General features: G+C 32.7%; 41 protein-coding genes, 2 tRNA genes, 1 rRNA gene, 3 pseudogenes and 2 riboswitches. Of the genes and pseudogenes, 14 read left to right on the plus strand and 33 right to left on the minus strand.

Features of this window, described 5'->3' with window-relative positions:
* Positions 1 to 376 precede the first annotated feature (376 nt).
* Positions 377 to 1645 carry a PIN-like domain-containing protein gene (locus tag E3U55_RS15475; protein WP_134341397.1) on the plus strand — a complete coding sequence of 423 codons (1269 nt, stop codon included), beginning with the start codon at positions 377 to 379 and terminating at the stop codon, positions 1643 to 1645.
* Here the strand turns inward: E3U55_RS15475 and E3U55_RS15480 are convergent.
* A pseudogene (locus E3U55_RS15480) lies at positions 1642 to 2183 on the minus strand (site-specific integrase). The gene E3U55_RS15475 and the pseudogene E3U55_RS15480 overlap by 4 nt on opposite strands.
* A gap of 376 nt (positions 2184 to 2559) precedes the next feature.
* Here E3U55_RS15480 and E3U55_RS15485 point away from each other — a divergent pair.
* Complete coding sequence (locus E3U55_RS15485) at positions 2560 to 3294, plus strand: copper amine oxidase N-terminal domain-containing protein (RefSeq protein WP_134341398.1); 735 nt, start codon at positions 2560 to 2562, stop codon at positions 3292 to 3294.
* Between the two features lie 84 nt (positions 3295 to 3378).
* Here E3U55_RS15485 and E3U55_RS17760 read toward each other — a convergent pair whose 3' ends face one another.
* The 4 genes and pseudogenes from E3U55_RS17760 to E3U55_RS15495 form a co-directional block, all read right to left on the minus strand.
* On the minus strand, positions 3379 to 3612 hold the full coding sequence (locus E3U55_RS17760; protein ID WP_228547592.1) for an excalibur calcium-binding domain-containing protein: 234 nt from the start codon (positions 3610 to 3612) through the stop codon (positions 3379 to 3381).
* Positions 3607 to 4392 (minus strand): annotated as a pseudogene (locus tag E3U55_RS17995) (stalk domain-containing protein); the annotation flags it as partial. The pseudogene E3U55_RS17995 and the gene E3U55_RS17760, both read right to left, overlap by 6 nt.
* Positions 4393 to 4557: 165 nt before the next feature.
* Positions 4558 to 4695 carry a hypothetical protein gene (locus E3U55_RS17455; protein WP_153801965.1) on the minus strand — a complete coding sequence of 46 codons (138 nt, stop codon included), beginning with the start codon at positions 4693 to 4695 and terminating at the stop codon, positions 4558 to 4560.
* Between the two features lie 31 nt (positions 4696 to 4726).
* A complete protein-coding gene (locus tag E3U55_RS15495; RefSeq protein ID WP_134341400.1) occupies positions 4727 to 6004 on the minus strand; it encodes a helix-turn-helix domain-containing protein in 1278 nt (425 codons plus the stop codon).
* A 536-nt stretch (positions 6005 to 6540) separates the two neighbouring features.
* On the opposite strand from E3U55_RS15495, the pseudogene E3U55_RS18000 reads away from it, so the two are divergent.
* Positions 6541 to 6720: pseudogene (locus E3U55_RS18000) on the plus strand (DUF6710 family protein); the annotation flags it as partial.
* Between the two features lie 613 nt (positions 6721 to 7333).
* Here the strand turns inward: E3U55_RS18000 and E3U55_RS17855 are convergent.
* Positions 7334 to 7465: a hypothetical protein gene (locus tag E3U55_RS17855; protein ID WP_267195392.1), complete on the minus strand. Its 132-nt coding sequence runs from the start codon at positions 7463 to 7465 to the stop codon at positions 7334 to 7336.
* A gap of 384 nt (positions 7466 to 7849) precedes the next feature.
* Between E3U55_RS17855 and E3U55_RS15500 the strand changes: the two genes are divergently transcribed.
* Together E3U55_RS15500 and E3U55_RS15505 are read left to right on the plus strand one after the other, a co-directional pair.
* The gene (locus E3U55_RS15500; RefSeq protein WP_134341401.1) at positions 7850 to 8677 is read left to right on the plus strand and encodes a hypothetical protein; all 828 of its coding nucleotides are present in this window, start codon (positions 7850 to 7852) and stop codon (positions 8675 to 8677) included.
* Positions 8678 to 8762: 85 nt separating this feature from the next.
* Entirely contained in the window at positions 8763 to 9377 is a 615-nt protein-coding gene (locus E3U55_RS15505) for a hypothetical protein (RefSeq protein WP_134341402.1), read from the plus strand.
* Positions 9378 to 10024: 647 nt separating this feature from the next.
* Here the strand turns inward: E3U55_RS15505 and E3U55_RS15510 are convergent.
* From E3U55_RS15510 to E3U55_RS15520, 3 genes are read right to left on the minus strand one after another with little or no spacing between them, the layout of a single operon-like run.
* Positions 10025 to 10990 carry a tyrosine-type recombinase/integrase gene (locus E3U55_RS15510; RefSeq protein WP_134341403.1) on the minus strand — a complete coding sequence of 322 codons (966 nt, stop codon included), beginning with the start codon at positions 10988 to 10990 and terminating at the stop codon, positions 10025 to 10027.
* 13 nt (positions 10991 to 11003) lie between these two features.
* Positions 11004 to 12080, minus strand: coding sequence for a tyrosine-type recombinase/integrase (locus E3U55_RS15515; protein WP_134341404.1), 1077 nt, complete (start codon positions 12078 to 12080; stop codon positions 11004 to 11006).
* A 3-nt stretch (positions 12081 to 12083) separates the two neighbouring features.
* On the minus strand, positions 12084 to 13412 hold the full coding sequence (locus tag E3U55_RS15520) for a tyrosine-type recombinase/integrase (RefSeq protein ID WP_134341405.1): 1329 nt from the start codon (positions 13410 to 13412) through the stop codon (positions 12084 to 12086).
* Positions 13413 to 13846: 434 nt separating this feature from the next.
* On the opposite strand from E3U55_RS15520, the gene E3U55_RS15525 reads away from it, so the two are divergent.
* From E3U55_RS15525 to E3U55_RS15530, 3 genes are all read left to right on the plus strand, one after another.
* A complete protein-coding gene (locus tag E3U55_RS15525) occupies positions 13847 to 14695 on the plus strand; it encodes a hypothetical protein (protein ID WP_134341406.1) in 849 nt (282 codons plus the stop codon).
* An 87-nt stretch (positions 14696 to 14782) separates the two neighbouring features.
* Positions 14783 to 14929: a hypothetical protein gene (locus E3U55_RS17460; protein WP_153801966.1), complete on the plus strand. Its 147-nt coding sequence runs from the start codon at positions 14783 to 14785 to the stop codon at positions 14927 to 14929.
* A 30-nt stretch (positions 14930 to 14959) separates the two neighbouring features.
* Complete coding sequence (locus E3U55_RS15530) at positions 14960 to 15202, plus strand: helix-turn-helix domain-containing protein (protein ID WP_134341407.1); 243 nt, start codon at positions 14960 to 14962, stop codon at positions 15200 to 15202.
* A gap of 725 nt (positions 15203 to 15927) precedes the next feature.
* Here E3U55_RS15530 and E3U55_RS15535 read toward each other — a convergent pair.
* The 12 genes from E3U55_RS15535 to E3U55_RS18010 all read right to left on the minus strand — a co-directional run bounded on the left by E3U55_RS15535 (position 15928) and on the right by E3U55_RS18010 (position 27518).
* Positions 15928 to 18006: an HD domain-containing phosphohydrolase gene (locus E3U55_RS15535; protein ID WP_134341408.1), complete on the minus strand. Its 2079-nt coding sequence runs from the start codon at positions 18004 to 18006 to the stop codon at positions 15928 to 15930.
* The gene (locus E3U55_RS15540; RefSeq protein WP_134341409.1) at positions 18003 to 18530 is read right to left on the minus strand and encodes a DUF5317 family protein; all 528 of its coding nucleotides are present in this window, start codon (positions 18528 to 18530) and stop codon (positions 18003 to 18005) included. The genes E3U55_RS15535 and E3U55_RS15540 overlap by 4 nt, the downstream gene beginning before the upstream one ends.
* A gap of 190 nt (positions 18531 to 18720) precedes the next feature.
* On the minus strand, positions 18721 to 19488 hold the full coding sequence (locus tag E3U55_RS15545; RefSeq protein WP_134341410.1) for a PP2C family protein-serine/threonine phosphatase: 768 nt from the start codon (positions 19486 to 19488) through the stop codon (positions 18721 to 18723).
* Positions 19488 to 19799 carry an STAS domain-containing protein gene (locus E3U55_RS15550; RefSeq protein ID WP_194840949.1) on the minus strand — a complete coding sequence of 104 codons (312 nt, stop codon included), beginning with the start codon at positions 19797 to 19799 and terminating at the stop codon, positions 19488 to 19490. Before E3U55_RS15550 ends, E3U55_RS15545 begins: the two co-directional genes overlap by 1 nt.
* A gap of 106 nt (positions 19800 to 19905) precedes the next feature.
* Positions 19906 to 19988: riboswitch (cyclic di-GMP riboswitch) on the minus strand.
* Positions 19989 to 20104: 116 nt separating this feature from the next.
* Positions 20105 to 20422: an STAS domain-containing protein gene (locus tag E3U55_RS15555; protein WP_134341412.1), complete on the minus strand. Its 318-nt coding sequence runs from the start codon at positions 20420 to 20422 to the stop codon at positions 20105 to 20107.
* Between the two features lie 16 nt (positions 20423 to 20438).
* Positions 20439 to 22502 carry a FapA family protein gene (locus E3U55_RS15560; protein WP_134341413.1) on the minus strand — a complete coding sequence of 688 codons (2064 nt, stop codon included), beginning with the start codon at positions 22500 to 22502 and terminating at the stop codon, positions 20439 to 20441.
* A 192-nt stretch (positions 22503 to 22694) separates the two neighbouring features.
* A riboswitch (cyclic di-GMP riboswitch) is annotated at positions 22695 to 22779 on the minus strand.
* Between the two features lie 177 nt (positions 22780 to 22956).
* Positions 22957 to 24906 (minus strand): sensor domain-containing phosphodiesterase, encoded by a 1950-nt coding sequence (locus E3U55_RS15565; RefSeq protein WP_134341414.1) that lies wholly within the window; start codon positions 24904 to 24906, stop codon positions 22957 to 22959.
* Positions 24907 to 25174: 268 nt separating this feature from the next.
* Entirely contained in the window at positions 25175 to 25300 is a 126-nt protein-coding gene (locus E3U55_RS18005; RefSeq protein ID WP_407644122.1) for a diguanylate cyclase domain-containing protein, read from the minus strand.
* The gene (locus E3U55_RS15575; RefSeq protein ID WP_134341415.1) at positions 25255 to 26481 is read right to left on the minus strand and encodes a sensor domain-containing protein; all 1227 of its coding nucleotides are present in this window, start codon (positions 26479 to 26481) and stop codon (positions 25255 to 25257) included. The genes E3U55_RS18005 and E3U55_RS15575 overlap by 46 nt, the downstream gene beginning before the upstream one ends.
* A complete protein-coding gene (locus E3U55_RS15580; RefSeq protein ID WP_194840950.1) occupies positions 26432 to 26683 on the minus strand; it encodes a PAS domain S-box protein in 252 nt (83 codons plus the stop codon). The genes E3U55_RS15575 and E3U55_RS15580 overlap by 50 nt, the downstream gene beginning before the upstream one ends.
* A 483-nt stretch (positions 26684 to 27166) precedes the next feature.
* Positions 27167 to 27319: an aspartyl-phosphate phosphatase Spo0E family protein gene (locus tag E3U55_RS15585; protein ID WP_134341417.1), complete on the minus strand. Its 153-nt coding sequence runs from the start codon at positions 27317 to 27319 to the stop codon at positions 27167 to 27169.
* Positions 27258 to 27518 carry a site-specific integrase gene (locus E3U55_RS18010; protein WP_194840951.1) on the minus strand — a complete coding sequence of 87 codons (261 nt, stop codon included), beginning with the start codon at positions 27516 to 27518 and terminating at the stop codon, positions 27258 to 27260. Before E3U55_RS18010 ends, E3U55_RS15585 begins: the two co-directional genes overlap by 62 nt.
* A 422-nt stretch (positions 27519 to 27940) precedes the next feature.
* On the opposite strand from E3U55_RS18010, the gene E3U55_RS15595 reads away from it, so the two are divergent.
* From E3U55_RS15595 to E3U55_RS15600, 3 genes are all read left to right on the plus strand, one after another.
* On the plus strand, positions 27941 to 28165 hold the full coding sequence (locus E3U55_RS15595; protein WP_134341418.1) for a hypothetical protein: 225 nt from the start codon (positions 27941 to 27943) through the stop codon (positions 28163 to 28165).
* 84 nt (positions 28166 to 28249) lie between these two features.
* Entirely contained in the window at positions 28250 to 28378 is a 129-nt protein-coding gene (locus E3U55_RS17860) for a hypothetical protein (protein WP_267195393.1), read from the plus strand.
* A 1261-nt stretch (positions 28379 to 29639) separates the two neighbouring features.
* Positions 29640 to 30854 carry a site-specific integrase gene (locus E3U55_RS15600; RefSeq protein ID WP_134341419.1) on the plus strand — a complete coding sequence of 405 codons (1215 nt, stop codon included), beginning with the start codon at positions 29640 to 29642 and terminating at the stop codon, positions 30852 to 30854.
* A gap of 78 nt (positions 30855 to 30932) precedes the next feature.
* Here the strand turns inward: E3U55_RS15600 and groL are convergent, their stop codons facing one another.
* Entirely contained in the window at positions 30933 to 32561 is a 1629-nt protein-coding gene (gene groL, locus E3U55_RS15605) for a chaperonin GroEL (protein WP_134341420.1), read from the minus strand.
* 29 nt (positions 32562 to 32590) lie between these two features.
* Complete coding sequence (gene groES, locus E3U55_RS15610) at positions 32591 to 32875, minus strand: co-chaperone GroES (RefSeq protein ID WP_134341421.1); 285 nt, start codon at positions 32873 to 32875, stop codon at positions 32591 to 32593.
* A 206-nt stretch (positions 32876 to 33081) separates the two neighbouring features.
* Between groES and E3U55_RS15615 the strand changes: the two genes are divergently transcribed.
* Together E3U55_RS15615 and E3U55_RS15620 are read left to right on the plus strand one after the other, a co-directional pair.
* Positions 33082 to 33795: a CPBP family intramembrane glutamic endopeptidase gene (locus E3U55_RS15615; protein ID WP_134341422.1), complete on the plus strand. Its 714-nt coding sequence runs from the start codon at positions 33082 to 33084 to the stop codon at positions 33793 to 33795.
* A gap of 3 nt (positions 33796 to 33798) precedes the next feature.
* Positions 33799 to 34005 carry a YdiK family protein gene (locus E3U55_RS15620; protein ID WP_134341423.1) on the plus strand — a complete coding sequence of 69 codons (207 nt, stop codon included), beginning with the start codon at positions 33799 to 33801 and terminating at the stop codon, positions 34003 to 34005.
* A 12-nt stretch (positions 34006 to 34017) separates the two neighbouring features.
* Here the strand turns inward: E3U55_RS15620 and E3U55_RS15625 are convergent, their stop codons facing one another.
* Together E3U55_RS15625 and E3U55_RS15630 are read right to left on the minus strand one after the other, a co-directional pair.
* A complete protein-coding gene (locus E3U55_RS15625; RefSeq protein WP_134341424.1) occupies positions 34018 to 35421 on the minus strand; it encodes an MDR family MFS transporter in 1404 nt (467 codons plus the stop codon).
* 76 nt (positions 35422 to 35497) lie between these two features.
* Positions 35498 to 36124: a redox-sensing transcriptional repressor Rex gene (locus E3U55_RS15630; protein ID WP_134341425.1), complete on the minus strand. Its 627-nt coding sequence runs from the start codon at positions 36122 to 36124 to the stop codon at positions 35498 to 35500.
* 80 nt (positions 36125 to 36204) lie between these two features.
* Here E3U55_RS15630 and E3U55_RS15635 point away from each other — a divergent pair, with 80 nt between their 5' ends.
* A complete protein-coding gene (locus E3U55_RS15635) occupies positions 36205 to 38139 on the plus strand; it encodes an ABC-F family ATP-binding cassette domain-containing protein (RefSeq protein ID WP_134341426.1) in 1935 nt (644 codons plus the stop codon).
* 170 nt (positions 38140 to 38309) lie between these two features.
* Here the strand turns inward: E3U55_RS15635 and tsaD are convergent, their stop codons facing one another.
* The 8 genes from tsaD to rrf form a co-directional block, all read right to left on the minus strand.
* On the minus strand, positions 38310 to 39323 hold the full coding sequence (gene tsaD, locus E3U55_RS15640) for a tRNA (adenosine(37)-N6)-threonylcarbamoyltransferase complex transferase subunit TsaD (protein WP_323740425.1): 1014 nt from the start codon (positions 39321 to 39323) through the stop codon (positions 38310 to 38312).
* A complete protein-coding gene (gene rimI, locus E3U55_RS15645; RefSeq protein ID WP_134341428.1) occupies positions 39320 to 39778 on the minus strand; it encodes a ribosomal protein S18-alanine N-acetyltransferase in 459 nt (152 codons plus the stop codon). The genes tsaD and rimI overlap by 4 nt, the downstream gene beginning before the upstream one ends.
* Positions 39765 to 40478 carry a tRNA (adenosine(37)-N6)-threonylcarbamoyltransferase complex dimerization subunit type 1 TsaB gene (tsaB, locus tag E3U55_RS15650; RefSeq protein WP_134341429.1) on the minus strand — a complete coding sequence of 238 codons (714 nt, stop codon included), beginning with the start codon at positions 40476 to 40478 and terminating at the stop codon, positions 39765 to 39767. The genes rimI and tsaB overlap by 14 nt, the downstream gene beginning before the upstream one ends.
* A complete protein-coding gene (gene tsaE / locus E3U55_RS15655; protein ID WP_134341430.1) occupies positions 40475 to 40924 on the minus strand; it encodes a tRNA (adenosine(37)-N6)-threonylcarbamoyltransferase complex ATPase subunit type 1 TsaE in 450 nt (149 codons plus the stop codon). The genes tsaB and tsaE overlap by 4 nt, the downstream gene beginning before the upstream one ends.
* 11 nt (positions 40925 to 40935) lie before the next feature.
* A complete protein-coding gene (gene thiL / locus E3U55_RS15660; protein ID WP_194840952.1) occupies positions 40936 to 41901 on the minus strand; it encodes a thiamine-phosphate kinase in 966 nt (321 codons plus the stop codon).
* A gap of 195 nt (positions 41902 to 42096) precedes the next feature.
* Positions 42097 to 42173, minus strand: a tRNA-Asp gene (locus tag E3U55_RS15665).
* 148 nt (positions 42174 to 42321) lie between these two features.
* A tRNA-Met gene (locus tag E3U55_RS15670) sits at positions 42322 to 42398 on the minus strand.
* A gap of 207 nt (positions 42399 to 42605) precedes the next feature.
* A 5S ribosomal RNA gene (gene rrf / locus E3U55_RS15675) occupies positions 42606 to 42721 on the minus strand.
* Positions 42722 to 42726: the final 5 nt, after the last annotated feature.

A 42726-nucleotide genomic window follows, 5' to 3' on the forward strand; every position in this document is an offset into this window, starting at 1 on the left:
CTCTTCATCTTCGGGTCTTGAAGGCATGCATTTACAAGGTGCGATGACAATTTTCACCGCTAATGTAAAACGTATACTAAAACTTAAAACATAAAAGAACAATACAAATTTCTAACTTATATCAAAAAATAGCTGTTTCGGACATTTAGAAATCCGAAACAGCTATTTTTTTTAGCTCACAATTAAGTTTCTTGAAAAACTGACAGTTTTTCAGTGGCCTCATTTTTAATGGGCTTTTCTTTTTTATTAAGCACTTTTACTTTAATTTGAAACGGTACGTTTTAGGAAAAATAAGTAAGATTGTTAATTATAAATATTTAGTATATTATTAAAATAGTTATTTTTTATATTATTAAATGGATGTTGGGGTGTATACATGCTTAAAAATGAATTTATTATTTTTAATTACGAGAAGAAGCATTTTGATAATTTATGGGACGATTGTTTGTTCGTATTTGATACAAATGTTCTACTAAATATGTATCGATACTCAGAAAATGTAAGAGATAGTTTCTTTGAAGTATATAATCATTTAAACGGGCGAATTTGGATCCCCTATCATGTAGCTCTTGAATTTCATTCAAATAGAAAAAAGGTCATAATTGAACAACAGAACATATATGATCAAGTAATTTCAGCTGTAAATACTGGTTTTGAAGAATTCGAAAAAAAGTTTTCTTCTAAAATAAATAATAAAATTAAATTTCATACAACTATTGATATTAGCGATATTCAAAATAAGTACAATAAATTTTTTAATAAACTAATCGATGAATTAGATAGCAAAAAAGAAAACCACCCAAATTTTTTAGAGAAAGATCCAATATTATCGAAATTAGAATCTTTATTTTCCAATAAGGTCGGCAAGCCTTATACTCAAGAAAAATTGAATGAAATATTTGAAACAGGAGAAGAACGTTTCAGAAAAAAAATTCCACCAGGGTATGAAGATGCACAAGACAAAAAAGACATTATACAATATTTCAATGGCATTGAATATAAAAAAGAGTATGGAGACCTTATAATTTGGAATCAAATTATTGATAAATCTTATAAAGAAAATAAACCAATAATTTTTGTAACTGACGATTCCAAAAAAGATTGGTGGCAAGAAGATGGTGGAAGAAAAAGTCCACGAATAGAATTATTGAGTGAATTTTATTATAAAACAAATCAACACGTATATATCTATAATTCTAATGCGTTTTTAGAATTCGCAGATAAATACTATAACACAGATTTTGAAGAGGATATTTTTAATGAAGTAATAAATATAAATACAAACTATTCATACAATCTTTTGTATGAAATACCCAAAAGTGACTTAATTGAATACCTAAATAACGAAGAAAAGATAAAAATCAAATACCTTTTTGAAGCAGTTGAAGATAGTATAAGTTTAGATTATGCTATACAGTCACTTTATGATGAACTAAACAAAAAATTTATCAGCCCTAGTCATGATTATAAAGTAGGAGACAAAGTACTACATAAAAGATTTGGAGAAGGGATCATCATGGAGACTGGAAATCTAAAAAATAATTTTCAGGAATTAGAAGTACTATTTTTTAATGATAATGAACACAGAAAAATGATTAGTCTCGCACCTATGACCAAAAAACCTTCTCCAGACTTTGATTCCTAAAGACTAAAGTTAAGTACAGCTTCATCTATTACGTCTTGATTTATGCCTATATATCTTAATGTTATAGATGGAGCTGAGTGGTTAAATATTTCTTGTAACAATGCTACATCTTTAGTTTTTTGGTAAAAGTGGTATCCAAATGTTTTACGTAAAGTATGAGTCACTATGTCTTCTATTCCAACTTCTTTTGCAGCTTTATTAATTATTTTATAGGCTTGAACCCTTTTAATAGGCTCATTCGATCTCCTAGACTTAAATAAATAGCATTCCTCACTCATGTTTTCGACATATTTGTCAATATGGTTTCTTAAATCATTGTTAATTCTAAACGCTTAACTTTACCTGTTTTTTGTTCATGAATACTTATATGGGTTTTATTCTTTACATCAATAACTTTTAATTTTAGTAGATCACTGATTCGTAAACCTGTATTAATTCCGATAGTAAACATGAACCAATCTCGGTAAGATTGCTTTAATAAAATTAATTTTATCTGATTTATAACCTCTGGATCTCTAATTGGCTGAACTTCATTCATTTACTTTCCCCCTTTAATGTGTTTCCTTTAAATTTATGTAAGTAATACAATATGTTTATTAAATTAATAAAAAGCAACAGCATTTTTATAAAAATGCTGTTATAACAAGGTTTGTAGTGATATTTGTTAGGAAACATAATATACATTGAGTTTCCTTGCGTAGTATCATAACTCAAAAGTTTTGACACTCAAATAGCCTAGTATTAAGACCAATACTTACAGAGTGTTATAAACTTATATTCAAGTATAAGGTGGTTTATTTGTTGAAGGATAAGTAAAGAATGCAATACTTTATAATTATTAGAATTAAAGGAAATTTATCCCTTTACGTCGAAATTTAGTATATAAGAAAATTTACTAAAAGGGGAGAGTTACTGTGAAAAAAGTAGTCTCAACGGTATTAGTGACTATGTTGCTGACTGTTTTTGTCTTCATCAGAACAGATGCGACAGAGGTTATCATGAAAAAAATAGAAGTTGCCATTAATAATGTTAAAATCTTTGCTAATGGTCATGAGGTTTCGGAAGATAATTTTGTATATAACGGAACCACATATGTACCTCTGCGTGCAGTATCTGAATCGCTAGGCATGGTAGTTTATTATGATGGTGCCAATGGAATCATAAACATTGAGGGAGAAAATACAAATTCTCAAAAGGTTAAAATTTATGCTGAAATAATGAACCATTATAAAAGATCAGGAGATTTATACGAAATGTTAAGTGATACTTCTGAAAGTTTATTTCTATCATCTGAAGGTTGGAACCAAACTCAAAGTAAACAACAGTTTATTAAAGCTCAGGAAAGCTTGAATAAAACAATCGATTTTCATAATAACTTAATCACTATTACTAATAAATTAGAGGTGAAAATTAATAACTACAACGAAAATCTAAGTTCTATGGATGAAATCTTTTCAAAAGGAGCTTCAGCAATTGATAATTATAAAAAAGCCTTTAATCAACTAGATATGTATATTGAAACGGGAAAAGATTCTTATTTTGATAATTATCTTGAATATCAAAATCAAGGTTTTTATGACGCTCTAGAAGCTGAGAGCATCTCATTTGATGAGTACATGAAATATTATAATAAATTATTAAATAGTTAATAATAAGGAAAAGACACTCTTTTTAAATGGAGTGTCTTTTCCTTATTCATGTGTTTTTATATTTTTTAGTATACGTCAGACGGCCTATGGTAAACTTTCACACGCTACACCATTTCCATCTCTGTCTAAACGGTGTCGATCTGATTCGGGACCACTCGCGGCTTCAAAAAATGCTTGAGCGTCATCATGTGTATCAAAATCTCCACAATTTTTATCTTGCCCGTACGGATCATAAGGGCCGGTGTACTCACTGACATTACTATCTGTTTCATTTCCTTCTGCATGGTCTACATCATCATTAACGTTACCGTCAATCACAAATAATACACGAGTGCCATCAGTATATGCTTCTAATTCATTACCCACCCAACTACCTGCTCCTCGATTGTCAGGAGGGTCAACATAAGCTACACTAGCTCCTTCTCCGCCTTCATCACACATAGCCATAGGCCATTCGTCTCTGTCATAGCCATCTTTGGTAGGAATACCATCAAGTGATTCCTCTCTATTGTCTTCAGCATCTGCTCTATCAATCGTGCATATAGCAGATGCGCCAGCTTCAATAGAAGATTCTATATGAGCTGCAGTTTCAGGATAACGATCGACAGGAAAATTAAGTATGACATCATATGTAGCAACGTTCTTTCCAGTTGATGTGATTGTTATGGTCCTAGCTTCTCCGTCCCAATTAACATCAGCACCTAATGATTCGCTCACAAACCGTAACGGAACCATGGTTCTATTATCTATTATTTGTGCTGGCACAGATAAGTCATTTATTTTTCCGTTTACAATCGGCTGTGTTGAACCTATCTGTAAACTTATTTCAATTTCGTTTTTTATTGCTGTAACAGTACTTGTTGATTGATCCCATTTAATAGTTGCACCTAGTTCTTCAAATATACCTCGCATTGGTACGGTTGTAGAATTATTTACTATGGTTGGTTCAGTATCATAAGACTGTGTTTCTCCATCAATAATGACAGTAATGTCTTGATTCGACTCTGCAAATGAATAAGACGGTACTAACATCATTAATAATATAAGTGATGAGAATAACTTAAATATTACTTTCATATCATTAATCCTCCCTTTCATAAATATAAAAACACATCAAAGTAATCTTGGTGTGTTTTACTTATTGAGTACATATATATTTTTTATTATAACAGCATAAGAAAATATTGGAAAATATAAATTTATCATACTTAAAGTATGAATAGTGGCACTGAAAAAGAGCAGCCACGATAGCCACTCTTTGTTCTAATACTCTCCATCATGCTCTGAAGAAGTATTAGGATCTGGATTAGGAGGCGGTAACTGTTTTCCATCCGCATTTATGGTCCCGCTCGCGCCAATTAAAACTATAGAAAGAATCGTGATTTGTAAAAACTTTCTCATGTATTAATCTCTCCTTTTTATGTTAATTAAATTAAATGATAAACAATTGTTTGTAGGAATGGTTAGCTTGATCTAAATAATAGGAAGCTTGTTTATACTTGTTAATAGATTGGTAATAATCGCTTAAACGCTCAGAAAATTTGGCTATATATTCATGATTATTGACCTTGATAAAGTAAGCTAAAGCGTCATTTATCATATAGCTTTCGAAATCGCCTTCGAGCTCATTTAATACATAATCGTAATACTTTAAATTATAGTAATGTTTCTTAATATCAGGTTCAGCTTCTCTATTGCTAAAGTTAGTAAGTATGGAAAGTCCTTTATCAAGCCATTTTTTGCAATCCGTTATTTTGAACAATTTATAATATTCTTCGACAATCGATACTATTGTATTTAATGTTGATTCTGCAGATTCATTCTCAATTTCATAACTGGATAATAAATGTTGAATAGCTTCATTATGTTTACCTTCTGATATTTTAATCTGTGCTAAATTGTGTTCAATGTTAGAACGTAATTGATTATATTGGTGTGCATCAGATAATTTTTTTGCTCTTTCATAATGTTTTATAGCCTGATCATTATTATGTAATCTACAATAGCTAACACCTAGAACGATGTGGCAACAGGCCCACTCTTTGACACGAAAATGGTCTTTGTAAATTTCTAATGCCTGTTCAGCATAAAATAAGGCAGTCGCATCTTTACGGCCATTTGATAACGTCAAGCTATATAGGTAATACACATCAGCTTTTTCAATACTACTAATTGACGAATATTGTTTGAAACTGTTAAGTGTTTGAGCTAGATAATTCTCAGCTGTAACCATATTGTTAACTACATAATAGTAATTCGCCACGTGTTTTAAATAATAGAATTTATATTTAGAACTAAAGTCATTATATAATGGGCCGAGTGTTTCTATTAATGCTGGAACCTCTTCAAGTTTGTTTGTAATAATAAAAAACCTAATTTGATTGATTAAGAATGCTACTTTTAGATAAGCATCGTTATCGTTTATCTTTTTAGATAATTCACAATACATTTCTTTTGATTGTTCTCTATCATTATTTAATAAACATTCTTCCCATTGATTTAATAAGTTAATTACATGTTTTTCGTTGTCACCATGATGGAGATCTACATTTAGCTTGTCCAAAAGAAGTTCGTAAACATCTTTATGAGGTTCAATTTGTAGATTTTCTATTCTTGATAAATACGATACCGATATAATGCCGTCAGCTAATGCTTTTTGTGAAATCCCTTTTTGTAGTCTATGAAGTTTAATAAGTGTACCAATGTGCATTATGTTCACCCTTCTCTGACAATCACTAGACTATTGACCTACTATTATTATACAAAAAATAACTTAATTTTGCTTTAAAATGGTATAAAGGGGTTGAATTTTCGCAAATCAATTAGAAATAAATAAATAAAACACATACTTTAGACCACATTTTCGCAATATTTCTTAATTCTGAGTCCATAAAAGAGAGCAGAAACTTAATGCTACTCTAAATTAGCACATGCAAATGACGGACCTCACATGATTGAATTCCTTTAAATGTTACACATTTTCTAACTACAAAAGGAGAGGTTTTGACATTAAATTATTAAAGCAATTTTTTAACCACAGCATTATGAAGATGGCAAATAAGGTAATTGAAGGGGGACTCCCTCAACGCATTTATGATGTAATTTACACACTCGGAAAAGAGAAACAAGCAATGTTCATTAATCAATGTATCAACAATAAGCCTTAGGAAAAATTTATATACAAATATTTGGAACTTCCTATTCACTTAAACTCATGAACATTAATTTTATCTAACAAAATTTGATAATGAGGATAGGAACGTTGCTACAATTGAATCTCACTCAGACTTAAAAGAATTAAAACTACATCCAAAAGATACATTATTGTTTCCAGTCCCCTGGCATCAAGATCGGTTAACAAATGCGTTTAAGAACGTAGGGGGAAACGCTAATAATGAGTGGGAATATGATGATATGAACCATTGAATCACGTATATTCAACTGTTAAATATAGGATTATTGTACGGTGGTAATCACTTCATAGCAATGAATGTAATACACTCGGAAGCAGAAAATTCCTATTACTGAATGTATACTTTAGAACCAATATATAAAGACATCTTTACAGATGGGCCACACTTCAAACTTATGTATAATGAACAGATACTCACGAAACAAAACATGTTGAATTCACAGCAGTCTTTGAAATCAGGCGTCTCTTAGAACAACAAGGAATAACGAAACACATTATTCTTTAATGTAATTCAATGTTTTCACAAAAACTAATGAATTTCACTCAAAAAACAGCAATTAATCAAGTTGTTTTCACAACTTAAACATCAACAATTGCATAAAAAAATATGTTACGATTTTTATTGACTAAGGAGGGTGTAACACATATACTGATGCATATGTCGGTGCATCAAATATCTTCCTTGAAGTCGTCCATATTTCGCAATTTTTTTGAGGAAGCCATAAGCTTTCTCTTTTTTTTTTTGAATAACTACGTTAAGAACTATCCAATAAATATACTTATCTATATTTTATGCTGTAGCGCTCGATTATCTCAAGTGTGTTAGCATAGTCATTCTATAAACCGTCAACCTCTGGGTTGTTCTGTTGCTTTGATAAATTCATAAAACTTTTCAATCATTCTTTCTGACGAAAAACATTCAATATCATACGTTAACCCTTCATGTTCCTCAATTTTGATACCATAAACTGTGTCCATAAAATCATCTACTTCAAATGTGGTTTTCTAACACCTTCTTTTTTAAAAAACACAAAAAGACAACCTAATGGGTCATTTGGTTAAAAACACAATTAAATCGTATCTACCAACCCAAAGGTTGTCTTCATAATGGTTAGCACCGGTCTATAATAAACCGTCGGAAAAAATTAAAATAAGAAAATGTTAGTTAATTAATGTTATACCAAAACATTATTATACTGCAAATCTCTTTATTCATAAATGGTAGATAAAGGTTTCGCAAGTAGTCTATTAAAAGGTGTGTTTATTGTTGATAAATTTAATAGTTTTTACAACCTCAATTTTCACAAAATTGGAAAAATATATGCTATCATTTATGCAAATCTATTAAAGGAGGAATACAAAATGAAAGGTAAAGTATTGTTGAAGAGGTTGAGTGCATTATTATTGATAATTTCGTTTGTTTTTATTGGGCTAGCATCAACGGTATCTGCAAATGAAAAGACAGAAGAAGAAATTCAAGAAGAAATTCATGATGTAATGTCTGGAATAAAAGATCTTAGAGCTGAAGGTGCCACTAATGAAGATATTAAAAAGTATCTAAAAAAGAATGGTCATGTTGACACTAAAGTGAAAAGTTGGAAAGTAGATAAAGAAGGAAATAGAATAAGTCAGGACAATGACATGAGTACTAATGCTCTTGATAAATCTGATAGAAAATTGAACCTTTGGGCTACTAGACATGATCGCCAATATAATTATTGGATTGTTTATGCTGAAGTTACTGATGATTGGGGAGATGAAGATTATCCCGGAAGTGATGACTTGGTTTCAATTCACTGGGATCCAGATGTATTTAGGTTTTCAGATGAGAATGTGTCAGAAACTAATAGGGATTGGATAGGCTTAGCTTCATCTGCGGGTATTAATAATGGTGCAGCGGTTTTTTATTTAGATGATAATGATGTTTTTAGATCTACTAATGGTTATACTGCATCGGCTTGGGTAATATTAGAGGCTGAACAAACGGGTGTAATGACTAATACAGGCATGGATTTTATCCATACGTTTAATCAAGAAAATGAAACTGAAAACCTATCTTATCATGCAAATATTGATTTTGGTGGAAGTGAGTTTGGTGGAGGCGCAGGTGCTAGCTATAGTATTTCAACTTCCTACGATGAAACTTACTGGTCAACTGCAGATACTTATGAATTTTTAACTAGTTGGTAATATAATGTATAATGAAGGGGAAATTTCCCCTTCATTTTTTACATTTTTATATACATAATGAATAACTAACGACAAGGATGATACTTTGAGAAAAATAATATTCACATCATTAATCACATTAATATTTTTAAGTGCATGTACAAGTGAAGTAGATGATGATAATAGTATAACAAAATTAGAATTACATAGCGCTAATTTACTAACGTCATTTGGAGAGTTTGTTAATAATGAAGGCAAGTTATTGTGGAATCTAGTGCATAAATATGATGACTCCCCACAAATATCAAGTTCTTATATCGACGGATTCATGACTAGTCGTTCTGTAAAAACTAAAAAATTATTAAAGACTTCTTCTTTTGAAATATTATCGACTTATTATGATGATCAAACTCTAAAAGAAATCGAGAATTCCTTTAGTAATTTAAGGAACATGAATAAATTCTTAATGAGCTATTATAATAGTTTGGAAGCAAATGATGAAAAAAATGATGACTTGAGTCAAAAGTTAGAAAGTCTCTATTTATCTATTAGCAATATCGGTTCAGGAGGTAGCGATTCTTTAGTTTTATTTCATATTATAGATAACCCTGCTCGAATTACAGAAAATTATACAGATGAAGAAATAATTAATACTTTAAACAATATTAATAAACAAATTTCTGAAGTAATCAAATTAATTCAAAATGAAGAAACCACGTAAATATTATTTAACATATATACGTGGTTTCTTTAAGATTCAAGGATTTTATTGTTCCTCTTGAGCCTTAAATGTATGAAGGTTAAATTCAGATTGACTCATACCTCGCTTTTCCGCTTCTTCCTTTACCCACTGTTTAAGCTCTTTTGGTATATAGGCATGAATGGAGTCATAATCGCTATCAATGTCAATTCCGTATACATCTTACCCCACCGGTTTCATCTTAGAAAAAGTACACCTCAATATAGATATTTTATAAATAGCTATATTCCTTTATAATTCATTAATTTTACTTTGTATTAATATATCTGTAATTTCTTTGGTGCTAATACCAAGTTTTTTCGCAATTCTTTCAACAAGTGTCTCAATATTATAGTATTCTTTCATATTTTTAATCTTAGAGCTATTGATTGACCGATATCTTTACCGTTTGAATAACTTGTTTTCAAAACCGGGTCACATTCGTATAGCATTTTGACGCTCAAGTTCTTCAATAACATCTAGAACTGAATCTTTAAATTCTTCATCCTTACTCAAAGACATCTTACAACTCTCCATTCTCTTTATAAAATCTTTTGTCATTATTTATAATCGATTGTTTCATTATATTAGGGTGGTTTTTTTGAAATTTTAAAGTAGCATAATGTCTATCACTTTTTATATAACCTTATATTTTTATAAACATCTTTATTTACTTTTATCTCTACTCTTTCATTCCTAATAATATTTGGATCAATATAATGACTTGTAGAATGGATCTTTTTATGATTTAAAATTTGTTGAATGATGACTATTGCTACTCCACTATCCGCCATGATCGTAGCAAAAGAACGTCTAAAACTATGAAGGGTAAAATGAGGAAGGTTTGCTTTATCTAAAAAGTAGGTTAATAAGTCTTGTAACTCTTTACGCGACATATGCTTACCATTATGATTAATCAAATAGTCCTCTCCTTTTAATTTAGATTTATATATATATCTTTGAATCATTTGATTGTACCCTGTTCTTAAAGGAATAAAATGACTTGATTTATTTTTGGTTCGTTCTAGATAAATAAATTCATTCTGAAAGTCAATGTCTTTAACCTTTGTATTGATGATTTCTGATGGGCGACTACCTGTCGATATTAATAGGAGGAAGTATAAAGCATCTCTGCTTAGATTTGTACTGTGATTAATTAAACTCTGTACAAATTTTAATATATCATGTCTTGTAGGTATATAGTTATCTTTTTTGATTGGCTTCTGTTTGTAATCATCTATATCAAATGTCATTTGGTCCGTCAGAATCGGAAAATCATATTTTCTATATAAATATAAAAAGAAGTTCTGAAGAGCTGTCCTAGACCCTTGTAGCCAATTATAGCTTTTATATAGATTTTCCAAAAAATATTGTTCTAGGAGTTTCACATCTAGACGTGAATAAAACAAGAATTTACCAGAAGGACTTACCGTTTCATAAATTTGATTTAGATGGACTTCCTCATTAGGAGTTTCGGTTACTCGAGCCAAATATTCCAAAAACTGTTCCAACCTTTTCTTCAGGGTTCTTTTATAATTCTCCGAGTATCTGGAACCTAAATAAAATATATAAATTTCTTCTTTAAACGACTTCATGATTACACCACCATTAAATTAGTTCATTTAAAAGTTTTTCAAAAGGAAACGGGTAACCTTTCATAATTTCTTCCTTTAAATCTGCAGGGAAAAGCTTTGTATATTTAGCAGTAGTATGTGGATCTTCATGGCCAAGAATTTGCATTAAGTAGCTTTCCTTCATTCCAAATTTCAAACAATTCACCGCAAATGTATGGCGAAATGAATGCACCGTATAGTTTTTCCCTAACCCTATGTCATCAAACAATCCCCTTACTAAGTATTGCACACTTCTGTCTAACACTTTCTTTTCACGGACATGGCCTTCATCTTGTGAAAATAAATACCCATTGAGACCGGGTTTCCATTCAGTTACTCCAGAGATTTTTAAGTACTGAGTTATCGCATTTTTGACTTCCTTAAATATTGGAACATACCGTTCTTTATTTCCTTTACCTTTACGTATAAATATTATATTTTCATCCATGTTAAAGTCTTCTAGTTTTAAATTTGTTAATTCACTAACTCGACAGCCCGTCCCCAACAAAAATATCAACATGGCTCTTTTTCTGTAACCATAAGTTTTCTGAAGAGCGCCTTTTAATACTTTCTCTACCTGTTCATCATTCAAATATCTAGGTAATGACGTATCTGTCTGAATCGGTAATTTATATTTTAGATCTTTATCAGTATAGCCACTTTCAAACGCATAACCTAACATACTTCTCATGATAGCCATATATTTGTTAAGAGTATTTGCGGCTAATGTCTCACTTTTACGGGGTTGACTCTTCTCTAAAATTTCTAATATCGTATTCTCATTAAATTCATTAATTTGTAGATCAGGATAATGAGTAAGCACATAGTCCTTTACTCTTTTCAAGAAATTCCTGTAAGTATTTAGTGTGCTTTCACTTCGTCGACCAGTTGATCTTAATCTTGCTAAATTATCATTATATTCATCAATAACTTGATTTAAGGAAACGCTACTTAATTTTTTAGATAGATGAATGTCTTTCTTTTTAACTAACTCTAATAATTCCTCTACCGTAACACCAAGTTCATAACATAACACTTCATAATCAACTTGTGTTTGTCTTTGAATTGGCATGGTTTACTTCCTCCTATTCTTTAAGGGGCTATAATCTAGGGTATTGGCTAATAATCGTTGATTAGAACGATAGTAATAATAGTTAGTCGATTTCCAATCATTATGACCAACTATTTTCGCAACTCTTTCAAAACTGTATTCTTGTAAGGCATTAGTTATATAAGTATGTCTAAAGGCTTTAGCGGAATACCTCGACTCCCCGAATGTTCGAACATTGGCATCATAAAAAATCATATTGATAGAACTCGTAGAGATGGGTTGACCACTACAATTAACAATCAGGGCTTTCGTTTGAGGGTGGTATTGTTCTCGAATCTCCATATAATCATTGATCACCTGAATAACTTCAGGGCTAATCTTTATTTTTCGCTTTTCGCTTTTTTTGCACTTAAATGACAGGGTTCGTTCCACCTTATCAAAATCATCTATAGTGAGATTTTCAACTTCTATCGGACGACAACCGGTATCAACAATGATTAAAAATATAGCCAAATCCCTTATCACATGGTGCGAATGATCATAAATAGTATTCATCAATTTAATAATACTGTCTTTCGGTACATATTCATTAGCTCGGTTAGATCTTCCCCGCAAGTGACAAGGAATTCTATATTTTTGTTTAACTAAATTTCGGCTAAATAAAAATTTAACAAACTGTTGGATGGATTGAAGATAGACCCTTGCTGTAGACGCTTTTATTTCTTCTTTAACAATACGTTCAGATAACACTTTTTCGTAATCTTGAATGCAATTAATCAATAAAGTCTCTTGGTTGTCTTTAAGGAAGGTGTTAATATTAATCCCTTTTTCTTCTAAAAAGCGTTCAAAAACAACAACCCTTTTTATATTTTCAACCACTCGATAATTTTTAGATTCTAAAAATTGACGAAAATCATTAATAATGCGAGAATACTCCTTTTCTTTTCTCAACCTTCCTTTTCTTATGTTGGGAGTCTTCTTTTTATGTGTTTGCTGAATTACAGCGTGTTGCTCAAGACTATTAAGAAAACCTAAAGGCTTGGCTTTATTATCATGTAAATAATTAAGGTATTGAGTTATAAGTTTAACTTTCTTGATCAACACCTGCTCGGATATCTTCTTGAATTCATGCACACGCTTCAAATAATCAAAATACCCATGGCATTCATGAACCGTTAAATCTTTCCATCCTTTGCCATGATATAAGTAAAAATCAACGATAATATTTTTTTGATACTTCCGATTACCTACATTCTGAATATTTAAGTGTGACAGAAATTCAGATATATAATTGTAATCTGTAAGATCAGCTAATGGTACTTCCTCATTTTCAGTTTTTTTAATTAGTTCCAAGCCATTTACCTCCTAAGTTTTTAGACTAACGCTAGCTTTTATATGATAAAATAGGGTAAAACATTGAATGGATTATAAATAAACTCTGAAAGGCACAAAAAAATGCCTGGCATTATTTTGCCAGACATTTACAGAAATATTCGTGGAATCCCATTTCTACGAATATTTTCTTTATCAAACTAAAGTAAGTTGAAAATTCATTTTTTTGGTCACGAATAATTACAGAAAGGAGTGTTGTCTTATGTTGATTAAACTATTCTGTAAATTTCAACTTAATAGTAACATAAATAACTGGCAACTAAAATATTCTTTTATAAAAAATTTATTTGTTGATATCGTAACCTTAAAAATGGGAACAAAAACGGTTGAGCTCATTTGAGTCCAACCAAGATAATGTCGACCATATCGTCATATGATTAATTCGGTGATGAGTTTTGAGCAAATTAAATTCTAATTTCGGCATTATTCAAAAAGTAATAAACCAAGAGATGACAGAGAAAGAACTTTTTCATGATATTACTGACGAACAAGGTAGAATTATTGTTGATCTACCAGAAATAACATTAAGCAAACATCAGCCAAATATATTGAAAGAGTTTCTGCTTTCGTTATCTCTTGAAGGAAGGTTTAGAATACTATTTTCAAAAGAAATGTTGGGGATGCCTGAAAACACTTTCATAAAGAAATATGGTGTTAATAAAAAGATTATTCAAGTTTATAAAGGACTTAGAGAAATATCCGGGTCCAGTAAAAAAGGGGAAATACGGGATATCATTATAGAAGATCGACCAAAACTTGAAATATTGGCGACATTATTTCTATTTACACGAGTTCCTATCGAGTGGATGCTAAAAGAAAAACCTTGTGTAACGACATCTTGGAAGTCATACCCTTTCGAAATCCTCCCCGATGTTCTTATGACATTAGACGAATTGAATCAGTACTTAAAATCAACTAAAGAAGCTGCTATTTTAGATAAAACGAAACATACCAGACCTAACTTTCCTTATGTCTATGATGCAAGAAGCTTTATTCTAAATATTGATTCACGAGATATTTATTTAAAAGCTTTAATTTATAAAGGCGGAGAAATACTTGTTGAAATTTTTAATGATAACATTCAACCTCAGGCATTAATTAAGTTAAAACAATTACTAGCCCATTACGGTCCAATAATATTAGGGTATTGTGAAACGGTAGTAGAAAACCAACAAACGATAACGATGATTGCTAAAAGTCGAAAAAAGATAATTTGTCTCCCAATAGAATTTAAAGAGATTTAATAAGAACATAAAGGGTTGGGCTCAATTGAGCCCAACCCTTTAACTTAATCACAAACTGGTAAACCTTTTAGAAAAGGAGGTCTAATTTTGAGTAATAAACTTAAAGATAATCATTTATCCGTAGAATTAAGAAGAACACAAGCTTTAAAACTCATTGAAATCTGGATAAAAGACGAAAATGCATATTTGAGTAAGCTTGAAGAAAACAATGTAGCAAAAAATAATTTACGTTAACTACACTTTTTCTTAAGGAGGGGAATATTATTGAAAAAAGATGAAAGAACAAAGTATCAAACATGGGATTCTTTACCTGATACTTTAACAGCAAATCACATCTCACAATTCTTACAAATATCAAGAAGAAGAGTGTATGAATTATTTCAAATTCACGTCGAAGAAGGGGGGATACCTAATTTCGAAATTGGTGCATCAAAAAGAGTTACAAAAAAGGATTTTAAAAAGTGGATCTCATCAAGAATGAAGGAAAAAAACAATACTAATTCATAATTGACATTAATAATTTATTATCAATTTTGGTATTTAGACTTAGAAATAAAATTAAATGTTATAAAATGAAGTAATTATATTGTATATGATGAACTGCCAATCCTTCGATACCGACTTCCCAACTCTTATTACAAGAAAGTTCAAATTAAGTTTGTCATTTTTGAAGATGGAAGAATTCTCAGAAATGTTTTAAATGTAAATGAAAGAGTATTTATAATTTTATTGCTTACAGATGTTGATAAATGCGCAATATGTAGTATCGTTGTACTGCGCAACAAATAGGTCTGCTTGTTCTAAGTAAGCATTTCCATTAATTTAAATTTCCGAACTCTTGTAGCAACTCTTCAAACTATTGAACATTTACTAGATGATGCGAAAGTGAATTTCCAACATTTTTTTAAGAAGTTGATATAGATTGATAATGTTCAATAGATTGTTCTAATAGTAAAATTATTTTTGTTTGTTCAATTTTATTTCTATAATTTTTGTTAACTTTTCCTTTTATATAAACTAAATGTTAAGTTACTAAGTTTATTTTGTTACTATTATTTTTACCAACTAATGAAATATTGACCTTACCAAAAATTTCATAAGGCCTTCTTTAATCAAAAAGCTCTGCACATGAACAAATGAAAATTAAAAAGGAAGTTTATGCTGCCAATTAATTAAGAGATTTAGAAGACTCCTTATCAATATAAGATTAGGAGTCATATTTAAAAAATACCCTAAGAGGCATCGTTTGATTTTGTTTGTTTATCATCTTGTTGTAACCTATATTCTAATAAAATATGGGTTCCTTCTGAAGATGTATATAATTGTACTCGATCGGAAAAGTTAGCAATCATGTTAAACCCTTTCCCTAATGAAATTTTACTAGAGTAACCCGACACCAAAATCGTTTTCGGAATTTCATGAAGCGGAATACCTGACCCCTTATCTGAAATCAAATATTGTAATCTATCTTCCTTACAAAATACTTGTAACTTACCACTTGTTGCATGTTTAATTATGTTAGTAACGGTTTCAGTAACCGCAACTTGCGCCTTCATACTACTGATGTTTGTTGGATAATCATTTTGTATTAAGCTCATAAACTGACGACTCCTGGGTATATCGGATGAATTTTTGATTGGGGTTTCATCAATGTATTCACCCAATTGCTTTTGAATGCCTTCAACAGAAGAATGGAGTCTGATCTTTTCGTTTGATAATGTGTTTACTACCTGTTCATACGACTCAAGTATTTTTTGCTCAAGCTTTATTCGGTAATTTACAAAAGGTGTTAAATCATGAACAAATAACGTAACATCTCCATTTTCAAGAGGTTGAGCATGAATATCATACTTCGAATGACCACTTTGATAGGTTTCATGCACGGGTCTTTGATATTCTAATGACTTATCCGAAAGAGATTGTAAGAAATCTAACGAAATATTATGTCCACCCGAAGAAATAACACCATCATTAACTTGAATAAAGAATGATTCTCCAAAACCTTCTGCATGATCAGACGGTGATTCTACCTGACCCGTTCTTTTGTTTGAACGTGTATGATTTTCTCCCGTTTTATATTGTTTAAAAACTTCACGAACCATCTCTATATGGTATAATTCTATCTTTTTCACTAAAGTAGGATCCAGAATTGTACCTGATAAGTCTTTTAACAGTTCTAGGACTGTTTCATTATCGTCGTGACGTGATAAAAGGTGTTCCAACTCATTACATAAGGCAAGAATACGTGACTCACGTGGTATATCTTCTTCTTTTAGTCCTTTAGGAAACCCTTGGCCATCCCAACGTTCGTGATGATATAGAATCCATTCTGTAAACGATTCTTTTGGAAACATCGATTTAACTAAATCAACCGCCTTTTCTGGATGAGTCTCATATTCACGTTCTTCAGAGATCGTCAATGCCCCTCGTTTTCTAAAAATATGAGGAGGAAGCACTGATTTTCCAATATCATGAGTGATAGCGGCATGTATTAAGTCACTTCTCTTTCCTTTCGGGTATTCAAATTCATCCAAAAGCATTTCAACTATAGAAGCAACTCGATTACCATGACCCGTTAAAGTCGGTGAAATATTCTTTTCTAATACAGAAATAAATGATTGTGAAGAATTTTTTCTGAGTTCAATTTGTTGCGTGAGATATCTAGAAAAAAACACAATCACTAACAGGAAAAATAATGTATATAACACACTTATGTATATATCTAGGTGATCTTCTAAAATTAAAATTCTAGGAATAACCACAGAGCCTACAATTACGGGCAAAATGGTCTCTGTCGTGTACTCCTTCCATTTGGTAAACATCTTTTCATTGTAGACTGTTTTAAATATGCCTTCTAATAAGATTAAATTAGAAACTTCATACACTAAAACAACAGCTGCCACTGCTAATATCATGCTTATGTTATTTAATAAGCTCCAAGTTAATAGAGCTAAAGTTAAAGAAATAAAATACATCCCAATCGTTACGAAATAACGAAAGTAGTTTATTCGTAAACTTCTATGGTGCACATGGATAACAAATAATGTATAAGTGCTAATTGCTATGGCTAATAAACCGAATTCTAAACCAAAATTGATCGATACTAATAAGACTAACAAACCACTAATGATATAACGTTGACCGGTTGGCATCTTTATGGGTAAGTTCTCTAAAATAACAATAACTAATAGCATGAAAAGATATAAGAAGTAGTCTTGAGTCGACTCCCAAATTTTATATATAGAGAAAATAGGAGTTACACATGCAATTATGGTTAATGTTAAAGTATACCAATTTAACATTTTAGTCATGAATTGTCACCACTTCTCTTTATTAACGGTGAGTTAACCGTTAAAAAACGAATAAATCCGATTCCTACAAAGATATCACCAACGCTCATAACATAAGGTTTAAGCGGAACCCAGTCCGCTAACACCCACCAAAATTCACCTTCTTGTAATAATTGATGCCTAGAATCGCTTGAAAAATTTGTAGGATCTTGCCCAACCATATTCATAGCAGCTTCAGAAACCGGCATTAATCCCCCAAACACGATTAGTGCTAGAACATTCAATGATGCTCCAACAATGATCCACTTCACGCCGACCAAAGAGTGATTAGCTATTAATCCGATTAATAACCCTAAAAATGTCATAATAAAAATAATTTCATACTTTTGTTCTTGATAAAGTGCAATTAATGTCAGGATTATTTGGATCACAAAACAAAGAACAATAAGTCCGGACCAACGTAAAGTGATATTATGTTGTATTTTACTTGGGTTTCTTTTTAATAATAATGTTAAAATGAGGGCTGCCAAGATAGCATATATCATAATTCTAAGCTCCTTTATTACAAAAAATAGCTGATGATGAAGAGAGCATTCTCTCCCCATCATCACTAATCATTACCACCAAGGGCGGTGAACAATAGGACCCATAGCTAAAGCTACGATTCCAATAATAGTAAGTACGTTATATACTTTTGCTTTCATGTCATTCACCTCCTTTCATGATTAGGTGCTATTAAGTTCGTTTAATCGTTACCATGGTTGCATCGTCTCGTTGTTCATAGTTTGAATAGGTTAAAATACGGTTGGTTATGTTTTCTATTAAACAGGTGTTAGAGTTATGTTGATTAACCACATCGATAATGCGATCACGTCCAAATTGCTCATCCTTCTCATTTTTAGCCTCTGTAATACCGTCTGTAAAAATGAAGATGTAATCATTTGGTTGAAGCATCACAGTTTCTTCTTGAAAGTTATAATCTTGAATAAACCCTATAGCTATCCCTTTGGCTTGAAGCAATTCACTTGGTTGATTCATTCTTTTTAATACGGGTTGTGGGTGGCCAGCTGACGCATATGTAAAGGTATTTCGCTCGATGTCATACATGCCACAAAACAACGTCGTAAATGAACGCAGCAACTTAAAATCTTCAAATAAGGTTTGGTTAACCTTCCTTAAAAGTTCCGATGGACTTTCACTGTGGGGAGCTAACGTTCTTACTGCTGTTCTAAGCATGGCCATTTTTGTAAAAGCAGGAATTCCCTTCCCCATGACATCTCCTGCGAATACCCAATATTTTTGTTTGTTGTCTTCATATACAAAGTCATAATAGTCTCCGCTTAAATAATGAGCAGGCACTGTATGACCGTAACAGTGTAGAGATGAACATGGTGGGGCCGTATGTTGAAGAAGGACATTTTGTACTTTGGATGCTTCTTGAAGTTCACTCGTTATTCGTGGTGTTGTGATCGTATTTTGTGTATCCTCTAATTGCTTTTTCATTAGTTAAGCACATCCTCTAAAATTGTGAATACTCCCATTTCCTCCATCACTTCTTCTACATTTTGACGCAAATTAACAAAAGATAAATGTCGATTTTCATCTTTCCAATCAATAACTTTTCGTATGAGCAACCCAATCCCAGAAGAATCAATAAATGAAAGATCTTTTAGATCTAGCTGACAATTAGACACCGTTTGTTCATCGACCTTCTGGATAACGGTATCGATCGTGAAAATATCCAATTCACCTTCAATATAAATAATGACTTCATCTTCCGATATTGTTTTAGAAAATATATTAAAGCTACTCAATCTCAGTCACCTCTTTCTTTGTTAAGTCACGTTACTTCACAGTTAGCTATTTATAATAAAAAAAGCCCACCCGAATAAGGCGGACTTATAACTATATCCCGTCTTCTTCGGTAACCCAGCTGCCATAGCTTTTGCCTTAGGCCTGTGGCTTTGCGTCCCTACCTTTAGGTAGGTTTGCCATTATCGAAAGAACTTTTATATTATATAAATGATAGCATAACAGTTCTTGTATAATCAAGACTTTATACCTACAAAACGTAAGTAATTTACTGAATTTTAACCATTTTGTTATGATTTTACAAATATTAACTTTCAATGAATGTTTCTTTTCCTAAAATTTCGGTAATTTGAAGAATTTCAAATACGTCGTGAATATCCTGACTAATGTTTGAAATAGTGATATTTCCATCGTTTTCTCTTATTGTTTTCACTAGATTAATGAGTAATCCTACCCCAGAAGAGTCCACAAAGGGGACTTGTTCAAAATTTACGTTGATTTTTTTTGATTTCATTAACTGTGGTATTAATTTTTCATTGATGATTTTGGTGCCATCAATATCAAGATCACCTATTAATGTTACTTCTAATAAACTACTTTTCTCAAAACATTCATACTTTAGCATTTTGATTACACCTCTTCTAAATATTAGACAAAAAAATGTCCTCTGAATCATTTAATTTCGCAATAACATGCGTTTTTTCTTTATTGATTGAATATTTAGCATTCCCTATTTTTAGTATCGTTCCCTCTAGCGCTTTATTGATATGAATCATTTGGTCATCTGGTACAGATACAATGGTTTTAGTACCACTATTTGAACCGACTTCATTAATGGTAACACCTAATCTTCCGTAAACTTCTCCACCTCTCACAACACCTTTAACATTTAGGTGGCCTCCAGCATGAACTTTTGTGTTAATACAGCCCTTTCCAATAATGTTGATATCGCCACTACAATATAGACTACTATTATTAGATTCAGAGATTGTAATATAAGCATTGGGCTCTACAGGTAATTGTGCGAAATCAGACAACTCTTGCATTTTTATTGATAAATGTTTTAAACGATCCACAGATGTAATGTGGTTGGATAAGGTTAGGAAAATTTGTTTAAGTTCAATGGCTATTTGACACCATTCATCGCTAAGGTACTTTTCTCCATGATTTACGACTTCTATATATTTTTTCGCATGAGTGGTAAACCCTTTAAAACGTTTTTCAAGAAGTATAGTAATTAAGGGTTGTAACCCACTTACAGAAAAGTCATTAGACTTAAATGCTGGAGATTGAATTAGTTGCTTGATAAAAACCATCATTTTTTCAATCTGATGATGCATGATTCCGAGTAAATGCCCGAGTTCAACCATTAGCATATTACTTTTACCAGCGGCTAATTCTGAACTTATTACATTACCTTTTACTAAAATTGATTTAGACGTTGTTAAATTAGCATAACTAGTGGATTTATGGACAAAAATATCTCCATCAGCATCAACGAGCATATTGTCATCAACTTCTCCTAAAATCTCAACATCACCATGAAACCTAATGTTTCCTGAGGATAAATTAACATTGTCTCGATGAACGAGTTTAGGGACGATAGTTGCTTTAACAAGCTGACCCCTTTGTTCAATTGATGGTCTTCCGGATTCTGTCGCTACCAATTGATCATCCACTTCAATAATACCCTTCCCTGTAGTGGTTTTAATCGGAAATGTTTGTTGAGCTGGCAGAGGTTCATTGGTCACTGCAACCCCAGGAATCCCTGGCTTGGGTGGATGAATTTTGGCTATAATCTCACCCTTTTCGACAGTCGGTATTGATTTTGATTCCCTAAAATCAACTTTGCCATTTTCGTCTTCCACCAGTCCATTTTTAGGGTTTATTTCAACTAGAAATTCAACCCAACCATTGACACCTGGATGAGGTTTTAATCCTTTCGCAATAATGAACGTATTAGGTTCAATCGTTTTAGTAGCCTCTACTATTTCGTTATAATCAATGCCATAATTGATTCGAAGCAATTTTAGTTGTTGAACGACATCTTCTTCACTTAATGTATTCACTACTTCCTTTGTTTCGTCAAACGTTAATTCAATATGTTCAGCTGGCTCAATATCTTTAATTTGACGTTTAATGTCATAGCCTGGATTCACTTTAAGTATGGCACTTAACCCTTGATCTTCAAGATTCACGGTCCAATCGGTTTTTTTATTAGCAACCTCTTCAACTAGTAAATCGATTTGATCTTTCTCAGCAAGAATAGTTGATTTCTCTTTCACTCTCACATTATCTTTAAATAATGTAATACCTTCACTAATGGTTACTGTAGGGTATCTTCTTGAAGAATCCCTTACGAACAGTTGGCCATTTTCAACCCATACCTTACCTTCTAATTCAACTTGTTTAAGTGATGCTTCACTTCTTTCCCTTACATCCAAATTTTCATTTATTTCAGTATGTTCAATCACTTTTTCTATTGAATAATTTTGGCTTTCTGATGAATAACCTTCTTGAAGATGATTATGATGTTGATTTAAAGAAAGCTTAACAACCGCAGGTTTTTTACCAATTCCAATAAAACCTTTGGATTCCATTTGCATAATTTCAATATTTATTTCTTTCTTCTTAGCATCCATGATTTTTAAACCTAAATTAATAGCTTCTTCAATGTTTTTTCCTTTTGAAATAAATTGTTGCATATTTCTCGCCCCCTTTATCAGTTACTTATTAAAACAATTAATTTTTATTTAAATCTAGAATTTGGCTTCACAATAAATGAGCATTATAGTGAAGCCCATTAAAAAACTATATAAAAATGCCCGCCAAAAAGATTGGCGGGCATTCTGCACGGTTATTAATACATTTTAACCATACAAAATTTAACCATCCTTTTCGGTAACCCGGCGATCGTAGCAATACTGCCTTAGACCCGTAGCTTTGCGTCCTTACTTTTCAGTAAGTTTGCCATTATCGAAGGTATTTAATTAAAAAGTTATAAAGTAAATGTATTTTACTTTTATTTTTAATTAATATCAACCGGTATTTTATTCCTGTTAAATAATACCTAATTATTATTAAAAAAATATAATTTAAAACATTTTTTCTCATTCATTTTATGACAGAAAATTAAATATAATGAGATTTTATCTTATTCTACATGTCTTGTTCATTTGACATATCGACACATGATCCAATGATTTCTACGACTTCTCCATTCTCAAAAACAGGCTTCAAATTTGCAATGTAAATTATACCATTAAATTCCACTTCATAAGTCACATTATTCCCCCCCCATGCCCGAGAATAAAATTTTACTTTGCTTTCTGCAAGTTCTGTAGGCAAAAAATCAAATAATGATTTGTTAGTGACATCTTTGGGGGTTAAACCGAATTTATCCAAAAGTTCACCTTCACACAACGTGTGAATAAAATGGTGTCCCTGTTTCCTTATTTTCATAATCATACCCTGTTGTCTACTTAACGTACTTTTTAAATCCGCTTGAATGCGATATAAATCTAATTCATATTCTTTTCGTTTGGTTATGTCACGCGCTACAAGCACAATGTGTGAAATGTTGTTTTCTTTATCTAAAATTGGAATGCCTTGGGTTTCTACCCATACAATATTTCCACTAATATCTTCCAACCTTGTTTCAAAACTTCGTTGGCTTTTTGTTTGTATAAGTTTGTTATGTTGACTTTTTATCATCTCAAGATTTTCTGATAACACGAAATCAAACATATTTTTCCCTACCATTCGATTAGGGTCAACCCCTAACATATTCCTATGAGACGGAGAGGCATATTGAATTATCCCGTTAACATCAATGGTAGAAACTAAGTCAGACATATTTTCAGTAATTAATCGATACTTTTTTTCACTTTCATAAAGATTCTCTTCCAATTTCTTTTGCTCGCCTATATCTTTTGCGATACTATAAACACCCACTACTCGTTTGCCTAAATGCATAGGGAAACACGAGGTTCGACAATGTATGTAAAAACCATTTTTATGTTTAAGACGAATTACCACATCAACTGGCTCTTTCCCATTTAGTACTTCCTCCAAATGTTTTTGAGCCTTATTAATATCCTCAGGGTGTACGGTACGAAACATATCTTTATCCAACACTTCATTTAGTCGATAGCCAAGTGTCTTCTCAAAGGCCTTATTGGCACTCAAAAACTTTCCATTAAGTCCAAAAGAACAAACCATATCAGGATTATGATTAAATAATGATTGAAAACGGTGATCATGCATCTTAGCAGATCTCATAATGATTTGGTCATCCAATCGATGGATAGTAGAAATAGCATTAAATTCACAGGTTAATACATCCTTTTTGTAATCATCAACATTTAAAGGTTTACTAAAAGCAAATCCTTGTGCTACCCCGCAATTATGCAGAGATAAGAAAATAATTTGTTCTTCTGTTTCAACACACTCGGCAACCGTTTGCAAATTCAAGTTATGACACATTTGGATAATATCTTTGACTATAGACGAATCTTTTTTGTTATATGGTATATCGCCAATAAACGACCCATCAATTTTTACCGTAGTAATTGGCAGGTCCTTTAAATACGCTAAAGAAGTATTTCCTTTACCAAAATCATCTATAGCAATTTTTATTCCTGTTTTTCTTAACTTCTTTAAAATATCAACGGTCTTTTTTATGTCTTTCATAATGGCCGTTTCTGTAATTTCAAGTTCAAGATATTTTGGGTCGAGTCCAGTGTCTTTAATTGTTTTGACAAGCACTTCATAAAGTTCATCTCTTTCAAAATCGACTGGTGATATATTTATTGATACTATAACATCAGGCAATCCATCATATTGCCATTTCTTTTTCTGTTCACAAGCGTTTTTTAAAACCCATCGGGTAATTTGATTTATCATTCCACAATTTTCTGCCAATGGGATAAAATCTACCGGTGAAATCCAACCCCATTCAGGATGATCCCACCGAAGTAATGCTTCAACACCAATCACTTGTCCTGAAGATAATTCTATTTGAGGTTGATAAACTAAACAAAACTCGTCCTCTTTCAAAGCTTTTATTATATCTTGTTTCTGAAAGGAATAAATATTTTTAACCATCATTCCAACACTCCTTAATATTAAGTAAAATTATCTTTTAATTTGTCATAAAAAAGACCTATTTTTGTTATCATTTTTTCATAATGCTATTTCGACTTATCTTTGATACATGTTGAAATAGTTAATACCCTTGCAGCATACAATCATTTTGTTTAATTTTTAATAAGTCACAAACTTAGGATTTTTAACTTAAAACAACTTCGAAAAAGATCTTTTAGTTGTTTAGAATTATATTATAAATTCTATATTAACGGTATCTTTTAATATCAAATTATGTCGAGATTTGATATGCATTTTTTCCTTTTTCTTTAGCAATGTACAAGGCTTGATCGGCCTTTTTAATAATGTCTTTTATATCCGTTTTATATTCTCCTGGTGAATAAACAGAAATACCAATACTCGATGTAACGCTATATTCTTTATCATTGTATATAAAGGAGTGTTAGTTTGATCCAAAATTCGTTTAGCAACCGATATGACTTCATCTTCATGTTGAATGTTAATTAATAGAATGTTAAATTCGTCTCCTCCTATTCTTGCAACTATGTCTCCCTCTCTTACGGAAGCTTCTAACTTTTCAGCTAATTGCTTTAGAAATTCATCTCCAATATCATGACCTAACTCATCATTAATAAGTTTGAAATTATCACAATTAATATACATAATGGCAAAACGTGACTGATTCTTTTGGGCTAATTCAAAAGTGTCCTTTAAATTTTCATCAAATAATCTTCTATTAGGTAACCCAGTTAATTGATCGTGGAGAGCCATGTATTTAATCTTTTCCTCATATTCCTTTCGATGAGAAACATCATTTGCTATCGAATGAATTGCCCTTTCTCCTTTATAGGTTGTTATAATTTTTGATACATCCAATGTTTTCTCCTTACCTTTTAAAGTTATGACCTTTTCATCAATTCTTCTCTCATTTTCATCACCCTCAATTAAACGTTCATTTAATCTTTTAATCTCTTCTCTTAATTTTACTGGATGAAAATCATATATGGATCTCCCAATCAATTGTTCATGACTATTAATCTCTAAAAGATCTGCAGAAGCCTGGTTAGCATACCTTATTATTACAATCACATGAATAAACATGGCACTTGGTGAATAATCCAGTAACTGTCTAATACGTTCTTCACTCTCATAAATGGCTTGGTGCATTCTTTTTTCAGACGTTATATCTCTAACGATCACAAACATTCCTACCAAATGTTTGTGTACAATCATCGGAACTTTTTTTATTAAGCAATGAATATCTGACCCATCTCTATGAGCAAGTATCATTTCCACTGTTTGTGGCTGGTCATGTAAATCATTTAGAAGTTCTATAATTGTTGATGAGTCCTTAACCAACATTAGTTCCAATAAATTTTGCTTTAGTAACATGTATTTAGAGATTCCTAATAACTTCTCACCCGTTTCATTCACATTCATGATTTTGCCATCTAAATCTATTGAAAAGACTGCATCAATATTATTGTTAATTAACGAAGCATACTTATGTTCTGTTTCCTCCAACTTATTAATCATGCTTTCCAATAATCGACGATCTATATATAACCATAGCTCCATAGATTTGATCTTGATTGTTCTGTATAGGGACTACCGTTACTAATACATCGATATGGTGTCCATTCTTATGAAGTCTCTGAACATCTTCGTATGTTATCGTTTTTCCCTGATTTATATTAAACAATGTTTCCATTACATTTAATTCATCTGCTATAATCGACAAGTTTTGCTTTACAATTTCTTGTTTTGTCCAACCAAACAATCTCTCAAACGCCGGATTCACTTCAAATATTTATGTTTTCTTATCAAAAATAACTATAGCATCGGACTTATTACTCATAAAAGTATTTAAAATATCTCTCTCTTGGTTATGGTTATTTAGCGCTATCAATTCATGCAACTCCTATTATCTTTTAAACTTCAACAATATATCTGTCTATGCAATGTTTATATTTAATCTTACAATCTTTAATTATTCCTTATCAGCTCCACCCGATATATATATCCCCTAAATAGACTATAGGTAAACATTTTTATAGGTATTATTTACTATGACTTAACGCTTGTTGGAATTCAATCATATTTTTTAATTAAATTCAAATTCGTTATATTGGTATAGAATTAATATATATTCATTATTAATTAGGGATTACAATAAATTATCTGTTTTTACGTGATTCTTCAATAAATTTATCGCTAAGCCTACTAATCAGGCTAGTAAAGTGAGATACAAAATAATCAAAAATTATAAACCTTGATATTTATTGAGCAGCCTACCAAGTTTTTGACTACATTCCACAACTTCTATATCTGTTAGATTTTTTGTTTCACTTAGTTTATATAGATGATTTCTTACCTTTTGTATAGAAATAGATAATGCATATTTTGAGAGAGTCAAGTTTTCTACTATACGATAGCCAATGGAAGAAACTCTTTAAAATAGACAGGTTCTTACCGATTGTACTCATTTTCAAATTATCATCCTGGCTTAGATACATCCGAACATCGTTTGTACTTATATCCTCGGCTTTTTTCTTAACTCTTTCAGCAAACATACTTAATTCTAATAAATAGTCACCTAGAGTAATAGGGCTCAAACCTTCCAGTTTTTAACTAAGGATTACCTATAAAAACTTTAACAATACCTATTAATTTATCATCTATCATCTAAAAGTAATTTGGTTTCTTGAGTATTTTCCATTTTATAAAAAAAGACAACCACCATTTAAGTGATTGACTCAGGTAGATTAACTACAAGTATATTTGTAATGTGCAGCAAGAATTTTTAGGTAATCAAAATAGCATATGATTGTTGAATATTGAGGTTCAGTATTAACAAAAGAAACAATTTTCTATTATCGAGTTCAATAGCGTTTCAGTGGTATCAAAAAAAGGTACGGTCCAGAGTTAAATTATATGATTAGAAAAAAAGCAACGTACAGAAGAAAGTTTGATTTTTTAGTGTATAAGGAAATACCTTCCTTGTTGTAGAATGGAACATTGAAAAGGGAGGCTTCTTATGAATGAAAATATAGAAAAACTTTTCGATCTAATTGAAACATCAACAGAGTTTAGTCAAATCAATAATAGTATTAGAAGGTTAGTCTTTACACTTTACTCTAAATCAAGAAGGTTGTATTCCTCTATTCATACAATAAAAGTGTATGGAAATCCAGATGTTAATGTAGCAGAAACACTACCTTTATTCAGGGTATTGTTAGAATCATATTTTCTTTTAAGTTAAATAATTAAAAATCCAAACAAAGAGGAAATTAAAGATCGATATAATCGCCTCACACATCATATGAATTCAAGAATTGCGAGAGTAATGAAACATTCAGAAAATCCGACAGAAGAAATGAGTGATTTCACTAATTTATATAAAACCTATTATAAATTGGATAAAGATATTGAGTTTTTAAATGATATGGGGAGCTTAGCTGAAAAAACAGGATAGCGAGAATTATATAGAAGACACTACACTTTATTAAATTCCTTTATTCATTTTAATCTAAGTAAGTTTATTTACGGGGATTTTAAAAATGAGGCAATTACATTCAATGAAATAAATTATAAAAACAACGATGAAGTTTATTTGTTAATTGATAAACTTATCTTATTGTTTATCAGTCAAATAATAGTAGGTTTAGAAATTAACTCAATTGAATGTGATGCTTCTAAGTTAGTAGTAAAATTAAGAAAGATATTTATGATGGAAACGCAAAAAAAGAATATGCTTTTAACCTATTCTTTGATTTGTAAATTAGTTAAGTTCTCATAACGTTAGTTATGTGTATTAGTTACACACCCTCGGAGGGAATTAATACTAAACCCAAAACATTGATATATCAGCATTTTTCAATTCATTTAGTTATGTTAGTTCTCAAAAAGAAGACTTGGGACTATCCCACCACACTCATTACACGCTTCAACGGTATTGTGTCCCTACTTTCATAAGATTAAAGTCACTTCGATAAATAAATCATCTTATAGACGCCATCGCGATAGTAGTCGTTTAATAGTGGATGTTTCTTACTTACAACGTTCCGATTAACTTAGCTTTACATATATCCTTAGGTGCTCACTTTAAGCCTGTCAACTCTATACCTTCATTCGTTAGATATACCGAAGTTCCTATGTACTAATCGTACTTTTCGGTGTTTGACACTGCGTTCACAGTTTACGTCTTTCGGACGTATTAATTTCTAGACCCGTACATTCGCAAGTTCGTCAGTCCTACCGGACATTCTCACCATAGATATTTTGTAGCATCCCGACCTATCACAAACCATATTCTAAAGAAGCAACTTAGGTTCATTTCAGCCGACTTCACCTAGCTTCATACACATTCTGACTACTACCATTGTGTGCATGTAGGAGGATTAGATAACTCGTTTTAGCTCAACATGACGGCTTTCGTTCCGAGTTTCAATTAATCAGTTATAATTGCTTATCAGCAATTCTCCTTTTTCGCGCTTGGGCACTTATAAGGAAACGTTTCGCGCAGTACATTTCTTCACAAACTTTTTATTTAGTAAGTAAATTTTAACATAATTTACTATCTAATATTAATCTAATCACTAAGCCCCTCTCACTTATTAGTTATTGATTATATCTAATTTTTAAGTGTTTTTAGTACAGGTAGTAAATGTATCAACTTTTTTTAAGTTGGGAATACTGCATTGAAATAAGTTTGGTCAAGAGGGGGTTAGACGAAATTGAAAGGTCATGTTTATAGACGAGGATGCACCTGCAAGAAAAAAAAATGTACATGTAGGGCTAAATACACTTATGTTGTCGATGTTGGAATTGATCCTAAAACTGGAAAGAGAAAACAGAAATCAAAAGGTGGCTTTAGAACAAAACATGAAGCTGAATTAGCGTTAGCATCATTAATACATGATATTCAAGCGGGTACTTTCATAAAGGAATCTGAGGAATTATTTAAAGACTTTGCTAAAGATTGGCTAGTTATTTATGCTGAAACAAATTCGGTGAAGCCAGGAACTATTAGAGTAAGACAACATGAAATTAATAACCTTTTACCTTATCTTGCAAATTTAAAACTTAGAAGTATTACTAGGGAAACTTATCAAAATACATTAAATGATTTAAAAGACAAAGGGTACGCAGATAACACTTTAAGTGGAATTCATCGTACCGGTAGAATGATATTTAGAAAAGCAGTTGAAATGGAGAAAGTTAAAAGAGATCCGACAGAATTTGCTTATTTAAGAAAAACAAAAAGGTCCGTTGAAGATTTAGAATCTAATGAAATACCCAAGTACTTAGAAAAAGAAGAGTTAAATCTTTTTTTACAGACGGCTAAAGAAAAGGGATTATTTTTAGACTACTTAATATTTTTAACACTTTCTTATACTGGTATACGTGTAGGTGAGTTAGTTGCACTTAAGTGGAAAGATGTAGATTTTAATCAACATACCATAAAGATCACCAAAACCTATTACAACCCAACAAATAATACTCAAAAGTACCAATTAGTACCACCGAAAACAAAAAAGTCAAAACGTACTATTAGTATAGATGAAGAAATTATAGTTCACTTAAAAAAGCATTTAGCTACACAAAATAAAATGAAAATGAAAAAACGTAATATGTACCATGATGAAAACTTTATTTTTGCGAAGAAAGAACGTAAACCAGGTTATCCTATAGTAATAAAAATTGTTGAAACTAGAATGAAGCGGTTATTAAAGATAGCTGGGTTAAATGAAGCTCTAACACCTCATTCTCTAAGACATACACACACTTCACTATTAGCTGAAGCTCATGTCAATTTACAAATCATAATGGAAAGGTTGGGGCACACTGACGATCAAACTACAAAAAATATATATTTACATGTAACACAAGATATGAAAAAAGAGGCTTCTCAAAAATTTGGTGAATTAATGAGAAGCCTCAAAAAATAATTCTTTTGTTAGCAAAATGTTAGCATTTAATAAATTTTTATTATAAATCCCTGTTGTATCAAGGGGTTGACACAGCTATTACATCATGCCCGGCATTCCGCCGCCCATTCCGCCCATATCAGGCGCGCCATCGTTATCATCAGGATGGTCAGCAACAACCGCTTCAGTTGTTAAGAACATCGCTGCAACAGAAGCTGCGTTCTGTAGTGCGTAGCGAGTTACTTTTGTAGGATCAACAATACCTGATTCAACCATGTTTACCCATTCACCACTAGCAGCGTTGAAACCAACACCGATTTCTTCGTTCTTTAAGCGTTCAACAATGATAGATCCGTCTAAACCTGCATTGTGAACAATTTGACGAACTGGTTCTTCAAGTGCACGTAGTAAAATCTTTTGGCCAGTTGCTTCATCGCCTTCAAGCTCCAATTCAGCAACTTTCTTGTAGATATTTACAAGTGCTGTACCACCACCAGAGACGATACCTTCTTCTACTGCTGCACGAGTAGAGTTTAGGGCGTCTTCAATGCGTAGTTTACGTTCTTTTAATTCAGTTTCAGTAGCAGCACCTACTTTGATTACCGCTACACCGCCAGCTAATTTAGCCAGACGCTCTTGTAATTTTTCTTTATCAAATTCAGATGTTGTTTCTTCTAATTGTGCACGGATTTGGTTAACACGCGCAGCAAGCTTATCAGAATCACCAGCACCTTCTACAATTGTTGTGTTCTCTTTAGTAACAACAACTTTAGAAGCACGACCCAGCTGATCAATTGTAGCACTCTTAAGATCTAAGCCAAGGTCTTCAGTGATAACTTCAGCACCAGTTAATGTAGCGATATCTTCAAGCATTGCTTTACGACGATCACCAAAGCCAGGAGCTTTAACAGCTACGGCATTGAATGTTCCACGAAGTTTATTCACAACTAATGTTGCAAGTGCTTCACCTTCAACATCTTCTGAGATAATTAAGATTGGTTTACTTTGTTGTACCACTTGTTCTAATACTGGAAGAACCTCTTGAATGTTAGAGATTTTCTTATCAGTAATTAAAATATAAGGATCTTCTAAGACAGCTTCCATTTTATCCTGGTCAGTAACCATATATGGAGAAGCATAACCACGGTCAAACTGCATACCTTCTACAACTTCTAATTCAGTGTTGAAGCCTTTAGACTCTTCAATTGTGATAACTCCGTCGTTACCAACGCGTTCCATAGCTTCAGCAATTAATTGACCAACTTCATTGTCAGCTGCTGAGATTGATGCAACTTGTGCAATTGAATCTTTACCTTCAATAGGTTTAGAAACTGAGCGAAGTTCCTCAGTTGCAACTGCAACAGCTTTTTCAATCCCACGACGTAAGCCTACAGGGTTTGCACCAGAAGTTACGTTTTTAAGACCTTCACGAATCATTGCTTGTGCTAGTACAGTCGCAGTGGTCGTACCGTCACCAGCAACGTCATTTGTTTTAGATGCAACTTCAGAAACAAGCTGTGCACCCATGTTTTCAAAGTTGTCTTCTAATTCAATTTCTTTTGCGATCGTTACACCATCATTAGTGATTAATGGTGAACCGTATTTCTTATCTAATACAACGTTACGCCCTTTTGGTCCTAATGTTACTTTTACCGCATCAGCTAATGTGTCTACACCGCGAAGCATAGCACGGCGAGCTTCTTCACTAAACTTTAATTCTTTAGCCATAATTAAATGCCCTCCTTATGTTTATTTAATTACTCAACGACTGCTAAAATGTCGCTTTCACGTAAAACTAAGTATTCGTTACCGTCTTGTTTAACTTCAGTTCCGGCAAATTTTGAGTAGATGACATGGTCACCTTGTTTCACTTCTAATTCAACTTTCTCACCATTGTCTGTTACTCGGCCTGAACCTACAGCAACAATCTTACCTTCTTGTGGCTTTTCTTTAGCAGAATCAGGTAAAACAATTCCGCTTGCTGTTTGTTCTTCTTGCTCTACAACTTCCACAATTACGCGATCACCTAGTGGTTTTAACACGTTAAAAACCTCCTCCAAATTTATGTTGAAGATGATTATTAGCACTTAACATTGTTGAGTGCTAATTCCAATTATTATAATAATGAATCTTGGTTTTTTTTGCAAGTAAAAAATATAAATTTTTGTTTCATTTTTTTGATTAGTATAGAATAAAACATAGGGAATAAAAAAGAACAGAGAAACATAACAAGAAGGGATCGATTTTTTTGGTAAAAAGATATTGGATTATTATCATCTTATACATTGCTGCACAACTATTCCCAGCCATCGGTGCTGGCTTAGCAATTAGTATGCTTGGTGTATCTGAAGGCGATGCTTTCGTCTACTCGTATATATTTGGAATGACAATCGCATCGATTATAACGATAGCTTTACTTTCACCAGATATGGAACAATCTCAAATGCGTAACCGACCAGGTATTCCTTATATTATTAAATGGGCTGTCATCGGTTTTTTCTTAGCTTTTCTAGCACAATATGTAGCTAATATTATTAATATTACTATATTAGATTTAGATCAGTCGTCGGAAAATACAAAATTGATTATGGATATTATTGATGAGAACGTCTACTTTATCCTTTTACCTATTTTATTTGCACCATTATTAGAAGAAATTATCTTTAGAAAGATTATTTTTGGTCAATTATACAAAAAGATGAATTTCTTCTTTTCTGCGGTCATCTCCGCATTGATTTTCAGTTTACTACACTTTGACTTTACATTTGTACTAACTTATCTGGCTATGGGACTTGTTTTTGCTTATTTATATGTCAAAACGCAGCGAATCATTGTACCAATACTTGTTCACATGGCTATGAATACAACTGTCGTGCTCATTCAAATGAATGTAGATATTGATGAATTAGAACGAAAACTAGAAGAAATAGAAAACTCAGCTATGATTCTAATTGGAGGATAATTTATGAAAGTTTCACCAATATTTCTAGCTTCAATGTATATGCTTATGGGACTTGCCTTTGTTTACCTTGGGTTACAAAGTGCGGATGAAACAATTTGGAATGCTGGTACCATTATTTTTACAGTGGTTGCAACCTTTGATTTCATCGTGGCGTTCCGCATATTAGGAGCTTATTTTAGACATAAAAATAATACAAATAATAAGGAATGATCCTCTATTGGATCATTCCTTTTCTTCATCCTGAATCCCTTTCATCTTAAACGCGAATGGAACAGCTACAGCTACGAGGATCGCAGCCAGCAGAAACGCTTCATTAATAGCTTCTAATGTTGCCTCTTGAACCGAGAGTTCATCAAGTAGTATATATTGTCCCCTTCTTACTTCATAGTAGACTGAGAACATAACAATCCCAAGAGAGGATGAAATTTGTCTAATTAAATTATTCATCGCGGACCCTTGAGCCACTAAGTGGTCAGGTATCGCATTCATACCAGCAGTAGTTGCAGGCATATTCCCTAGTCCTAAACCAATACCAAGAACAATATTTAAAGACATTAGTATCCAATAAGAAGTTGATAAATCAACAAAACCAAACATCAAACAAGCAAATGTTAATATGATTAAACCTGTAGGTACAACCAATTTTGGTCCTTTATTATCTAAAATTCGACCACCGATTGTCATGAACAGTCCACTAGCTAATGCACTTGGCAAAAATAATAGGCCTGTTTTTATAATACTTAAGTTATAAGCTTCCTGGATTAGGTAAGGTAGTAAAAATAAACTTGAAAATAATCCAATTGATGCCGAAGATGTAGCTATAATCGAATAGCGATAAGTTTTCACCTTAAATACTTTTAATTCTAATAATGGCTTCTCTATCTTTAGTTCATACCAAATGAACAAGGCAATTAACAATAATCCTATAATAACTAAAGCTAAATTGGTATAGTTCATAGCCTCTTCAAAGTTTCGCCCTTGACCGAGGACATATAATACAGAACCGACACCTGCTGTAATAATCGCAAAACCTTTCCAATCAAATACACGTGATGGATCTGATTCGGTTCTTAATAAATATTTAGCTGAGAAAAACATACTTAAAAAAGCAAAAGGCAGATTAAATAAGAACAACCAATACCACTCAAAATTCTCAGCAATAATTCCGCCAATAGTTGGACCAATTGCTGGAGCCACCATTGCAGCTACACCATAAATGCCAACTGCAAATCCACGCTCATTTCTAGGGAAAGCCTGGAAAATCAATGCCATGGCATTTGGCATCATTAACCCACCAGCAATACCTTGAATCGCTCGTGCTATGATGACCATACTTAACCATTGTGATAAAGCTCCCAATACAGACCCTGTTGCAAACAAAATTAAACCAGCAATATAGACTCTCTTTTTACCAAATCGATCCCCAAGAAAGCCTGTCACTGGCATGGTCATACCCATTGCGATCATAAAAATTGTTAAAATCCAACTGACACCAACTGCATCTGAATCAAAAATCTTCATAAATTCAGGTAAGACAGGATTCAACATACTATTATTTAATATTACAGTAAACGTACCAGTCAGTACGGATAAGACAACTAGCCATTTTGAGTCAATTTTCCCCATGTGGTGCCTCCAAGACGTCAATTATTTCGATATACGAATTATTTTACTCCTTCCTTTGATAAAAAGAAAGAGTATTTTAACTATGTTTTAAGAAATAAACGAGTGTTTGTAATTCGATTGATAAATCAATATGGTGAACTCGCACATGGTTCGGGACAGACAAGCGTGAGGGTGTGAAATTTAATACTCCTTCAACTCCACAGTCTACTAACTGTTCAGTTACTTCTTGAGATACTCTTGCTGGAACAGTCAAAATAGCAATTTTGATCCCTTTACGTTTTAATTCTTGTTCTAAATCATTAATATGATACACGGGCACATCTCCAATTTCTTGCCCGACTTTATCATCGTTTGTATCGAAAGCGATTTCGATTTGAGTATTTCCTTTTTTCATAAAATTATAATGTAAAAGTGCTGTTCCTAAGTTCCCCACCCCAATTAAAGCCACACTCGCTATTTCATCTTGATCCAGTAACTTTCTAAAAAATTGAATCAAATGAGCAATATCATAGCCATAACCTTTTCGTCCGAGCTCTCCAAAATAAGAAAAGTCTTTACGAATCGTTGCTGAGTCTATTTTAATTGATTCACTCAATTCACGAGATGAAATTCTGGTTTTACCTTGATTATGTAATATATTTAAATGTCTATAATACAACGGTAATCGTTTAGCAGTTGCCTGTGGTATTTTTTCATCCCTCATAATTTATAATCTCCTTTTATATGGTCCATTGCGTATTAATGATAAAATAGATACACTAGTGCACGTTGAGGTGAAATACAATGATTGTCATGCAATTAAACAATATAAGTAAAAATTTCGGTGCTGACCTTATTCTATCGAAAATTAAATTAGAAGTACATCATCATGACCGGATTGCCATAGTCGGTCGTAATGGGGCTGGTAAATCCACATTATTAAAAATTATGTCTGGCCAAATGCCTTATGATGATGGTGAAATATTTAAACCTAAAGATGTATCTGTTGGTTATCTTGACCAACACACAGGACTTGATTCCAGGGAGTCTATTTGGAGCGAAATGCTGACCGTCTTCCAACCATTGATTGAACTAGAAAAAGAACTGCGACAACTAGAACAAAAGATGGCTGATCCTGAAATTATTGAAGATGTAAAAGCTTATCAACAGCTGTTGGCTAATTATGATGCAAAACAAAATGATTTTCAGCAACGCGGTGGTTTCCAATATGAAGCTGAAATTGAAGCCGTCTTGCAGGGATTAAGTTTTGGAAAGTTTGATTTTAATACCCCAATCCAGGAACTAAGTGGTGGTCAAAAAACCCGACTTGCGCTTGGTAAGTTATTATTATCAAAACCTGATGTTCTTATTTTGGATGAGCCAACCAACCATTTAGACATTGCGACACTACGTTGGTTAGAGAATTATTTAAAAAATTACCAGGGTGCAGTTGTGATCGTCTCTCACGACCGCTACTTTTTAGATGAAACAGTAAGCATCGTCTATGATATTGCCTTTCAATCGGTTAAGAAATACCACGGGAATTATAGTTATTTTTTAAGAAAAAGAGTAGAAGACTATGAACTTGAAATTAAACGATTTGAAAAACAACAAGAAGAAATTAAAAAGCTAGAAGAATATGTTCAAAAAAATATAGCAAGAGATTCGACAAGTAAACAAGCCAAATCTCGTCGTAAAAAACTAGAGAAAATGGATCGAATGGACAAGCCGGATCTCGATGATCATTCTGCCAAATTCTCATTTAATATTAATCGAAAAAGCGGTAATGACGTACTGAAGGTTGATCAATTATCTGCTCGATATGGTGCTCTGGATGAACCAATCTTCAAAAATGTTTCATTTAGAGTGTCTCGTGGTGATCGAATGGCTATTGTGGGACCAAACGGAATTGGTAAATCGACATTATTAAAAGCCATCTTAAAACGAATCGAGCATGTGGAAGGAGAAATCCAATACGGAACAAATGTCGAGTTCGGCTACTATGATCAGGAACAGTCCACTTTAAATACTCATAAAACTGCCTTACAAGAATTATGGGATGATTATCCATTAATGCCTGAGAAAGATATTCGAACAGTATTAGGGAATTTTCTGTTTTCAGGAGATGACGTGCTTAAAACAATAGGCATGTTAAGTGGTGGAGAAAAAGCTCGTATCCTGTTAGCTAAGCTCATGTTGCAAAGAGCTAATGTGTTAATCATGGATGAACCGACAAACCACTTAGATTTAGATAGCAAAGAAGTTTTAGAAGCTGCTTTAGCAGATTTCCCTGGTACCATTTTATTTGTGTCTCACGACCGTTACTTTATTAATCGATTAGCGAATCATGTCATTGAATTAAATGACAAAGGTGCTCGTACGTTTATTGGAGATTATGATTATTACGTAGAAAAACTAGAAGAAGAAGCAGAAATTAAAGAAATGGAACAAACTAAAATTGAAAATAAAAAAGACTCTCAGCCTTCCACACCTACTAATAAACAACTTCAAAAAGACCGTCGAAAACTTGAGCGTCGAATAAAATCGATTGAAGAACAGATCTCAGAACATGAACAAATTATCGAGCAAGAAGAACCTAAGTTATACGAAAATGAGAATGTGAATGACTATACTAAGCTGCAAGAGATTAATGCTACAATTAAACAATCTGAAGATAAACTAGAAGAATTAATGGAAGAATGGGCAGAATTACAGGAAGAAATTGAATCACTTAATTAACAACAACTTATACACATTTTCAATGTTGTTATATCGGTTATAAACAGACTTATACACATTATCCACAGAGTTTCGTTCACTTATCCACAATTTTGTTCACAAACAGAATCGAATCATATACGGTACTACACAAAATAATCCACAGTCAGTGATTTTGACTGTGGATTATTTTATCCTAATATTAAACCTGGATTAGCATTTAATGAAAGGTCTTTATAGTTTTGATTGTGATATTGAATGGATGCAGCTGCGCCAATCATAGCTGCATTATCTGTACATAGATATAACGGTGGAATCATTAATTCCACATCCATTTCGTTAAAGCGTTTTTCTAACTCAACACGTAAACCTTTATTAGCAGAAACACCACCAGCCACAATCAGTTGATTGACACCCAACTCTTCAGTTGCTCGGTAAGTCTTCTCAACTAAGACATCAACTACACTGGCTTGGAATGAGGCCGCTATATCTTCTATGCGAAACTCTTCGCCTTTTTGTTTTAACTGATGAAGTTTATTAATTACGGCAGTTTTTAGTCCACTAAAACTGAAATCATATGACCCTGGCTCCAGCCACGACCTGGGAAAATCATAAATATCATTTCCTTCATGAGCTATTTGGTCAATAACAGGGCCGCCTGGGTAAGGTAGATTTAACGCTTTAGCTACTTTATCATATGCTTCTCCTGCAGCGTCATCACGAGTTTCACCAATCACTTCGTAATCCCCATGTTCTTTCATGTAGATTAGTTCCGTATGGCCGCCTGAAACCACTAAAGATAACAGTGGAAATTGAAATTCCTTTTCTAAACGATTCGCATAAATATGACCGGCAATATGATGGACACCAATCAAAGGAATGCCATGTGCATACGCTAAAGTTTTAGCGGCATTTACTCCTACTAATAAAGCACCGACCAAGCCCGGTCCTTCTGTCACAGCAATGGCATCCACTTCATTGATAGTTAGATTGGCTTCTTCTAGAGCTTGATCAATGACTAACGTAATCTGTTCAATATGATGCCGAGAAGCAATCTCAGGAACCACTCCACCGAATTTCTGATGAATTTCCATCTGGGTAGCAACAACATTCGATAACAGTTGGTTTCCCCCTTTAACAATTGCAGCAGCTGTTTCGTCACAACTAGTTTCTAAAGCTAATATTATTTCATCTTTTTGATTCATAATTTCACCCACATGACTAAGGCATCTTCACCATCATCTTGGTAATAGCCTTCTCTTTTACCTACCACTTTCAAGTCGAACTTCTCGTACAATTTCTGAGCAACATGATTGGACTCTCTAACTTCAAGAGTTAATTCAGATGCACCTTTTTCTTTAGCTAATTCAATAACTTCCTTAAACAATTTTTCACCCAATCGCTGTCCACGTTCTTTTGGAGAAATTGCTATATTAGTAATTTGGGCAGATTCTAAAACAATCCAAATACCACAATATCCAACAATCGAATCACCCTTCTCAATCACTAGATAATTTGAAAAGCTATTTTTTACTAGATCATATAAAAAGTCTCTCTTTTTCCATGGTGTACGGAATGACTTATTTTCAATTAAAATCACTTGAGAAATGTCTTCAAGTGTCATTTCACGTACGCGAATATCATTTTTAACATGATTCATTTTGATTTCCTTCCCCATGTTGTTTATTCCAATTCGCTTCTGCTTGAGTAATTCTTATATAGTTAGGCTTGACTGTATGTATTGGAGTTTCAGCCTCGTATTGACTTAATGCAAAGAGTAAACCGGCTCTAGGTAAATTAAAAGGTTGATTCACTACAATAGCTTTAGTACCTAATTCATCTTTGATTAATGGTTCGAAATTTTCTCCATTAGGGCTTGTAAAGTATATGATTTCGTCCAATGACTTTAAATATTCAAGCCACTCAATCATGGTCAAATTACAGTCCTTCTCAATTTCAATAATTTCCCCTTTATTACAGCGATACAGACTCGTATAAACATTACCTCTTCTCGCATCGAAATAAGGGCAAACTAAGCCATCTTGATATATTAGATTACTCGCAAGGAGTTTTAGGCTCGACACAGTCTTTATAGGGATATTCAATGTCCATGCTAATGTTTTAGCTGTAGTCATACCAATACGTATACCTGTAAAAGAACCTGGCCCTTCACTTACAACAATTTCATCTAATGATTTAGGCTCTAAATCAGCTAATTTCATAACTTGCTCAACTGAAGGCATCAATTGAATCGAATGATTGCGCTTAACGTTAACTGTTAACTCTGCTGCAAGTGTATCATCTTTGTATACAGCTACACTCATTGGTTGATTAGATGTATCAATACCTAAAACATTCATGTTTGAAGCTCCTCACATATCTGTTTAAAATGGTCGCTATTTGGAATTAAATGAATTTCACGTTCAATATCACTTAATTTATTTATTGTAATGTCTAAGCGTTCCTCAGGTAGGAATTCTTCTATAAATTTAGCCCACTCAATTACCGATATACCTTGACCATTAAAGTAATCATCGAACCCAATATCTTCATCACTATCTTCTAGTCTGTATACGTCCATATGAAATAAAGGTAAACGACCCTTATACTCTTTTACGATCGTATAAGTAGGACTATTAACTGTTCTTATAACTTCTAATCCTTTTGCTAATCCTTTAGTAAAAGTCGTTTTACCAGCACCCAAGTCTCCATCTAACGTAATAACATCACCAGCTTTAAGAAAATTGGCCAACTTAGAAGCGAAAGTTTGAGTTTCTGTTTCATTCTTCATAATAAATTTATACATAACATCACCTATTAGTTTTTCCCGTGTTTATAACCTTCACGATTTAACCTTTTTCTTTTACCATATTCATTTATGTAAACAGTAGGTTGAGTAGTCATATCATCAATGACCTGACCAATTTGTGTGACTTTAATTTGATGTTGATCGCACACTTCTCTAATTTTATTCCAATCTTCATCACTACACGTTCCTACAAGCTCAAAATCTTCACCTGAGGATAATGTTAGTTTTCTTAATTCCGTATGATCTAATGAAGCCATCTCATCGTGGAAAGGAACTTCAGCCCAATCAATGGCTATAGATACTTTAGAAGCTTCTGCAATTTCATATAATTCTGATGATAAGCCATCACTAATATCATTTAAACACATTCGTTTAACGTTTGTTGTCGCATCAACAAAGTCAATTCTAGGACTAGGTCTAATATGCTTTTGATTAAAATAATGGTGTTCAACATTGCTTTGTAAAAGTTTTAAACCATACCCTGATTCACCGAGATTACCTGTAACAAAAACTATATCATTTAGTCGAGCAGAACTTCTTAGACGATACTTTGAATTTGGTAAAGAACCTAATACTGTTACGGTAATAACCAATTCATTTCCCGATGTCGTATCTCCACCGATCAAATCCATTTTATATTGTCCTGCTAGTTCTTTCATTCCATCAATAATTCGTTTTAAATTTGAATTAGTCATATATTTAGGGCTAGTTATATTCACCAGATAATATAATGGAGAACTTCCCATAGCAGCTAAATCACTAAGGTTTGCTGCCAATACCCGATAACCCACATCTTCAAAAGTCATATAATCTAATGAGAAGTGTATGTTATTAACCATTGTATCAGTTGCCATTACAAGATCTGAGTCAAATGGTGGTTTAACAATAGCCCCATCATCACCTATACCTTTTATAACCGAAGATTGTTTATAATATTTAGGCCTAATCGATTGAATAAAACTAAATTCATCCATATGACTTAACCTCATTTATAGTCAATTTCATGCCTATCATAGCAAAAAAACTCAAATATAGGAAATAAATGAGTTCTTAAAACATAATTCAACCCCTACAAAACGGTTTGTAGGGGTTGAGGGGGATGAAAAATAGGTTGTTAAATTAACAAAAACCTTGCGTACCACACAAGGTTCAAAACTTTTATGCTAACATGGCGGTCCGGACGGGACTCGAACCCGCGACCTCCTGCGTGACAGGCAGGCATTCTAACCAGCTGAACTACCGGACCATTTTATTAAAGCTCTAAAGAGCAAAAAAATCATTTCGCAAAGAAGTTTTTCTATGTAGTGTCAATGAGTTAATTTGGTTGCACTCTACGAGCACTCCTGATTTCATCTCGCTAAGGAGCTTCTCGACGAAGTCTCGATGAGTTTATTTGGTTGCGGGGACAGGATTTGAACCTGCGACCTCCGGGTTATGAGCCCGACGAGCTACCGAACTGCTCCACCCCGCGATGTTATCAAAGAACCTTGTTTAGGTTCCTGACTATATAATATTAAATTCTTAACTGCTCGTCACGTTGCAAGCCTTTTCGGCGAAGCCTACGCTCCTCGCAAAACCTACGCTGAAGTGTACTCAAGATATTTACAGTCTTGCTCCACCCCGCGATAATGTTAAAGAATCTTATTCAGATTCCAGATAATATAAATTATAATTACAAGCCCGGCCGCGTCCTACTCTCACAGGGGAAACACCCCAATTACCATCGGCGCTAGAGAGCTTAACTTCTGTGTTCGGCATGGGAACAGGTGTGACCTCTCTGCCATCGCCACCGGACTATG

It is taken from the genome of Filobacillus milosensis (assembly GCF_004402015.1).
GTDB lineage: Bacteria > Bacillota > Bacilli > Bacillales > Alkalibacillaceae > Filobacillus > Filobacillus milosensis.

Excerpts from the sequence above, each read along its gene's own strand:
- E3U55_RS15575 (WP_134341415.1), bottom strand. The coding sequence starts at position 26,481 with ATGGAGCTATGGTTATATATAGATCGTCGATTATTGGAAAGCATGATT.
- E3U55_RS15620 (WP_134341423.1), top strand. The coding sequence starts at position 33,799 with ATGAAAGTTTCACCAATATTTCTAGCTTCAATGTATATGCTTATGGGA.
- E3U55_RS15635 (WP_134341426.1), top strand. The coding sequence starts at position 36,205 with ATGATTGTCATGCAATTAAACAATATAAGTAAAAATTTCGGTGCTGAC.
- rimI (WP_134341428.1), bottom strand. The coding sequence starts at position 39,778 with ATGAATCATGTTAAAAATGATATTCGCGTACGTGAAATGACACTTGAA.
- E3U55_RS17860 (WP_267195393.1), top strand. The coding sequence starts at position 28,250 with ATGAAACATTCAGAAAATCCGACAGAAGAAATGAGTGATTTCACTAAT.
- tsaD (WP_323740425.1), bottom strand. The coding sequence starts at position 39,323 with ATGAATCAAAAAGATGAAATAATATTAGCTTTAGAAACTAGTTGTGAC.
- tsaE (WP_134341430.1), bottom strand. The coding sequence starts at position 40,924 with ATGTATAAATTTATTATGAAGAATGAAACAGAAACTCAAACTTTCGCT.
- groL (WP_134341420.1), bottom strand. The coding sequence starts at position 32,561 with ATGGCTAAAGAATTAAAGTTTAGTGAAGAAGCTCGCCGTGCTATGCTT.
- E3U55_RS15535 (WP_134341408.1), bottom strand. The coding sequence starts at position 18,006 with ATGACTAAAATGTTAAATTGGTATACTTTAACATTAACCATAATTGCA.
- E3U55_RS15555 (WP_134341412.1), bottom strand. The coding sequence starts at position 20,422 with ATGCTAAAGTATGAATGTTTTGAGAAAAGTAGTTTATTAGAAGTAACA.
- E3U55_RS15495 (WP_134341400.1), bottom strand. The coding sequence starts at position 6,004 with ATGCACATTGGTACACTTATTAAACTTCATAGACTACAAAAAGGGATT.
- E3U55_RS17855 (WP_267195392.1), bottom strand. The coding sequence starts at position 7,465 with ATGGACACAGTTTATGGTATCAAAATTGAGGAACATGAAGGGTTAACG.
- E3U55_RS15540 (WP_134341409.1), bottom strand. The coding sequence starts at position 18,530 with ATGATATATGCTATCTTGGCAGCCCTCATTTTAACATTATTATTAAAA.
- E3U55_RS15545 (WP_134341410.1), bottom strand. The coding sequence starts at position 19,488 with ATGAAAAAGCAATTAGAGGATACACAAAATACGATCACAACACCACGA.
- E3U55_RS15475 (WP_134341397.1), top strand. The coding sequence starts at position 377 with ATGCTTAAAAATGAATTTATTATTTTTAATTACGAGAAGAAGCATTTT.
- E3U55_RS15515 (WP_134341404.1), bottom strand. The coding sequence starts at position 12,080 with ATGCCAATTCAAAGACAAACACAAGTTGATTATGAAGTGTTATGTTAT.
- E3U55_RS15500 (WP_134341401.1), top strand. The coding sequence starts at position 7,850 with ATGAAAGGTAAAGTATTGTTGAAGAGGTTGAGTGCATTATTATTGATA.
- E3U55_RS15560 (WP_134341413.1), bottom strand. The coding sequence starts at position 22,502 with ATGCAACAATTTATTTCAAAAGGAAAAAACATTGAAGAAGCTATTAAT.
- tsaB (WP_134341429.1), bottom strand. The coding sequence starts at position 40,478 with ATGAATGTTTTAGGTATTGATACATCTAATCAACCAATGAGTGTAGCT.
- E3U55_RS15630 (WP_134341425.1), bottom strand. The coding sequence starts at position 36,124 with ATGAGGGATGAAAAAATACCACAGGCAACTGCTAAACGATTACCGTTG.
- E3U55_RS15565 (WP_134341414.1), bottom strand. The coding sequence starts at position 24,906 with ATGATGGTTAAAAATATTTATTCCTTTCAGAAACAAGATATAATAAAA.
- E3U55_RS15595 (WP_134341418.1), top strand. The coding sequence starts at position 27,941 with ATGAATGAAAATATAGAAAAACTTTTCGATCTAATTGAAACATCAACA.
- thiL (WP_194840952.1), bottom strand. The coding sequence starts at position 41,901 with ATGGATGAATTTAGTTTTATTCAATCGATTAGGCCTAAATATTATAAA.
- E3U55_RS15625 (WP_134341424.1), bottom strand. The coding sequence starts at position 35,421 with ATGGGGAAAATTGACTCAAAATGGCTAGTTGTCTTATCCGTACTGACT.
- E3U55_RS17455 (WP_153801965.1), bottom strand. The coding sequence starts at position 4,695 with ATGAGAAAGTTTTTACAAATCACGATTCTTTCTATAGTTTTAATTGGC.
- E3U55_RS15510 (WP_134341403.1), bottom strand. The coding sequence starts at position 10,990 with ATGAAGTCGTTTAAAGAAGAAATTTATATATTTTATTTAGGTTCCAGA.